The organism is Shinella sp. OV683 (assembly GCF_057787725.1).
Genome location: NZ_CM173543.1, coordinates 117131 through 173176, shown reverse-complemented (window position 1 = coordinate 173176; position 56046 = coordinate 117131). Strand labels below are relative to the sequence as shown.

The following is a 56046-nucleotide window of genomic DNA, read 5'->3' as shown; positions in this document are numbered from 1 at the left end:
CGATACGGCCAGCAGCGCGCCACCTGTGACCAGCAGGCAGGCAAGCAGTATGAGCCAGGACGGCGACGCAAAGCCGCCCACGATCAGCGCGATCGTCGACAGCACCGGCGCCGCGTAGCTGGCGACACCGAGAACCTGGATATTGCCTTTCTTGACGCCATAGTCCCAGGCATAGAAAGCAAGCCCGACCGGAAACAGGCCGAGACCGATCACCGCAACCCATTCGGACGCAGCGCCAGGCCACACAGTGGTCTCCAGCATCATGTGGCTGATCGCCGAAAGAATCGAAGTCGCGAGGCAGAAGCCTGTCACCGCGTCCGTCGGCACTTCGCCGAATCGCCGACTGATCAGGGAATAACCAGCCCAGGTGAACGCACAGGCGAAGGCTGCGAGATAGCCGATCCACCGCTGAGCATCGCCGAATTCCTGCCCGTCAGCCTGCCGTCCGGAAATGATCAGAACTGCCCCGGCAAAACCGATCAAAGCGCCGATGACATGCACGGCGCGCAGCTTCTCGCCCGGCAGCATTGCCGAACCCAACACGATCAACAGCGGCCACAGGTACGCGATGATACCCGCTTCAGCCGGTGGAGCGTTGCGAAGCGCGGTGAAGTAGAGGAAGTGATAGCCAAACAGGCCGATGACCCCGGTCGCCCAGGCCGCGGGCGGCTGGCGCAGCAGCTTCAGCCGCTCGGGCCGGGCGATGAAAACGGCGATGCCCGGCAGCGAGCCGATCGCAAAGCAAATAGCCGAAAGCTGGAATGGCGGCATCTTGCCCGAGGCGGCGGTGAGGAGTGCGAGCAACGACCACATAAGAATCGCCGAAAATCCGATCAAAGTCGCACGCCAATTCACGCGTCATCCCCCCAAATCAGCCGTCGACGAAATCAGCCGTCGAAATGCGTCGCCCTTATCGTCAGCGGACCCCATGAGGTGGGCACGGACAGATAGACCGGAGCATATACATTCATCGCCGCCGATTTCGCAAACCAGATTTCCATGTTGGTGAGCTTGCGGACATATTCGATATCCTTGTGGCCCCTGCGATAGCCCGCCTTCGGCTCGTAGCGCAGGCTGCAGACCACGACTGGGCCGGAAAAGCCTTCGGTCTTGAACGTCTTGTCGCTCTTGTGCGCCAGCTTCAGGTCGAGGCGCGCTTCGCCATCGAAGATCGCAATCGGCGAGCGGCACGGATCCTGGTCGGCGGGAATGACGAGGCCGGCAACCGGATCGGTCACTGCAAGCATGTCGCCGGGCTGCAGCGGGATCCAGTTCTTGCGCTTCTTCTTCGGCCGCGGCTCGATCAGCGCCTGCTTGACGTCGCCGCTGGCAAACGTGGTCTCGAAACGGCGATTGCGCTTGCCATACTTGTAGCGGAACAAGAATCGGTCGGATTCGAATTTGCCATCCTTTACATTGCCCTTGGACGACATTTCCGCCTTGCTCTCGGCAATGATTGCGGCCACCGCCGTCGTGGCAATCTGGGCATCGATCGAGTAGGATTGGCCGTCCCGGCGCGCCTGGAAGAAAGCATTTGCCAGGGGAATGCCCGACAGCAGGATCTGGTAATTGGTGCGGTTATGGACTTCCTCGGCACCGGCCCGGCCACTGGCAAGCACGAGCGAGAGAAGGAATACGAAAAACACCGCAGGCTTGGACATTCACACTTCCCGGAGATTGATGTAAACGGGCCTTATGAAACCAATGCGGCTTTTCTGCGCAACGAAAACCTTGGAACACTGGATAAATTTCGCTGAAATCCAAGGTTTGGCTTGACAGGCCGGACCTCTCTGACTATTGAACCGCAACTTCCAAAACAGGCCAGCAGCTCGCGGGCCCCTTACGGGTCACGTCGTTTTGTTGCCAAGCCTTATATAGATAATAGGTGATACCATGTCCCGTTGTTGCGAATTGACCGGCAAAGCCGTCCTCTCTGGAAACAATGTCAGCCATGCAAACAACAGAACCAAGCGCCGGTTCCTGCCGAACCTTTGCCAGGTCACGCTGATCTCCGACGCTCTCGGCCAGCGTTTCCGTCTGCGCGTTTCTGCTCATGCGCTGCGTTCGGTTGAGCATCGCGGTGGCCTCGATGCTTTCCTCGTCAAGGCTGACGAGAGCGAACTGTCGATCCGCGCCCGCCTGCTGAAGCGCCAGATCGCCAAGAAGGCTGCTGCCTGATCCAAGCTGTCTGCACATGATATGAAGGCTTGACCGGGATACCGCTCAGGCCTTTTGTCATTGTGTGATGTTCATTCGGAACATCACATTCATCGTCCCTCCAACTGGTGGCATCACCCAGGATAAAAAAATGCCTGCGCAACGCTATACTCCTATCTACATTCTCCTGATGACGCTGGTCGTCGTCGCTTCCAACGTGCTGGTGCAATATCCGGTCAACGGCACGTTTCTCGGCATCAATCTCGCTGACCTGCTGACCTGGGGTGCATTCACCTATCCGGTCGCCTTCCTGATCACCGACCTTACCAATCGCCAGTTCGGGCCGAAATATGCCCGCCTCGTGGTCATTGCCGGTTTTGTCGTCGGCGTTACGCTTTCCTGGTATCTGTCGATGCCGCGAATCGCCATTGCCTCGGGTTCGGCCTTCCTGCTCGGACAATTCCTGGACATCTCGATGTTCAACAGGCTGCGCCGCCAGGCGTGGTGGCAGGCGCCGCTGTTTGCCTCGGTGATCGGCTCGATGCTGGACACCGTGATCTTCTTCTCGTTTGCCTTCGCGCCGATGTTTTCGATCTTCGGACCGAACGACGAATTCGCCATCGGCAACGCCCCGATTCTCGGCGTTCTCGCTGCTGAAGCGCCGCGTTGGGTTTCCTGGGCGATGGGTGATCTGGCGGTCAAGCTGACGGTAGCATTGGTGCTGCTGCTGCCCTATGGCGCGCTGATGAGCGTGCTCAAGCCCATGCCGGTGAACAAGCCGGCATGAACAAGGCGGCTTTGACGCCGCCTTACATCTTCACCGGAATCTTGTTCTCGAAATAGCGGAACACCGCGACCAGAATCCCCGTCAGGATCATGTAGATGAGTGCGAGCAGCAAGAGCGGCTCGTAGGTCAGAAACGTGTCCTGACGGACCTTGGAAATTACTCCATAGACATCGACCACGGTGATCGTCGCAACCAGCGGCGTCGCCTTGAGCTGCAGCACGGTCTCGCCGTTCAGCGTCGGTAGTGCCCGCTGCACGGCGCGTGGCAGCCAGATGCGACGGAACGTTGTCCACCGGCTCATACCATAGGCGCGCGCTGCCTCAAGCTCGCCGCGCGGTACTCCGGCGAATGCGCCGCGCATCACCTCGCCTTCATAGGCTGTAAACGAAATTGTCAGCGCAGCAAAGCCATAGGGCCAGGCCTGCTTGAGATAGGGCCACAGCAACCAGGCACGGTGGCCCGGCATTTGCGCGAAGATCGACCCCAGCCCGTAGTAGAGCAGCCACAGCTGCAATAGCAGCGGCGTGCCGCGGATGATCGAGCAGAAACTGACCGCAAGCCAACGCAGCCACCATGGCCCGGAGACCTGGGCAATCCCCAGCAGCACGGCAAACACGAAGCCGACAGCCGCCGAAGAAAACAGCATCAGCAGCGATATGCCGACGCCGCGCACCAGCATTCCCTGGTATTGCGGAATCCAGTCCCAACGCATGAAATAAGCCGCGCAGAAAATGATGGCTGCAAAGATCAGCGCAAGCACGATTCGGTGGGGCTTGAAGATTGTATCGCGATGGATGTCGCCGAGAACGGAGGGGGTTGCCAATTGCTCGCTCATCTTACATCGCCCCAGCCATGCCGCGCCGCGCCCGACGTTCGATAATGCGGATGACGAGGTTGGACAAAAGGAAGAAGGCGAAATAGATCGCGCCCGCAGCGAGAAAGAGAGTCATGTAAGCCTTGCTGGCGCCGGCCGCCTGCTTGGTGGCCAGCGTCAGTTCGGTGAATCCAACGACGGCGAGTAGCGCAGTGTCCTTGGTCGCCACCATCCACAGATTGGCCAGACCCGGCATCGCATAGGGCAGCATGGCCGGCACGGTGATTCGCCGGAAAATCTTGAATGGCGACATGCCGTAAGCACGTCCGGCCTCGATCTGACCTCCGGGAATCGCCCTGATCGCGCCGCGCAACACCTCAGTCGTATAGGCGCCCTGCACAAACCCGAGCACCACGATGCCGGCGACAAGCCCGTTTATATCGACAGCCGGATATCCGAACACCGCCAGCAAGCGGCTCAAGCCGTCCGTTCCGGCGTAGTAGAGGAGCAGGATCAGCACCAGTTCCGGCACCGCACGGACGAGCGTCGTATAGACTTCCCATAGATCGCGGGCGACCACGCCGCCATAGAGCTTGCCGGTCGCGCCCAGCATGCCGATGATGAGACCGAGAATGTAACTGCCGGCGGCGATCTCGACGGAGGCAACAAACCCCCACAGCAGCACGCTGCCCCAGCCGCCTGCTGCCGAGTCGAACGACAGGACACTCAGATTGGAAAGTGTAAACAACGTTTCGTGCATCGGCACCGGCTTTTGCTAGGGGGCAGGAGGCGCACGGCGGGATGACCGCCATGCGCCGAAAGCCGGCGGTGTTACTCGCCGTAGATGTTGAAGCTGAAATACTTCTTCGAGAACGTGTCGTAGGTGCCGTTGGCGCGGATTGCCTTGATGGCGGCGTTCAACTTGTCCTTGAGTTCGGTATCGCCCTTGCGCAAGCCGATGCCGACGCCGGCACCCAGGATATCCTTGTCGTCGGCGACATCGCCCTTGTATTCGCAGCAAGCGCCGGCGTCCGACTTGAGGAACGCATCGAGTGCAATCGCGTCTGCCTGAACGGCATCGACACGACCGGCTGCCAGATCGGCATTGGCCTCATCCTGCGTCTGGTATTCCTTGATTTCGGATGCCTTGTCGCCAAAGTGCTTCTTGGCGTAGTCGGCATGCACGGTCGAATTCTGGACGCCGATGATCTTGCCAGCCAGGCCTTCCGGCGTGGAATCGAACTTATCTTCCTTGTTGCCGATGATGCCGGTCGGGGTGTTGTAGTATTTGTCGGAGAAGTCGATGGTCTTCATCCGCTCGCCAGTGATCGACATGGAGCCGACGATCATGTCGATCTTCTTGGCCGTCAGTGCCGGAATGATGCCATCCCAGGCAACGGGCGTGATCACGCAATCGAGCTTGGCTTCCTTGCAGATAGCGTCAGCGAATTCGACTTCCCAGCCGACCCACTTGCCGGAGGCGTCCAGCGAGGTGAAAGGCGGATAGGCTTCGGCGGCAAAGCCGACCTTGACCTGTTCGGCGAAAGCCTGGGCTGCACCGGTCAATCCGATGGCCAGAGCGAGTGCTGCAATCTTGATTCCCTGCTTCATAGTCGTTCCCTTTTGTATTTCTTGGGTCTTGGAGCGCTTCATGGCTATGAAGCGCCGATGTCAGTGAACCGAGCTGATGAATTTCTTCAGTCGCTCGGATTTGGGGTCGCCGAACACCTTGTCCGGCGGGCCCTGTTCTTCAATCAGGCCATTGGCGAGAAAGACGACGTGGCTCGCAACCTTGCGGGCAAACTTCATCTCGTGGGTGACCAGGATCATCGTCCGGTTTTCCTTGGCGAGATCGCCGATAACCGCGAGCACTTCGCCCACCAGTTCGGGATCGAGCGCCGAGGTGGGCTCGTCAAACAGCATCGCCAGGGGCTCGACAGCCAGTGCGCGGGCGATCGCCGCGCGCTGCTGCTGGCCGCCCGACATGAAGGCTGGATAGACGTCGCGCTTCTCGTAGAGCCCAACCCGCTTGAGGATGGTCTCCGCGCGCGCGACGGCTTCGTCCTTCGGCACGCCAAGCACGTGGATGGGGGCTTCGATGACGTTCTGCATTACCGTCATGTGCTGCCAGAGATTGAAATTCTGAAACACCATCGCCAGCTGGGAGCGAATGCGCTGCACCTGCTTGCGGTTGGCCGGCAACATGCCGCCGCGGCCATCCTTCTTCATCGCGATCGTCTCGCCATGAATCGTAATCGTGCCGGCGCTCGGAAGCTCCAGCATGTTGATACAGCGCAGGAAGGTGGATTTACCCGATCCGCTGCCGCCGATAATGGCGATGACATCGCCCTGGCGCGCGGAAAGGGAAACCCCCTTCAGCACCTCCAGCGGACCGAATTTTTTATGCAAGTCTACGATCTCGATGGCTTGCGCCGTCTCTGTCATGGTACCGCCAATGCCGGGCAATACGCGCCCGATGCCAATCTCGTTCCCCGGTTTTCTTACCGTCCCGTGACCGCCGCTGGCTTGGCCGTCCGGGTGTTAAAAATCAGTAAAGCACTTGTTTTGCAATTGCACAAGTGTATAACGAAAGAAAATTCCTGTCCGCCATATCAGTTGAAAAGTGCCCTCATGGAAATGACCGTAAACAACGCCTATGGCTCACAAGCCATGTCGGCCCGGCTTCTCAAGGTGCTCATGCGCCGCCCGGGCAAAAGCCTTGCCGCGGCCGACCCGGCTGAATGGCACTATGGCCCGACTTTCGACGGCCAGAAGGCGATCGCGCAATACGACGAATTCGCTCGGCTGGTGGAAAAGTCGGACACCCAGGTCGTCTGGATGGAAGATGACGGCGACGGATTGGCGGACGCGATGTTCACCCAGGATCCGTCCTTCGTCACCGACCGCGGCGCCGTCATCCTGCGCATGGGCAAGGCTCTTCGCCAACAGGAAGCCGATCTGCATGAAGCCGCCTATCGCAAGGCCGGCATCCCTATTCTCGGCCGGCTCGTGGCGCCGGGCACCGTCGAATCCGGCGATTGCGTCTGGGTCGATTCCAGGACGTTGGCGATCGGCCGCGGCATCCGCTCCAACCAGGCCGGCATCGACCAACTCTCGGACATTCTTGCGCCGCTCGGCGTCACCGTGCTCGGCTTCGACCTGCCGCTCTGGCAAGGCGAGGAAGCCTGCCTGCATCTGATGAGCGTCATCTCGCCGCTGGCCGACGACCTCGTCCTCGTCCATGCGCCGCTGCTGCCTGCCTCGTTCTACCTGCTGCTCAAGGAACGCGGCATCAGCATGATCGTCGCGCCGGCCGAAGAGTTCGCCGCCTCCAATGGCCTCAGCCTCAATGTGCTGCCGCTGTCGCCGAAGAAGGTGATCATGGTCGCCGGCTTCCCGCTCACCAAGGCGGCGATGGAACAGGCAGGCTGCGAGGTCGAGACATTCGAGGCCGATGCGCTCTGCATCGCCTGCGAAGGCGGCCCGACCTGCCTGACCCGGCCCATCTTGAGGCGCGATCCATGACGCGACGGACATTCCATCATGAAAGCGAGGACGTGCGCCGGCAGGATCTGATTTCCGCCACGCTCGACTGTATCGTCGATTATGGAATCCAGGGCGCCACCGTGCGCCAGATTGCCCAGCGCGCCGGCGTCACGCCGGGCCTCATCCGGCACTACTTCATCAGCAAGGACCTGATGCTGCAGGCTGCCTATCGCGAGGTGGTCTACACGATGTTCGAGACCGCCAGCAAGGCGGCAGAAGATGAAGCTGCCGATCCGGCGTCGAAGCTGCGAGTCTTCGTCATTTCCAATTTCAAGGCACCGATCATCGACCAGCGGATGCTGTCGCTTTGGGCGACATTCATCTCGCAGACCGGCGTCGATCCGGCGCTCGCGGCCATTCATCGCGAGAGCTACCTCTCCTATCGCGATTCGCTGGAACTGCTGGTTGCCGATGCCATGGCCGCTGGCGGCCTGGCCACCACTGCCGAGCAACGCCGCGGACTGGCCATCGCCATCAACGGCCTGATCGACGGGCTGTGGCTGGAAGGCTGCATGGCGGGCGATCTCTTCCAGGAAGACGAACTTGCCCGTACCGCGCTGCGCTCGGTCGAACGCCTGATCGGCCTGCCGCTCGAACCCGTCGCCTGAACTGACTCAAAGGATAAATATCATGCGTTATGCTTCCATCACCGACAGGCTCTCCGGTCTCGGCTCCGGCAAATGGGCATTGCATTCCGCGGCTCGCGACATGATCCATGCGGGCAATTCTGTCATTGAGCTGACGATCGGCGAACCGGATGTCGCGCCCGACAAGCGCCTACTCGAGGAATGCATGCGCGCCATGTATGCCGGCCGCACCCGCTATTCCAACGGCCGGGGCGAACCTTCCGTGGTGTCTGCGCTGGTCGAAAAATACCGCAAGCGCCGTCCCGACGTCACCGAGAAGAACATCCTCTGCTTCCCCGGCACCCAGACCGCGCTGTTTGCCGTCATGCTGGGCCTGGTCGAAGCCGGCGATACCGTCCTGGTCGGCGATCCGCTCTATGCGACCTATGAAGGCGTCGTCGCCTCGACCGGCGCGCGCCTGGTGACCGTGCCGCTTCGGGCAGAAGAACGCTTCCATCTCAGGGCTGCCGACCTCGAAGCCGCGATCACGCCGAGCACGCGCGTCCTGTTGCTCAACAATCCGCACAATCCTTCCGGTGCCGTACTCAGCAAGGAAGAAGTCGCCGCCATCGGCGAGGTCTGCCGCAAGCACGACCTCTGGATCGTTTCCGACGAAGTCTACGAAGAGCTGATCTTCGACAAAAGCTTTGCCTCGCCGTTTGACGATCCCGCGCTCGCCGAACGCACCATTGCTGTCTCGTCGATTTCCAAATCACATGCCGCACCGGGTTTCCGCAGCGGCTGGGCCGCCGGTCCCGCCGAGTTCTGCGAGCGGCTGCTGCCGGTCTCCGAAACCATGCTGTTCGGCAGCCAGCCCTTCATCGCCGACATGACGGCGATGGCCGTCTCCCAACATTTCGAGACTGCCTCGATCATGCGCGCCAACTACGCCCGCCGCGCAGCGCTCGTCGCGACGGAAATTGCCGGCTCCAACACCATCACCCCGCTGATGCCGGAAGGCGGCATGTTCATCCTGCTCGACGTATCGGGCACAGGCCTGTCCGGCGAAGATTTCGCCTGGCGCCTGCTCAAGGAGCAACACGTCGCCGTCATGCCCGGCGCCTCGTTCGGCGCCGGCGCCAAGGACTTCATCCGCCTGTCGCTGACCGTGCCGGACGAACAGATCAAGGAAGCCGTCGACAGGATCGCAACCCTCGGCGAAGAGCTTTCGCCGCCCAGCGCCAAGCGGGCGTAACCCACCCGTCACCTCGCCATCAGCGCAGCCTGCCGGCGAGCAGTTCCTTTGCGACATCGATGAAAGCCCGCAGCTTCGGCGCCGTGGATGCCCTGCGGGGATAGTACAGAAACAGCCCGGTCTCTTCGATCGCGTTGTCCGGTAGGACGATTTTCAGCAAACCGGCGTCGATCTCCGCACGCGCAAGCGGTTCCATCAGATATGCGATGCCGCCGCCGGCGATTGCGAGCTCCTTGGCATAGGTCGCATCCGTGACGATAGCGGACCCCCTGACGGCTATTTCGACCGGCTTTCCCTCGCCCTCCAGTTCCCAATCGTAAAGGCCGCCCGCCGAAATCAGGCGAAAACCGATGCAGTTGTGATCGCCAAGGGCAGCAATTGTCTCCGGCTCTCCCCTACGCTGCAAATAGTCGGGTGAAGCGACGGTGATCATCCGGAACGGTGGCGTCAGCCGCAGCGCAATCATGTCCTGTGCGATCATTTCCCCCAGACGCACGCCCGCGTCGAAACCCCGGGTGATGATATCGACCGAAGCATCCTCGCTGGCGATTTCAACAACAAGCTCGGGGTATCTGCACGTAAGCTCGACAACAACTGGCGTGATCACCGCGTGGAGTGCCGTTCTCGGAACGCTGAGCCTCAGATGTCCGGTAACGCAACCGGCACTTGAGCGTAACCGCTCGACCGCTTCGCCGATCTCGACAAAAGCATCTCCGACCGACGCAAGCAGACTGCGGCCTGCCTCGGTGAGCGCGACGCTACGCGTCGTGCGAGCAAATAACGTCAATCCCAGCCGCATCTCGATTGTACGTATCGAATGGCTGACAGCCGAAGGGCTCATGCCCAGATCCGCCGCGGCGGCAGCGAAGCCGCCGTGTCGCGCGTCGGCCAGGAACACCGGAAAATGCGCCAGTAGGTCTCTATCCATTCATGAGCAATATCGCACAATGCATGCATATTAAACCACATTATCATCGCTTCGATCTGCAGCTAGCTTTCTCCTCAGCGAAAACGCAAACCAAGGAGACAGAAAATGCCATCTCACAACACAACATGGTTCATCACCGGCGCATCCTCCGGCTTCGGGAATGCCTTCGCCCGCTATGCGCTTTCCCAGGGCTATAATGTCGTTGCCACGGCGCGCACGACAGCAAAGCTGAGGGAACTGGAAGCCGAATATCCGGATCGGGTATTGACGCTTGAACTCGACGTTACCCGACCAGGGGATGCCAGCCGCGCGGTCACCGCGGCGGTGGAGCACTTCGGCGCAATCGACGTGCTCATCAACAATGCCGGCTACGCGATCGTCGGGGCGATCGAGGAGACGCCGGAAGCAGAGCTTCGCGCGCTCATGGAAACCAATTTCTTCGGCGCTGCCGCCGTCACTGCCGCCGTACTGCCGCATCTTCGACAACAGCGGCGTGGCGCAATCGTCAATATATCCAGCATGGGCGGACAGATGTCCTTTCCAGGCGTCGGGGCCTATTCTGCCACCAAGTTCGCGCTTGAGGGCTATTCAGAGGCCCTGGCTCAGGAGGTTTCGCCGTTTGGCGTCAAGGTCCTCATCGTCGAGCCCGGCGCGTTCCGGACATCGCTCGTCAGCAGCGGTGAGCGTTTCATGCCGGTCCATGAAAGCTATCGGGATGTGGTGGGAAGGGTCCGGCAGGCAATGCAGGAGATGGATGGCACCCAGGCAGGTGATCCGCTGAAGGCTGCCGCAGCCATCGACAAGGCGCTCGCCGCAGAAAACACGCCGCTTCGCCTGCAACTCGGCGGCGACGCCATCGAGGCTGTCCGGGAACACGCAAAGGCGCTTCTTGCCGACCTCGATATCTGGCAATCTGTCGGCGCGGATACGCGGCTCGACCAGCGGTGACGCGCCCGTATCAGGCCCTTGGTCTGACGGGCATAACCACCGGTCCCATTTTCGACCGAATCTCCCTATGTTAAGCGAGGTGCAAACAAATCACTGTATTTCGCCCGGTGACCGCGTTATAGCGCCGGACGTCCGGCACGTCGCCGGAGAGGTTTCAGTCGATGCAGCATATCAAGGCCCTGGCAGAACCGACCCCTGAGGCCGGCTATCCCGAGATCCTCAACGTCGCGGAATTCAGCGACGGTGTGAATGCCATCGCCGAAAGCCACAAGGCCGACAAGGAAGCTGCCCGCGCTGCCCTGCTCGCCTATATCAGGCTGGTCAACCAGCAGGGCCGCGAAAAAGCCCACGCCATTCTCAACGAGGACGGCAGCGGCATGGGCTGCGCCCGGCGGATTTCCTGGCTGCAAGACCAGATCCTGACCCAGACTTTCAATTATGCCACCCGCTATGTTTTCCCGAACGGCGGCACCAGCATTTGCGTGGCCGCCGTCGGCGGCTATGGCCGTGCCACGCTGGCGCCCGGCTCCGATATCGACCTGCTGTTCCTGCTGCCCGGCAAGCCGACCGCATGGAGCGAGAAGGTCGTCGAGTTCATCCTCTACATGCTCTGGGACATGGGCCAGAAGGTCGGCCATGCGACGCGCACCGTCGATGAATCGCTCCGCCTGTCGAAGAGCGACATGACGATCCGCACCGCCATTCTCGAATCGCGTTACATCTGCGGAAACGTAGCGCTCGAACAGGAACTGGTGAGCCGTTTCGACAATGAGGTGGTCAAATCCACCGGCCCGGAATTCGTCGCCGCCAAGCTGGCCGAGCGCGACGAGCGCCACAATCGCTCCGGCAACACCCGCTACCTCGTCGAACCCAACGTCAAGGAAGGCAAGGGCGGCATCCGCGACCTGCACACGCTGTTCTGGATCAGCAAGTATTTCTACCGCGTCCGCGACACTGCCGATCTCGTCCGCCTCGGCGTGCTGTCGAAAAGCGAGTATCGCCTGTTCCAGAAGGCCGAGGATTTCCTCTGGGCCGTCCGCTGCCATATGCACTACATCACCGGCAAGCCCGAGGACCGGTTGTCCTTCGACCTTCAGCCGGAAGTCGCCGCAGCCTTGGGATATCATTCGCGCCCCGGCCTGTCGGCTGTCGAACGCTTCATGAAGCACTACTTCCTGATTGCCAAGCACACGGGCGATCTGACCCGCATCCTCTGCGCAGCACTCGAGGACGAACAAGCCAAGGAGCATCCGGGCATTTCGGGCGTCTTCAGCCGCTTTGCCAACCGCCGCCGCAAGATCGCCGGTACCCAGGATTTCGTCGAGGACAAGGGTCGGCTCGATATCACCGACAACCAGGTGTTCAAGCGTGATCCGGTCAACCTGATCCGCCTGTTCCATATCGCCGATCTCAACGCGCTGGAATTCCATCCCAATGCGCTGAAGAACGTCACCCGCTCGCTCAACCTGATCGACGATACGCTTCGCCAAAGCGAGGAAGCCAACCGGCTGTTCATCGCCATTCTCACCTCGCGGCGGGACCCCTCGCTGATGCTGCGACGGATGAACGAGGCTGGCGTACTCGGCCGCTTCATTCCGGAATTCGGCAAGATCGTCTCGATGATGCAATTTTCGATGTATCATCATTATACGGTCGACGAGCACCTCATCCGCGCCGTTGGAATCCTTTCGAGCATCGAGAAGGGCCAGGAAGTCGAGGCCCATCCGCTGATCGCCGGCATGATCAAGACGGTCGAGGATCGCGAGGCCCTCTATGTCGCCGTGTTGCTCCACGACATCGCCAAGGGTCGCCCTGAGGACCATTCGGTTGCCGGCGCACGGGTCGCGCGCAAGCTCTGCCCACGCTTCGGCCTGACACCGAAACAGACCGAAATGGTCGTCTGGCTGATCGAGGAACACCTGACCATGTCGATGGTGGCGCAGACCCGCGACCTCAACGACTGGAAGACGATTTCGGACTTTTCAAGCCGCGTGCAATCGCTCGAACGCCTGAAGATGCTGCTGATCCTCACCGTCGTCGACATCCGCGCCGTTGGCCCCGGCGTCTGGAACGGCTGGAAGGGTCAGCTGCTGCGCATCCTCTATTATGAAACCGAGCTTCTGCTCGCCGGCGGCTTTTCTGAAAGCCCGCGCACCGAGCGCGTCCAGAATGCCCGCGACAAGCTGTCGGCCGCGCTCTCCGATTGGCCCGAGAGCGAACGCAAGGCCTATGTGCGCATGCACTATGCCCCCTATCTGCTGTCCGTGCCGCTCGATGACCAGGTACGGCACACGACCTTTATCCGCGACGTCGACCGCGAGGACAAGGCGATGGCGACGATGGTGCGCACGGATTCCTTCCACGCCATCACCGAAATCACCGTGTTTGCCCCCGACCATCCGCGCCTGCTCGCTGTCATTGCAGGCTGCTGCGCGGCCGCCGGCGCCAATATCGTCAACGCGCAGATCTTCACCACCGCCTTTGGCCGGGCACTCGACACGATCCATGTCAGCCGCCAGTTCAAGGACGACGCCGATGAGCTTCGCCGTGGCGGCACGATCTCCAAGACCATCGAGGACGTGCTTTCCGGCAAGCGCCGCCTGCCGGAAGTCATCGCCACGCGCACCAAGGGCAAGAAGAAGGACAAGACCTTCACCATCACCCCGAGCGTGACGATCTCCAACATCCTTTCGAACCGTTTCACCGTCATCGAGATCGAATGCCTCGACCGCACCGGTCTCCTGTCCGACATCACCTCGATGCTGGCGGATCTTTCGCTGGATATCACCTCCGCGCGCATCACCACCTTCGGCGAAAAGGTTATCGACACATTCTACGTCACCGACCTCACCGGCGAAAAGATCACCACCGACAACCGGCAAGCACTGATCGCCGCCCGCCTCAAGGCGATCATGCCGGATGATGAAAACGATGGGAAATCACGGGTTGCCCCCGGCGTCGTCACGCCACTGTCGCCCAAGGGCACGCTCGTCAAGAAACCGGCAACCAACGCATGAGCCTTGTCAAGAAATTCATGACTGTCGGCGGCGCCACCCTCGGCAGCCGGGCCTTCGGGTTTGCCCGCGAAACGCTGATGGCGGCGGCACTCGGCACCGGCCCGATGGCCGACGCCTTCTATGCCGCCTTCCGCTTTCCCAACCTCTTCCGCCGGCTGTTTGCCGAAGGTGCATTCAATGCTGCCTTCGTGCCGCTGTTTGCCAAGGAGATCGAGGCGGGCGGCAAGGATGCGGCGCGGCGCTTCTCCGAGGAAGTGTTCGGCGTCCTGTTCACCGTGCTGCTGCTGATTACCATCGTCATGGAACTGGCGATGCCGCTGATCGTCCGCACGATCATCGCGCCGGGCTTTGAAGTCGGTAGCGAGAAATACGAGGTGACCGTCAAGCTCGCCATCGTCATGTTCCCCTACCTAATGTGCATGTCGCTGACGGCGATGTTGTCGGGCATGCTCAATTCGCTGCATCACTATTTTGCCGCCGCCGTCGCGCCGATTTTCCTCAACCTGGCGATGATCGCGGCGCTGTTCTACGGGCTCTATACCGGCGCCGATCCGTTGATGACGGCATGGTACCTGTCCTGGGGCGTGCTGGTCGCGGGGCTGCTGCAGATGGGCGTGCTCTATGCCGGCGTCCGGCATGCCGGCATGTCGATCGGCTTCAAGCGGCCGAAGATGACACCCAACGTCAAACGTCTGCTGATCCTTGCCTTTCCCGCTGCCATCACCGGCGGCATCACCCAGATCAACCAGCTCATCGGCCAGATGATCGCCTCGACCAAGGACGGCGCAATCGCCGCACTTCAATATGCCGACCGAATCTACCAGCTGCCGCTCGGCGTCGTCGGCGTCGCCGTCGGCGTGGTGCTGCTGCCGGAACTGGCCCGTTCATTGCGAGCCGGCCACCTCAAGGAAGCCTCCAATATCCAGAACCGCTCGCTGGAATTCGTGCTCTTCCTGACGCTGCCGGCTGCTGCAGCAATCTGGGTTCTGTCGGACGAAATCATTCGCGTCGTCTATGAGCACGGCGCTTTCAATCCGTCGATGACCTCGACCGTCGCCGGCATCCTGGCCATCTACGGGCTCGGCCTGCCGGGCTTCGTGATGATCAAGGCGCTTAATCCCGGCTTCTTCGCCCGCGAAGACACCAAGACGCCGATGCGCTTCACCATGGTCGCCGTCGCCACCAACTGCGCTCTGGCGCTGTCGCTCTTTCCGTTCCTCGCCGAACGCGGCATCGCCACGGCCGAAGTGGTTTCCGGCTGGATCTCGACGACGCTCTTGTTTACGACTCTGATCCGGCGCGGCCATCTGGAGATTGACCGGGCCTTCGTCAGCCGCATCATCCGCCTGCTGATAGCGGCCGCCATCATGGCAAGCGTGCTGGAATATGCCTCGATCTACGCGGCACCTTACATCGCCCCCAAGTCGGGGATCCTGAAAGAGATCGCCACGGTCTTCGTGCTGATCGGCATCGCCATGGCTGTCTATTTCGGCGTCGCCTTTGCCATTGGCGGCGCAAGCCTCGGCATGCTCCGCCGCAACATGAAGCGCGGAGCGGCAGCGCCTTCTGCACCGATCACAGGAGACGAATGATGCGAAGCCTGTTTCTCGTAGCGCTCATCGTTCCGGATTACGATCAGGCGATTGTCTGGTATCGCGATGTGCTGAACTTCGCACTGGCGATCGACCAGCCCCTGGGTGAAGGCAAGCGCTGGGTGGTGATGAAGCCCGATCAGGCCGAGGGCGCCGGCCTGCTGCTGGCACGCGCGGACGGCGATGTGGAAGCAGCGGCGATCGGCAACCAGACGGCCGGCCGCGTCGCCTTCTTTCTCAAGACGGACGACTTCGCCCGCGACCACGCCCTCTATCTCGCGCGCGGGGTCGAATTCATCGAGCAGCCACGCCACGAGGACTACGGCACAGTCGCGGTGTTCCGCGATGCCTTCGGCAATCTCTGGGATCTGATCGAGCATCGCATGTAGCGACGCAAGAGCGGGCCTACCTGTTCAGCAATGGAACCATCGCCGCCGCGGGCCGACATCGACATGAACAATGCCGTTGCAATAGGTTCCGATGCCACCGATCCCGGGAGCACTTCTCGCCGCCGCAACAACTCGCGAGACGGAAACACCGGGCACTCTTATGTCAGCCGCCATGCATTTCCGGTGATAGGAGCCATGTCGGCCGGCATGCCTGAGGCCAGAGGTCACCATTGGCCTGCGCCCCGTTCGCCGCGCGATATGCGCAAGAACGGCACGCAGGCGCCCTGGAAAACAATTCGCGCTGACGCGTGGCGTTTGCATGGCATATGCGAGGATTACACGGGGTTTTTCCGAAATGCGATAAGTCTTTCTTTTCGACCCGGCTTCTGTGTCTTCGATACAAAGTGAAGAAAAGGCGAACACAGTCGCCAGAGCCATGGAACAGGCATTGTGCATGACACCACCTCCCTCATGGGACCCGCCAGCTTGACTGTTCGGGGTCCAGAGTTGCCGCACGCCGGAAAAGAATTCCAAGAAATTGGCTTTTCTGAGGATAGGAATGCTCAAAAGCCAGAACGGCCTCGCCAATTCCGCATATCATGCGGCTTAACGCATGGAACTCAGGAAAATCTGCTCGGCATCGCCCTGTGCTGCCCCTTGATTGTCACGTATCTGACGTGCATAAGCCCGTCCGTTAGCAACATGGGCGACATACTGCCCTGGGGCCCTCCACAAGCCCGGAGCATTGGGCACCATTGCTCCCTATGAGGACATCATGACCGAATTCAAGAAACTCGTCTTTTCCGGCGTCCAGCCGACCGGCAATCTCCATCTCGGCAACTATCTCGGCGCAATCCGCAAGTTCGTGGCGCTGCAGGACGGCAATGACTGCATCTATTGCGTCGTCGATCTGCATTCGCTCACCGCGCAATTGGTGCACGACGACCTGCGTGGCCAGATCCGCTCGATCGCCGCAGCCTTCATCGCCTCGGGCATCGATCCTGAAAAGCACATCGTCTTCAACCAGTCCGCCGTGCCGCAGCATGCCGAGCTTGCCTGGGTGTTCAATTGCGTCGCCCGCATCGGCTGGATGAACCGCATGACCCAGTTCAAGGACAAGGCAGGCAAGGACCGCGAGAACGCCTCGCTCGGCCTGCTGGCATATCCCAGCCTGATGGCCGCCGATATTCTCGTTTATCGCGGCACCCATGTGCCGGTCGGTGACGACCAGAAGCAGCATCTGGAGCTCGCCCGCGATATCGCCATGAAGTTCAACCATGACTATCAGGGCCATATTCGTCGGGCCGGCCTCGGCAGGGATGTCACCCTCGGCAACGAGCAGGTGCACTCCTATTTCCCGCTGGTGGAGCCACTGATCGATGGCCCGGCGCCCCGCGTCATGAGCCTGCGCGACGGCACCAAGAAGATGTCGAAGTCCGACCCGTCCGACCTCTCCCGCGTCAACCTGATGGACGACCAGGACGAGATCTCCAAGAAGATCCGCAAGGCCAAGACTGACCCGGACGGCTTGCCGTCGGAAGTGGACGGCCTCAAGGGCCGCCCGGAAGCCGACAATCTCGTCGGCATCTATGCGGCGCTGACCGACAAGACCAAGGCCGATGTCCTGGCCGAATTCGGCGGTCAGCAATTCTCGGTGTTCAAGCCGGCGCTCGTCGACATCGCCGTGCAGGTGCTGTCGCCGATCACCGGCGAAATGCGCCGGCTCATGGATGACACGACGCACATCGACGCGATCCTCAAGAAGGGTGGCGAGCGGGCACGCGAACGCGCCAAGGTGACGATGAACGAAGTGCGCGACATCATCGGTTTTCTGCGCTAAGACTCGGCCAAGCGCAGGGGGGCACCGATGGTATCCATCAGACAATCGCGACTGGAAGGTCACCGCCGCAAGTTCATGGCGGTGATCGACAACACTCCGGAATGCGCGCGCGCCGTCCACTATGCCGGCATGCGCGCCAAGAATTCGGGCGGCGGGCTGGTGCTGCTCTACATCGTCTCCGATGCCGACTTCAACCAATGGATCGGCGTCGGCGAGATCATGCGGGCCGAAGCGCGCGAAGAGGCCGAGACCGTCATGGCCAAGATCGCCCAGGAAGTTCGCGAGACCATCGGCACCGAGCCGGAACTGGTGATCCGCGAGGGCAAGGCCACCGACCAGATCCTGCAACTGATCGAGGAAGATCGCGACATCGCCATCCTCGTCCTGGCTGCAAGTAGCGCTAAGGAAGGACCCGGCCCTCTGGTCACCGCAGTTGCGACACGCGGCGCTGCCTTCCAGATCCCGGTCACCATCGTGCCCGAACACCTGACGGATGCGGATATCGACGCACTGTCGTAGGGTGCTTGAGCAAGCCTTTTGGTGCCTTGACCGAGCCGTTCATATATCGTCGATAGCCTTCGCCAGAGGACCGTTTCTCGAGGCTTGGGTTGACCAGCCCGGCTTAGAACCGTTGGTCAAGACGCCGGCAAGATGATTCCTGATCAGAACATTCGCTCTTAGTTGCCCGTCGTCCATTAGTTTCCATTGCACTTTAACGTCGCAAACGTTGCTGACAGGCTCGATGCGCGCTTCGCCCCTTACAAAGCTCGCCGGATTCGCAAATGGCAGCTGGCTCTTGTCGTGCCATTCAGGCTCCGCGGGCGTCTCGCAACGATTGTAGAGCCAGACATCGCCGACAATGTTCCCGTCCGGGTCTAAAATGTAGGCGTAGGCGACACGCCCATCGTCGTCGAACATAACCGAAAAGCCCGAGTTTTCGTCAAGGAACTTCCAGGTGAATTCTCCTATCTCATCCATAAATTGGGCCTTTGCCGATCGCTCCTGGCTGCTTCCACCATTCATCGACGTTTACTTTCAAAGCTGCAATAGGCCTACTAGATTGCCGTTAAGATCGCAGGCGGTTCAATGCGTGATGGCGCTCGAATTCTTGACGCTGTTGCACTTCTTTTACTCTTGCGCACAGCATCCAAAGGTCCTATTTTATTTGGAACAGTTCTAAAATCCTGCGGCCTTGAACCGCATGGATCTCCGGAGATACCGATGTTCATTCAGACCGAAGCTACCCCGAACCCGCAGTCCCTCAAGTTCCTTCCCGGCAAGGTCGTGCTGGAAACCGGCACTGCCGAATTTCGCAATGCCGACGATGCCCAGGATTCGCCGCTCGCATCGCGGTTGTTCGATATCCGCGGCGTCACCGGTGTCTATTTCGGTTATGACTTCGTCACCGTCAGCAAGGACGACGCCGACTGGGCGCATCTCAAGCCGGCGATCCTCGGCGCCATCATGGAACACTATATGTCCGGCGCGCCGATCATGGGCGGCAATGGTACGGCGGAAGAGCTCGATTCTGGTGACGAGTTCTTCGACGAAGGCGATATCAACATCGTCAACACCATCAAGGAACTGCTGGAATCGCGCGTGCGCCCAGCCGTGGCCCAGGATGGTGGCGACATCACGTTCCGTGGTTTTCGCGACGGCAAGGTGTTCCTCAACATGAAGGGCTCCTGTGCCGGTTGCCCGTCCTCGACGGCCACGCTCCAGCATGGCGTCCAGAACCTGCTGCGCCACTTCATTCCGGAAGTCCAGGAAGTCGAAGCCGTCTGAGCCGGCGGAACGCCGATGCTCGTATTGGTAATCGACACCTCCGGCCCTGAATGCGCGGCCGGGATCTATGACAGCTCTAAAGATGCAATGCGTGCCCACCGGTCGGAAACGATCGGCAAGGGGCATGCGGAAGTGCTGCCCGGCATGGTGAAGGCGGCCGTTGCCGAAGCACGGGTGTCGCTTGGCGATGTCGAGCGGATCGCGGTAACCGTCGGTCCCGGCTCGTTTACCGGCATTCGCGTCGGCGTGGCGCTGGCGCGCGGGCTGGCTTTGTCGCTGAAGGTGCCTGCGGTCGGTGTCAGCACGCTTCAGGTGGTTGCCGAGCCGCATCTCGCCGGTGCAGGAGGAGCCGTTCTGGCGGCAATCGACGCGCGGCGCGATGCGCTCTATGCTGAGCTGTTTGCCGCCGATGGATCATCGTGGTCAGAGCCAGCGGAACTCGCCTATGAGGATATCAAGGCTCTTGCCGAGCAGCACGGCGCTGATATCGTCGGATCGGGAGCGGCGGTCCTGTCTGGAGCACCCTCGCCGCAGATCGATGCCTTTCCGCTTGATGTCATCGGACGGATTGGCGCGCGGCTACCGGCGACGACAAAAGCACAGCCGCTTTATATCCGCGGCGCCGATGCCAAGCCGCAATCAGGTTACGCGGTAAAACACGCCTGAAATCGCAAAAACTATATATATTTATCAATCTTTTGCGGTGATTATAGGAGAAAACACCTCTCTGGGATGGAAATATCGATGAATCCGGTGTCGCTGCTCGAAAATCTGTTTTCTCGCAAGGCGGAATTCGATGTATTTCCGGCCGGCCCCGATGATTGCCGCGATCTTTCCCAATTGCATGGCGAACGCTTCTATCGCGGTTGGGGCGATGGCGAGTTCCACTCCCTGATGACCCAATCCAATGTTTTTGGCTTTACCGCCCGGATTACCAATTCAGCCTCCGCGGCACTTGGTGGTTTCGTGCTCTGCCGTGAAGTGGCAGGCGAAGCCGAAATCCTGACGGTCGCTGTCTCCGACAGGTTTCCCCGGCTGGGCCTCGGCTGGCGGCTGATGCTGGCAGCTATCCGCGAAACCAAGACGCGCGGCGGCGAGACGATGTTCCTGGAAGTCGATGACGGCAATGTCGCTGCGATCGGCCTCTACCGCAAGCTGGGCTTCGTCCAGGTCGCCGAGCGCAAGGGCTACTATTCCGACGCCAAGGGCAACAAATCCACGGCGCTTGTCATGCGGCTTGATCTCCGCTAGTTCCCCTGCAATAGGATGTCCTTCGGGACGGGATGCAGAGGTAGCTGATATGGCGGACATCACCCAAACGCTCGAGGAGCTTTGTGCCGAACGCGGCCTGCGGATGACCGACCAGCGTCGCGTGATCGCGCGCATCCTGCAGGAATCATCGGACCATCCCGACGTCGAAGAGCTTTATCACCGCTCGTCGCTGGTCGATTCCAAGATTTCGATCGCCACCGTCTATCGCACGGTCAAGCTGTTTGAGGATGCCGGCATTATCGAACGGCATGATTTTCGCGCCGGCCGTTCGCGTTATGAGACCGTCCCCGAGGAGCATCACGACCACCTCATCGACCTCAAGACCGGGCAGGTCATCGAGTTCCACTCGGCCGAGATCGAGGCGTTGCAGGAAAAGATTGCCCGCGAGCACGGCTTCAAGCTCGTCGATCACCGGCTGGAACTCTACGGCATACCGCTGTCTCGCGACGAGAAGCAGTAGCGGGCGATGATCGCCAACATCCGCATCACGCTGGCTGTTCTGTTCGTTGCCGTGATGACGCTGGTGCTGCTACCGTTTCACCTGGTTTTTCTCTGGCTCAAGCATCCCTGGCGCAATCGCCTGCCACGCTACTGGCACAAGATGACGCTCTGGGCGATGGGCATCAGGGTGGTGGTCCGCGGCGCGCCAGGCGTCGAGCGACCGCTCTTGCTCGTGTCCAACCACTGCTCCTGGCTCGACATCCTCGTCCTGGCTTCGATTGCCGACGTTACCTATGTCGCCAAGGCCGAAGTCCGCGACTGGCCAATCTTCGGCATCCTTGCCCGCCTGCAGCGTTCGATATTCATCGAGCGCGAGCAGCGCCGCAAGACGCAGGACCAGGCCAATGACATGGCCGACCGGCTCAACGCCGGCGAGATTGTCGTGCTGTTTCCGGAAGGAACGACGTCTGACGGCAATGGCCTGCTGCCGATCAAGTCCTCGCTGTTTGCCGCCGCAACTTCTGCAGCCGTGGAATCCAGGACTGGCATGGTGCATGTCCAGCCGGTCGCCGTTGCCTATACCAAGGTGCACGGCCTGCCGATGGGCCTGTATTACCGGCCGATTGCCGCCTGGCCGGGCGACGTGGAGCTCTTGCCGCATCTGCTGGGCGTGCTCAAGGAAGGGGCGCTGGATGTCGAGGTGGCTTTCGGCGCGCCGATCGAGGTCACGGCGACAACCAATCGCAAGCAGCTGAGCACCGAGGCAGAGAGCGAAATCCGCGACATGCTGCACAACATGCTGCATGGCCGCGACACATTGAAATGACCAGCGACATGCTCTAAAGAGCCGGGCATGGACCAGATCGTATCGCCAAAGCCCGCCGAGCCGCTTTCGAACACCAAGAAGGTGTTCGTCAAGACCTATGGCTGTCAGATGAATGTCTACGACTCCCAGCGCATGACCGATGCGCTGTCGGAGAGCGGCTATCAATCCACCGATACCGTCGATGACGCCGATCTCGTGCTCATCAACACCTGTCACATCAGAGAAAAGGCCGCCGAGAAGGTCTATTCCCAGCTTGGTCGGCTGCAGAAGATGAAGAAGGCGCGCGCCAAGGTCGGCCGCGAGCTGATGGTCGGCGTTGCCGGCTGCGTCGCGCAAGCCGAAGGTGCGGAAATCGCCCGCCGTGCGCCGGTTGTCGATGTCATTATCGGCCCGACCACCTACCACCGCCTGCCGGATGCCATCGCCCGTGCCCGCAATGGCGAACGGGTGATCGAGACGGACTATGCCGTCGAGGACAAGTTCGAATACCTGCCGCAGATCAACCGCGAAAAGACCCTTGCCCGCGGCGTCTCGGCGTTCCTGACCGTGCAGGAAGGCTGCGACAAGTTCTGCACCTTCTGCGTGGTGCCCTATACCCGCGGCTCGGAAGTCTCGCGGCCGTTGGGCCAGATCCTCACGGAGGCCGCGCGCCTGGTGGATGCCGGGGTCAGCGAAATCACCCTGCTCGGCCAGAACGTCAACGCCTGGCATGGCCAGGGTCCCGACGGCAAGAGTTGGGGACTCGGCGATCTGCTCTATCACCTCGCCGAAATCTCCGGCATCGCCCGGCTGCGCTACACGACCAGCCATCCGCGTGACATGGATGAGCGGCTGATCGAGGCGCATCGCGATCTCCGCAAGCTGATGCCTTACCTGCATCTGCCGGTACAATCCGGCTCGGACCGCATTCTCAAGGCGATGAATCGCCGCCACACATCTGCCGACTACATCGCGCTTGTGGATAAGATTCGCGCCGCCCGCCCGGATATCGCGCTTTCCGGCGATTTCATCACCGGTTTTCCCGGCGAAACCGACGAGGATTTCGAAGCGACGATGCGGCTTGTCGAGCGCGTCCGGTATGCCCAGGCCTTCTCTTTCAAATATTCGGCGCGGCCCGGCACACCCGGTGCAGACCTTGCGGATCACGTGGCCGAAGACGTCAAGGCCGCGCGGCTCGAGCGTCTGCAGGCGCTGTTGTTTCGCCAGCAGACTGAGTTCCAGCAATCGCTGGTCGGCCAAGAGCTTGATGTCCTTGTGGAAAAGCCAGGCCGTTTTGAAGGCCAGGTGGTTGGCCGGTCGCCTTGGCTGCTGCCCGTTATTATTGATGCAAAAGATATAAAAATCGGTGACATTATAAGGGCACGAATCAGCAAGACCGGGACCAACAGTCTCCACGCCGAATTGGCATGACAGACCGACCGGTCGATCAACAGGAGCAGGACGGTTTGAACAGACCCGAGTTGATGTCTTCTCATGAGCGCCCGCCAATCCGGACTCCGGCAGACGCCAGTCACTTCGTTCTTACCTTCGAAAACAACCGCCTCGCAAGCGAGCTTTTCGGCCAGTTTGACCAGAATCTCAAACTCATCGAGGATCGGCTCCACATCGAGGCCCGATCTCGCGGCAACACCGTGTCGATTTCTGGCGATGTCGCGGCGACGAACCTTGCCCGCAGGACGCTCGATTATCTCTATGGCCGGCTTCAGAATGGCGGCGCCATCGAAGCATCCGATGTCGAAGGCGCCATCCGCATGGCGCAGGCCGCCGACGACCAACTTGTCTTTCCCGCTCTCGAAAAGAAAGCCAAGCTGACGATGGGCCAGATCTCGACACGCAAGAAGACCATCGTTGCGCGCACTCCGACCCAGGACGCCTATATGCGGGCGCTGGAGCGTTCGGAACTGGTGTTCGGCGTCGGCCCGGCCGGCACCGGCAAGACCTATCTCGCCGTCGCCCATGCTGCCCAGTTGCTAGAACGCGGTGCCGTCGATCGTATCATCCTCTCGCGCCCCGCCGTCGAGGCGGGCGAACGCCTGGGCTTCCTGCCCGGCGACATGAAGGAGAAGGTCGATCCCTATCTGCGCCCGCTCTATGACGCGCTTTACGACATGATGCCGGGCGACAAGGTCGAACGCGCCATCACCGCCGGGGTCATCGAAATCGCACCGCTCGCCTTCATGCGCGGCCGCACGCTCGGCAATGCCTGCGTCATCCTCGACGAAGCGCAGAACACCACCGCCATGCAGATGAAAATGTTCCTGACCCGCCTTGGCGAGAATGGCCGCATGATCATCACCGGTGACCCGAGTCAGGTCGACCTGCCGCGCGGCACCAAATCCGGCCTGATCGAGTCGCTGCATATCCTCAACGGTGTCGAGGGTATCACGGTGGTTCGCTTCAAGGACGCCGACGTGGTGCGCCACCCGCTCGTGGCCCGCATCGTCCGCGCCTATGACGCTGAAGGCGCTGCCAACAGCTCCCAGCCGGAAGCCTGATGCCTCGGACGCAAAAGCTGGATATTCAGCTCGGCGTCGAGGCAGGCAACTGGCCGGACGAGGAGAAGCTCGGCAGTTTCGCATCGCAAGTGCTGGAAAAGGCTGCCGCATTTCTTGCTGTGAACGAGAAGCAGCCCTTTGCGAAACAGCCGATCGAGATTTCGCTGGTCTTCACCGACGACGACGATATAAGGGGCATCAACGCGGAATGGCGTGGGCAGGACAAGCCGACAAACGTGCTGTCTTTCCCTGCTTTTCCACTGGTTCCCGGCGGCAAACCGGGGCCGATGTTGGGCGACATCATCCTTGCCGAGGAAACTTTGCGCCGCGAGGCCCTTGACCTCGGCAAGTCATTTGACGATCATCTGACGCATCTCCTGGTGCATGGCTTCCTGCACCTGTTTGGTTATGACCATATAACGGATGAGGAAGCGGCGGTCATGGAAGGTCTGGAAATCCGCATATTGGCGGAACTCGGCCTTGAAAATCCCTACGGGGATGATGACCACATTTGACAGTTTGAGGCAATGAACGACTTTTCCACACGGCCGCATGAAGCGGCACACCAGCCTTCGGCGCATAATGGCGCCGATGACGGCGGCAATTCGATAAAAGGTGAGAGTACCACCTCGCCCAGGCCATCGCTCTGGGCAAAGGTGGCGCGCCTGTTGCGTCCCCAAAATGCGTCGAGCCTTCGCGAGGATCTCGCCGATGTGCTGGCAACCGAGGAGAGCGCCTCGATCGGCTTCTCGCCTGTCGAACGCGCCATGCTCAACAACATCCTGCGTTTCCGCGAAGTCCGGGTCGAGGACGTCATGGTGCCCCGCGCCGAAATCGAGGCCATCGATCAGGACACCAAGATCGGCGAATTGATGCTGCTGTTCCACGACACCGGCCGCTCGCGCATGCCGGTCTATTCGGAAACGCTCGACGATCCCAAGGGCATGGTGCATATCCGCGACCTCCTGGGCTATATGATCAAGGAAGGCCGCAACAAGCGCCGCGCTGCACCGAAGTCGAACGCCGCTGCAGCTGCCGCGCCTGTGCCTGCAGCACCCACTCCGGCGCCAAAGTCCACGTCCAAGGCGCCCAAGCCTTTCGACCTTTCCCGCGTCAATCCCGACACGACCATTGCCGAGGCTGGCATCATCCGGCCCGTGCTGTTCGTGCCGCCGTCAATGCTTGCTTCCGAGTTGATGGCCAAGATGCAGGCCGAGCGCACGCAGATGGCGTTGGTCATCGACGAATATGGCGGCACCGATGGGCTGGCGTCGCTGGAAGACATCGTCGAGATGCTGGTCGGCGACATCGAGGACGAACATGACGACGAGGATGTGATGTTCACGCATCCCTCCGCCGATGTCTTCGTGGCCGATGCCCGCGTCGAGCTGGAAGAGATCGCGGCCGCGATCGGTCCGGATTTCGATATTTCCGGCCAGGTCAACGAAGTCGACACGCTGGGCGGCCTGATCTTCGCAGAGCTCGGCCGCATTCCGGCACGCGGCGAAGTCGTCCAGGCCGTTCCGGGCTTCGAGTTCCACGTGCTGGATGCCGATCCGCGCCGCATCAAGAAAGTACGGATCACCCGCAAGCGTGCACCGGCGCGTCGCCGCACGGCGCGCGAGGAGGCCGAGAGCGGCACCGAGGCTGAAACAGAGGTAGCACCTCCGACCGAGTCGGAAAAGGGCTCCGACATCTAGGGGGAAACGAAATGGTAGACGTTCAACGACCGGCAGGACCTTCGACCTGGCGCATTGTTCTCGCCGCGATCCTGGACTTCTTCACCGCGTTCTTCGTTTTTGGATTCGCAGTCGCGACCGTGTTCGGTGGGCGGACCGAGGGCGGTTTCAACCTGACGGGCGGCCCTGCGCTGCTGATGTTTGCGCTGATCATCGCTTACTTCGTCGTCTTCAATCGTTTCCTCGGCGGCACGATCTGGAAACGCATCCTGCGCGCCAAGCGCTGAGCTCAAAAGAGAATATCGCCGTAGCCGGCGATTGCACCATGCTCGACCAGCGGTGACGGCAACCAGCCGTCCTCGCTGGCCGTCACCGGCATCAGCAGCGCACCGATCTTGAGATAGGCGACAATCTCGCCCTTGCGGACATCGCGCGGAAAAGCAGGGCCTGACGTGTCGGCGGGATGGCGGTGCAGGAACCTGCCGGCCTGGCGGCACGTGATTTCCGGATGCAACTTGGATTCAAACGTGAGTTGGACATCGCAGCCTGGGGCCGAATAGACAAACTCGGCAATGCCGTAGCGGGCCATCATCCGCAGCAGCTTGCGTTCGTCTGCCCTTGCAATCTTGACCAGAGCCATCTCAATCGGGCTCGACATCAAAAAGCGCAGTCCCGGGTTCGACCGAGCTTCCATCGGCGGTATGGATGGCCACGACGATGCCGTCGTGTTCAGCTTCTACGGGATTGAGCATCTTCATTGCCTCGACAATACCAAGCTGCTCACCTTCTTTCACCAGCGAGCCGATTTCAACAAACGGCGGTGCGCCTGGAGAAGGCGAGCGATAGAAAGTGCCTGCCATACCAGCCCTGATCGTCAGCCCAAGCCCCTCCGGCACAAAGAACTTCCCGTCGAGCATATCCCCATTCGGGTCGTGTACCGTGGCTGCGGCCCCATTGCCGCGCTGCTTGGCAAGCCGGATGCGCATGCCACCCTCGGTGACATCGAGCTCGTTGAGCTCGGAGCTTTCCAGCATGCGCATCATTTTTTCGATCAACTCGAGATCCATGATCGTCCTCATACCCCGGCGAACGGCCGGACACCAACGCCAGCCGCTTCGAGCGATGCGCGCAACTGTCGGGCAATGTCGACGGCGGAAGGCGTATCGGAATGCACGCATATGGAGTCGATCGGCGTTTTGAGCCTCTTGCCGGTGACGGTCTCGATCGCGCCTTCCTTCAACATCGACAGGATCCGTCCGGCGATTTCTTCGGGATCGTGCAGCACCGCCCCCGGCAACTTGCGATCGACGAGATAACCTTCATCGGTATAGGCGCGATCGGCAAAAATCTCCGAACGAATCGTCAGTCCCATCTCTGGGGCGAGTTTCTCCATCTCGCCCAGCGCGATCGTCAGGCACACCAGCCTCGGATTGACGGCCTTGATTGCCCGGCAGGCGGCAAGCGCCACGTCCTTGTTCTGCTGGCCGAGATTGCCGAGTGCGCCATGCAGTTTCACATGGGTGATCTTATATCCGGCATAGGCGGCCATCGCCTCGGCCGCGCCGATCTGGTAGGCGATCAGCCGCTCGGTCTCGCCCATGGTGAAAGGGATGTTGCGGCGACCGAAACCCCACAGATCGGGATAGCCGGGATGCGCACCGACCGACACGCCCTTCTCCTTCGCCTTGGCGAATGTGTTCGCCATGACTTCGGGATCGCCGGCATGCAGGCCGCAAGCGACGTTGGCAGATGTCACGATATCCAGCATGGCGCTGTCGTCGCCCATCTTCCAGGCGCCGAAACCTTCACCCATATCGGAGTTGAGATCGACCACCAGTCCGCTGTCGCCTGCCGTCATCGTGCTACCTTGGGTGCAATTGTCGCCAGATCATACTAGACTTCGCATGTTGCGCCACACAAGCGGCAGCTTGACGCGCCAAGAATATTTTCCGTGTGGTGTAGGCAGTCGTGGCAATCTGATATATCAGTTGGAAATCCAATGTCCGGAACATTTCCCGTGCCAGAAACCGACATCACCAAATTCGTCTTCGAAGGACCCGGCGCCCTGTTGCTGCACCGACCGGGGCAGGCTTTTTCGGATGACGTCCAGGCCAGAATCTGGCGGCTCGCAGAGAAGCTGAAATCCGCACACGGAGTCCGCGAAACCGTGCCCGGCATGAACAATCTGATGGTGACGTTTGCCCCCCTCGAGGTGGACGGGGCCAAACTCCGGACGAAGATACGCAAGGCATGGTCGAGAATCAAACCCTCCGGGATGGCGCAGGATGTCCACGACGTGCCCGTCGTCTATGGTGGCGAGATGGGTGTCGATCTCATCGAATTCGCCATGGCCAAGGACATGCCGGTCAATGAAGTCATCGCGCGCCACGCAGCGCCGCTTTATTCCGTGGCCGCAGTCGGCGCGATGCCGGGTTTCGTCTATCTCTCCGGGCTTGATCCGCTTCTCGCGGCACCTCGACTCTCCAATCCGCGCAGCGGCGTACCAAAAGGATCTGTGATCATCGGCGGCACCCAGGCCGGCATCATGCCAGTCACCGCGCCGTCCGGCTGGCACATTCTCGGCCGCACCTCGCTCGACCTGTTCGATCCGCACCGCGAACGCCCAGCATATTTCAAGCCCGGCGACCGCATTCGTTTCGTGCCGCAGGTGGTGGCATGATCGAAATTCTGTCTTCGGGGCTGATGAATTCGGTGCAGGATCTCGGCCGGCCCGGCTATCTCGACCAGGGCATCGGTCGCGGTGGTGCCATGGACGCCGACGCGCTGAGGATCGGCAACCTGATGGTCGGCAATGCGGAAAATGCCGCAGGCATCGAAATCTCGATCTTTCCGTTCCGGCTGCGTTTTCATGCGCCCTGCCTGTTTGCCGTCACGGGAGCGACGGGAAAAGTGACCCTGAACGATGTGACGCTGCCGGCGTGGTGGTCGCGGAGAGCTGAAGCGGGCGATGAACTCAGGATCGATCCGCCCCAGGAAGGCGCACGCGGTTACATCAGCTTCGCGGGCGGCATCGACCTACCGCTGGTGCTGGATTCGCGCGCCACGGACCTCAAGAGCGTCTTCGGCGGCCTGGACGGCCGGACGCTCACACGCGGCGATCGGTTGGAGCTGGGAATCCCCTCGGTTGGCCTGAAGCAGACGGACGGTTTCGGTGTAGACCCAACGATGTTTCGCGAAAACGCCCATTCCCTGCGTTTCATGCGCGGAGCCGAGTTCTCCGCGTTCACTGCGGAGGCTCAGCACGCGCTTCTCGCGACGCAATGGCACGTCTCCAGGGAGAACAACCGTCAGGGCATGCGGCTCGAAGGCCCGGCACTGGCGTTGACGCAAAAACTCGAACTCTTCTCGCATGGCATCATGCCGGGCACGATCCAGGTGCCGCCGTCCGGCCAGCCCGTCATCCAGCTCGCCGAAGCCAACACCTGCGGCGGCTATCCCAAGATCGGCCACGTCATCGAGCCCGATCTGTGGAAACTGGCGCAATTGCCGACCGGCGCCGAGTTTGGCTTTGTCGAGGTCACGCGCAAGCAGGCGGTTGCCGCTGTACGCGAAGCAGAATTGAAGATCAGGCGCTTGCGGAACCTTCTTCCGATCCCGCAGGCCCAGCTATTGAAGGCAGGATGATTCGTGAATAGCCCAAAACTTCCCGTTGTTGTCGCTGGCGCCGGCATCATCGGCGCATCAATCGCCCACGAATTGTCTGCACGTGGAGAGAAAGTCATTCTCGTCGATCGGCAGGAACCGGGCCGCGGCGCCTCCTTCGGCAATATGGCGAGCATCGCCATCAACGGCTTCGAAGCGATTTCGCGCCCCTCCACCTGGAAGAGGATTCCCGGTTGGTTGGTCGATCCGGAAGCGCCTGTTGCAGCCCATCCTCGTCATGCCATCAAGATGCTGCCCTGGTTCCTGAAATTCCTCGCCGCCGGCACGCCGTCGCGGATCCGTGCCATTGAGGCAGCAGGCGCAAGCCTCGCCACGCGCGCACTCGATGACTGGACCACAGTGCTCGACCGGATTGGTGCCCGCGACATGTTGAGCCAAGCCACATGCCTGTCACTTTACGGCTCCGAAAAGGCCTTTGAAGACGATCACTGCAATCGCGAGCTCATGGATGAGTATGGCCTGAAATACGAAATACTGACGCGAGGCGAGATCCGGGAGCGGGAGCCGGCGCTCAATCCGGCAATCCCCAAAGCCACGCTGCTGCCGCAGAACCCGTTCATTTCCGACCCGTTCCTGTTGGTCGGGCGGTTGGTCGAAGCGATGCAGCGAAACGGCGGCACAATGGTCGCCGGCAATATCAGTCGGATTGAACATGACAATCGTGGTGTGACAGCACTCGTCCTTGACGATGGCCGCCGCATCGAGACCGACCGGCTGGTGCTGGCCACGGGAATACAAACCCGCGCGCTTGCCGAGGCATTGGACGAGGCGATCCCGCTGGAAACCGAGCGAGGATATCACACCCAGATCATGTCGCCAGGCATGGATCTTACCTATTCGCTTATCTGGCCGGAACGCGGCTTCATGATAACACCTACGGCGGGCGGCATCCGCGTCGGCGGCTCAGTGGAAATGGCCGGAGTGAAACGCCCGCCCAATTGGCGGCGTGCGCGCATTCTTGTCGAGCATGCCAAATTCGCCTTGCCAGCGCTGAAAGTCGAGAACTACAGCGAATGGATGGGTCATCGGCCATCGCTGCCGGAGCCGATCCCGATTCTGTCACCCTCGGCCGCGACAAACGGTCTTTTCTACGCGACCGGGCATGTTCATCTCGGCTTGACCTTCGCCGCGACCACGGGGATTCTGATGGCCGACATGATCATGGGCAGGAGACCGCCGGTCGACATGAACCCCTTCCGCATCGACAGATTTTGACAGGACAATACAATGAGATGGAAGCGGACGATCCAGTTGGTGGATGTGCATTGCGAGGGCGAGATCGGCCGTCTCGCAACTGGCGGCGTGCCCAACATTCCCGGCAATTCGATCGCCGAACAGCTGCATTACATCAATCATGTCGATGACAGTATCAGGCGCTTCCTGTGTCTTGAGCCGCGCTCGGGTCCTCTGGGCTCGGTCAACCTGCTGCTGCCGCCCAGGCGCGAAGGCGCCGATGCCGGCTTCATCATCCTCCAGGCCGACCAGGCGCATGCGATGTCCGGCTCCAACGCGATCTGCGTCACCACCGCGCTGCTGGAGATGGGCATTGTCGAGATGAAGGAGCCCGAAACCATCGTCATGCTCGACACCGCCTCAGGGCTCGTCAAAGCAACGGCGACCTGCAAGGACGGCCGCTGCGAGCGCGTCGAGCTGACCATGCCGCCCTCCTTCGTGCTGGATCTCGATGTCGAGGTTGCGACCGAACACTGGGGCAAGGTCAAGGTCGATATCTGCTATGGCGGCATTTTCTATGCGATCGCAGACGCATCGTCGGTCGGGCTGGAGATCAGCAAGGCCAATGCACGCGGCCTGGTGGAAGCCGGCATGGCGCTCAAGGAAACCATCAACAGGACGATGAAGGTCGTGCATCCGGAAATCCCGGAAATCTCCGGCGTTGCCTATGTCATGTTCCGCGGCGAGGAGCCCGATGGGGCCGTGCGCACCTGCACGACGATGTGGCCCGGCCGCGTAGATCGCTCGCCCTGCGGCACCGGCAGCTCGGCCAATCTCGCCACGCTTTATGCTCGCGGCAAGGTCAAGGTTGGAGATGTGCTGACCTCGCGCTCGACCATCGGCACAGAGTTCCGCGTTGGCCTGAAGGAAGTCACCGAGATCGCCGGCCGACCCGCCATCATCCCCACCATTTCAGGCCGCGCCTGGACATTCGGGCTGACGCAGGTGGCGCTCGACCCCACCGACCCGACGGCAGATGGCTTTGCGGTCACCGATGTCTGGGGGCCGGAGGCCGGTTCGATCCGCTAACCGGGCAGGCCGATCGCAGGTCGTTTGTAACAGGCTGATAATACCGATGTTCCCCCGGAAACATCGTCCTGAAACATTGGCGGTGATAATGAAACAGATCAAAGCTGTTCCTGACGTCGCTTTCAAAAACGCCACGTCAGGAATAAGCTTGTTGAGAACGACTTTCAGGAGGCTCCTGCCATGTTCGGTAAAACATTTTACATCAACAAAGGCCTGACGCGGCGCCAAACGCTCGGCCTTGCCGGTGGACTGGCTGGAACACTGGCATTGGCATCTGTATTGCCGGCTTTGGCCGACGACCGCATCGGCGAAGTTGTCGACGCCAAGGGCAATGTTCTGAGAACACAGAACGATATCGAGACCAAGATCAAGTCTGGCGCACCGCTTAACAACAACGACCTGATGACCACCGGCGAGAAGAGCTTTGCCTCGATGATGTTAGGCTCAGACACCAAGATCATCATGGGGTCGAACACCGAAGTGCTGCTCGACAGCTTCCTTGCCGAACAGGGCGGAACACTCGAACTCGTCTCCGGCGACATGGTCTTCGACCGGCCGGAAGGCATGCCGAAAATCGACCTGACGATCCGCACGACTTTCGGCCAGATCGGCGTGCGCGGCACCAAGTTCTTTACCGGCCAGAGCCGTGGCAACTTCGCCGTCTTCGTCGAGCATGGCCTCGTCGAGGTGAAAAGCGGCACCACGATCCGCAAGGTTGGCGCCGGCGAGGGCGTCGATATCGCCTCGGATGCCAAGACACGCTCGCTGTTCGGCGCCGACGTCTCCCAAACCAAGAAATGGGGCAAGGGCCGCATCGAGGAAGCCTACAAGAGCGTCGGCCTGATGTAGGACACGCAAAATCGCGGAACAAAGGCCGGCGCAGTCCGGCCTTTTTCATGCCTGCAAGTTTGGGAAGATCCAGAAAATGGAAAGACCGCCATGGCCGGAGGGCAACGCCATGACGGTCTTCTTTAAGTGCGAACAAGGAATAAGGGGCGTCCTGTTCGCAAGTCCGGGTCGGCGGGGGACGTGCCAAACTCCGGAATGGCAGCCAAGGGGCACCGGCTGCCGATCACCTAATGTGCCTCCGCAAATGTGGCATTTCAATGAAGCGGGCCAAGGCCGCTAAATTAAACTTTGGTAATGGACGATTGCGTGCCGCGGCATTGACGGCGATCAGGATTGTATGGCGCCATCGGCGACAGTGAGCATTTGCGCGCGGTCGCCGAGCGCCTCGAAAAGATCTCGGTCGGTGCCGGTCATGAAGGCCTGGCCGCCAAGCTGGTCGATCAGGTCGAACAGCGACGCCCGCCGCTTGGCGTCGAAATGCGCGGCGATCTCATCAAAAAGCAGGATCGGTGCGGCGCCTGTCATATTGGCCGTGAGTTGTGCATGCGCGAGCACCAGTCCGGTCAACAACGCTTTTTGCTCCCCGGTCGAGCAGAGCCCTGCCTCGATCGCCTTTTCGCGATGTTTGACAATCAGGTCCATCCGATGCGGGCCTTCGAGCGTGCGCCCGGCTCCCTGGTCCCGATAGCGTCCCTCTGCCAGAAGGTCGACATAGCGATCCTCGAGATCGAGCGCCGGCAGTCCCTGCATGCCGTCGAGAAAGCCGGTCACATGCAGATCGGCATTCGGAAACGCAGAACCCGAACCTTCCCGATCGCCGAGATGCAGCAATAGCGAAACAAGCTCGGCGCGCGCTATGAGGATCGCTACGCCGAGACCGGCCATTTGCCGCTCGACGGAGGTCAGCCAGTCCGCATCGTAGCGGCCCTCTTCAAGCAACTTGTTGCGCATCTTCATGCTGCGCTCGAAATCCGAAGCACGCCGCCCGTGCGTTGGATCAAGCGACAGCACGAGACGATCGATGAACCGTCTCCGATCTGACGCGGGACCGGTGAAAAGCCCGTCCATCGCCGGTGTCAGCCAGAGAATGCGCAGGTGATCAAGCATCTCGTCGGCCGATTTGGCATCCGTGCCATTGATCCGCACCCGACGTGTCGCAGCCTCGGCGCCCGGCGAAAACCCCGTGCCGATCTCGACGCTTCCCTCCATGCCGTCGATTTCCGCGAAGATCGAAAACCCGGCGTCCTGCTGCTGGCGGGCGACATCGGCATAGACCGCACGCCTAAGCCCGCGACCCGGTGACAGAAAGGAAATCGCCTCCAAGAGATTTGTCTTGCCGGCTCCATTCTCACCCGTCAGCACCACATGCCTGCCGTCCAAGGTAAGCGACGCGTGGCTGTAGTTGCGGAAGGCGGTCAGCGTGATCCGGTTTATTGTGACTTTCTCGGGCATGAACGGCGCAGGTGCTTTCCAGGAATGGCGGTCGAAAGAATCGTCTCCGCTCAATAGCATTTCCCGGCGCAAATCGGAAAAGCCGGATTTGGACGTCTCGTTTTGCCCGCCCTGTGCCGCCACGATACAGAAATCCGCAATTGCAAACAATTTTACCGATCCACTTAAGCGGACCGCAAACACGCCGCGGTAATCTCAGCTTCAGAGAAACGAAATACGTGCCGCAAAACGCCAGTCACCTCGAGAAAAAACAGGACTGGACGGCCAGAGAACAGGGACAGGACAATGCTGAAGACATCCGCTATCGCCGTTGCCGCCACTATCGCCATCAGTGCGTTTGCCGTTCCGAGCGCCGAAGCGATGAGCCTGGGTTCACTGAGTCGCCAGCACATGGTGGTCACGACCGATGAGATCGTGACGGGCTCCATCCCGACCGGCCGCTCCATGTCGCAGAGCTTTCAGCCGAAACTTCAGCTGATCTTCCTGTCGATCGGCAATTTCATTCGCGACCAGCAGTCCGCGTTCGCGCAGAGTGGCGCTGCGACCGTTCAGCTCATCACATTTGCGGCACGCTGAGCCGAACCCGCAACCGATCCGGCATTGACGGTGGCGACCCACGCCCGCGCAATCGCCAAACCGGTGGCATCGGCCGACGGGCCGTATGTTTCCGCGAGATGCTTGTAGCCCTCGCTCCAACCCGGCGACAGACGCTCCATCGTATCGGCAAAGCCGGCGTTCCAGCCTTCCACCACCTTCTGGCTGGCCTCGAAATGAAACTGCATGCCATAGCTCGCCCGCCCGATGCGAAAACACTGATTGGGCGTCGCGCCATTTGAGGCAAGACGCGCCGCCTGTTCGGGCAGCGTGAATGTGTCGCCGTGCCACTGAAACGTCGAAAACGCCTCACCGGCTTTTTCAAGCACCGGGTCGTTGGCCCCCTCTTCGGTGAGCTCGATCTGCTTCCAGCCGAATTCATGCGCCTTCCCCAGCAGGTTTTCCCCACCGTAGGCGCGCGCCAGGATCTGGCTGCCGAGGCAGATGCCGAGCACCGACTTGTCCGCCTCGCCAAAACTACGCATCAGCCTGGCAAGATCAGGAAGATACGGATGAATGTGATCGTCGATAGCGCTCTGCTCGCCGCCGAACACCACTATGCCATCATACGAGTCAGGGCTTTCCGGCAGGGTCTCGCCGATGAACGGCTTGACAAATTCGAGCTCCGCGCCGGCCTCTTCCAACGCCACGCCAACCTGGCCGAGCTCGGAGGATTTGAAATTTTCGACAATCAGTATCCGCATCATGCCCGCCTTGATTCGCCTCGTTTGTCTGAAGTTACGGCTTCGTCGCGCAAATCCAAGCGGCTGTCGGGTTTTTTCTCTTCCCCTCTGGCAGAAAAACGAACTCGCTCCTAATATCCGCTCAGCATTTGGAGGCTGCCTTATCCCATGACAAAGAGATCCACCCGCCTAGACGACGCCGCACGCGCGGGATGGCTCTATTACGTCGCCGGAAATACCCAGGATCAGATCGCCACCAAACTCGGCGTCAGCAGGCAAACGGCGCAGCGGCTGGTTTCGCTTGCACGCTCAGAAGGGCTGGTGCGGGTGCAGATCGATCACCCCATTGCCAACTGTCTCGAACTCTCCGATCGCCTGCGCGAACGCTTCAAGCTCAAATTCGTCGATGTGGTGCCGACCGACCCCGGTTCGGAATCGACCATTACCGGCATTGCCGAATCGGCGAGCGCCGAACTCGAACGTTGGTTGAGGCGGGAAGATCCGGTCCTGATCGCCGTCGGCACGGGCCGTACGCTCAAGGCAGCCGTCGAGCTCCTGCCGCGCATGGACTGTCGCCAGCACAAGGTGGTGTCGCTGACAGGGAATATCGCTCCGGATGGCTCTGCGGCGTACTACAACGTCGTCTTCACGATGTCGGACACGGTCAATGTGCGCTCCTTTCCGATGCCACTGCCGGTCATCGCCACGACGCCGAGCGAACGGGAAATGCTGCATGCCCAGGCAATGATGCGCCCGACGTTGGATCTTGCGAAGAAAGCCGAAGTCACATTCGTTGGCATCGGCGAACTCACGGATGACGCCCCGCTTTTCGTCGATGGATTTATTACGACGACGGAGCTGAAGGCGCTCCAGGTCGCTGGCGCGGTTGGCGAGATCGTCGGCTGGTCGTTCGATGAAAATGGCAAGCTGATCGCCGGGCTGACCAACGAGCGCGTTGCCTCGGCACCCATCCCGCCGCGCGACACATCGCTGGTGATTGCCGCCGCAAAAGGTCCGCGAAAACTGCCCGGCATCCGAGCCGCCATTCGCGGCGCCCTGATCAACGGGCTGATCACTGACGAAGAAACGGCCGAGAAGCTGCTGGCTTCCCCAGCCTGATTTCCTTCCATTTTCCTGATTTCGTTACGGGAAATGCCGTCTCAGTGGCATTTCTTGGGCGTTTTCGCGCCTTCGCGCCCTGCTTTTTTCACATGGCAAATAAACATTGCTGCACCGCAGCGACGATTTCCGCTTGACAGTTCGTCGCAATGGTCGAATAAATGCCCATGAGCATAGCATTTGCTCATTTTTCTTCTGGGAGGAAGATCATGACATTGAAAACGATCTTGCTGGGCGCCTGCTCGGCAATTGCCATGTTCTCCATGGCAAATGCAGAAACCTTGACCATTGCCACCGTCAACAACGGCGACATGGTCCGCATGCAGAAGCTGACCGACGACTTCACCAAGAAGAACCCGGACATTCAGCTTGAATGGGTCACTCTCGAGGAAAACGTACTCCGTGAACGCGTCACAACGGACATCGCGACCAAGGGCGGCCAATACGACGTCATGACGATCGGCACCTATGAAGTTCCGATCTGGGCCAAGCAGGGTTGGCTTCTGCCGCTCGACAATCTTGGCGCCGATTATGACGTCGATGACATCCTGCCCGCCATCCGTGGCGGTCTGTCCGCAGACGGCAAGCTTTATGCAGCACCGTTCTACGGCGAAAGCTCGATGGTGATGTACCGCAAGGACCTCATGGAAAAGGCAGGGCTGACGATGCCCGACGCCCCGACCTGGGAGTTCATCGGTGAAGCCGCTCGCAAGATGACCGACCGCGCCACCGGCGTGAACGGCATTTGCCTTCGCGGTAAGGCCGGCTGGGGTGAAAACATGGCGTTCCTGACGGCTATGTCGAACTCCTTCGGCGCACGCTGGTTTGACGAAAAGTGGATGCCACAGTTCGACCAGCCGGAATGGAAGAAAACGCTCGATACCTATGTGACGCTGATGAAGGATGCCGGCCCGGAAGGTGCCTCGTCCAACGGCTTCAATGAAAACCTGGCGCTCTTCCAGCAAGGCAAGTGCGGCATGTGGATCGACGCAACGGTCGCCGCTTCCTTCGTTTCCAACCCGAAGGACTCTACCGTCGCTGACAAGGTCGGCTATGCGCTGGCGCCGGACAACGGCCTCGGCAAGCGTGGCAACTGGCTGTGGGCCTGGACGCTCGCAATCCCGGCTGGCACGCAGAAGGCGGAAAGTGCAGAGAAGTTCATCGCTTGGGCAACCTCGAAGGGCTATCTCGACCTCGTCGCTTCCAAGGAAGGCTGGGCAAACGTTCCTCCGGGCACGCGCACCTCGCTCTACAGCAATCCCGAGTACCAGAAGGCAGCGCCTTTCGCCAAGATGACGCTGGATTCGATCAACTCGGCCGATCCGACCAAGCCGACCGTCAAGCCGGTCCCTTATGTCGGCGTGCAGTTCGTGGCGATCCCGGAATTCCAGGGTCTCGGCACCACTGTAGGCCAGCTCTTCTCTGCAGCGCTTGCTGGACAGATGAGCGTCGATGATGCGCTCGCTCAGGCGCAATCGGTTTCCGTACGCGAAATGACCCGCTCCGGATACATCAAGTAAAAAGGTCTCCCAAGGCAACTGGCTGCCCGGCCCTCTCCGGGCAGCCCTTTCGGAAGTGGCCGCGCGCAGAAGCACCATCAGAGAGCCCGCCCCGAAACTCAGCTTTGTCGATGAATCAGGCCTGGCGACGTAACCTGCGACAAGCAGGACGCTCCGGGGGACACGGGAGGAGCATTTCCAATGGCAACGCAAAACACACGCACCCTGGCCCGCTTCATGATGGCGCCATCGGTCGGCCTGCTTCTGATCTGGATGGTCGTACCGCTAGCGATGACGCTGTGGTTCTCTTTCCAGAACTACAATCTTCTCAATCCGGGCAATGTCAGCTTTGCCGGGCTGTTCAATTATCAGTATTTCTACACCGACCCGGCCTTCTTCCAGTCGATTTGGAACACGCTGGCGATCGTTGTAGGCGTGCTATTCATCACGGTGATCGGCGGCATCGCCATCGCACTTCTGCTCGATCAGCCGATGTGGGGACAGGGCATCGTCCGTATCCTGGTGATCTCGCCGTTCTTCGTCATGCCGCCCGTTGCGGCACTGGTGTGGAAGAACATGATCATGCACCCGCAATATGGCGTGCTTGCCGATATCAACCGCGCGATCGGCCTCAAGCCGGTTGACTGGTTCGGCCAGTATCCATTGCTGTCGATCATCATCATCGTCGCCTGGCAATGGTTGCCGTTTGCGACGCTGATCCTGCTCACCGCGCTGCAATCGCTCGACGGCGAACAAAAGGAAGCCGCCGAAATGGATGGCGCCGGTTTCGTCAGCCGCTTCATCTATCTGGTCGTGCCGCATCTGGCGCGTTCGATCACCGTCGTCATCCTCATCCAGACGATCTTCCTCTTGGGTGTCTATGCCGAAATCCTCGTCACCACCAATGGCGGCCCGGGCTACGCCTCCACCAACCTGCCCTTCCTGATCTACCGCACGGCCCTGCTCGGCTACGACGTCGGCGGCGCTTCGGCAGGCGGCATCATCGCAGTCATCCTTGCCAATATCGTCGCCTTCTTCCTGATGCGCGCCGTCGGCAAGAACCTGGACAAGTAGGAGGACATCATGGCCAGAGCTGTATCAACCAGAAGAACCGCCGCCTTTACCATCGCTGCGTGGATCATCGCACTGATCATCTTCTTTCCGATCCTCTATACGATCATCACCAGCTTCAAGTCCGAAACCGAGGCGATCCAGGGGTTCAACCTGATTCCGTCCGGTACCTTCGAAAGCTATGTCGAGGTGCAGACGCAGAAGGACTACTTCAAGCCGTTCATGAATTCCGTCATCCTGTCGGTCGGCTCGACACTGTTGGCGCTGTTGATATCCGTACCGGCGGCCTGGTCGATGGCATTTTCACCGACCAGCAAGACCAAGGACATCCTGATGTGGATGCTGTCCACCAAGATGATGCCCGCGGTGGCCGTGCTGGTGCCGATCTACCTGCTGTTCCGTGACTTTGGCCTGCTCGACAGCCGCATCGGTCTGACCGTGATGCTGATGCTGATCAACCTGCCGATCGTCATCTGGATGCTCTACACCTACTTCCGCGAAATTCCCGGCGAGATCCTCGAAGCGGCGCGTATGGATGGAGCATCGCTGTTTGGTGAGATCGTCTATGTCCTGACCCCGATGGCCGTGCCCGGCATCGCCTCGACCATGCTGCTCAACATCATCCTCGCCTGGAACGAAGCGTTCTGGACGATCCGCCTGACCACCACAAACGCGGCGCCACTGACCGCTTTCATCGCCTCGTTCTCAAGCCCGCAGGGCCTGTTCTGGGCCAAGCTTTCCGCGGCCTCGACACTGGCCATCGCGCCCATCCTGGTCATGGGATGGTTCTCGCAGAAGCAGCTCGTTCGCGGCCTGACATTCGGCGCCGTCAAGTAACAAGGCCGTCAAGCAATAAGGGAGGTCCCGAAAGGGAACCGGAGGGAAAAATGGGAAACATTCAGCTCAAGAAAGTCAACAAGTCGTTCGGTAGCACCGCTGTCATTCCAGGCATCGACCTGACGATCAACGAGGGAGAATTCGTTGTCTTCGTCGGCCCGTCGGGTTGTGGAAAGTCCACCCTGCTGCGCCTGATCGCCGGCCTTGAAGACACGACATCCGGCACCATCGAGATTGACGGCCGCGACGTGACCGGCGAGGCGCCTGCCAAGCGCCGGCTGGCCATGGTGTTCCAGTCCTACGCTCTCTATCCGCATATGAGCGTACGCAACAACATCGCCTTCCCGCTGAAGATGGCCAGCCTGCCCAAGGAGGTCATCGACAAGAAAGTCACCGATGCGGCGCGCGTGCTGAACCTCACCAACTACCTCGAACGCCGTCCCGGCCAACTCTCGGGCGGCCAGCGCCAGCGTGTCGCCATCGGCCGCGCGATCGTTCGCGAACCGTCCGCCTTCCTGTTTGACGAACCCTTGTCGAACCTCGATGCAGCGCTGCGCGGCAACATGCGGCTGGAAATCAGCGAACTCCATCATCAGCTCAAGACGACGATGATCTACGTCACCCACGACCAGGTCGAAGCCATGACCATGGCCGACAAGATCGTCGTTCTCAATGCCGGCAATGTCGAGCAGGTCGGCTCGCCAATGGATCTCTATCACCGTCCCGACAACCTGTTCGTCGCCGGCTTCATCGGCTCACCGAAGATGAACCTGGTGTCGGGGGAAATCGCCAAGCCCTATGGCGCAACGACCATCGGCCTGCGGCCCGAGCATCTGACCGTTTCCAAGACCGACGGGAAATTAAGCGGCACAGCCGGGGTCACGGAGCATCTCGGATCGGACACATTCATTCACGTGAAGACCGACGGTGCGGGCATGTTGACCGTGCGCGCGCCAGGTGACACCGACATACGCTTCGGAGACAAAGTCTTCATCACGCCGGATCCCAGCCGGATACACAGATTTGATGAGAAAGGCCTGGCCATCCGATGAACCGCTTAGAAGGAAAATCAGCACTGATCACCGGTTCGGCGCGCGGCATCGGTCGCGCCTTTGCCGAGGCCTATATCGGCGAAGGCGCCACTGTGGCAATCGCAGATATCAATATCGAGCGGGCAGAAGAGACTGCTGCAGAGCTTGGACCACAGGCCTATCCCATCAGAATGGATGTGACCGACCAGGCATCGATCGATGCGGCGATTGCAGCCGTCGAAGCGCGCACCGGCGGCATCGATATCCTGATCAACAATGCCGCCCTGTTCGATCTTGCCCCGATCGTCGACATCACCCGCAAGAGCTTCGACACCCTGTTCTCCATCAACGTATCCGGCACGCTGTTCACCATGCAGGCGGCGGCACGCTCGATGATCAGGCGCGGCAAAGGCGGCAAGATCATCAACATGGCAAGCCAGGCAGGCCGTCGCGGCGAAGCGCTGGTCGGCGTCTACTGCGCTACCAAGGCCGCCGTCATCTCGCTCACCCAGTCGGCCGGGCTCAACCTCATCGAGCACGGCATCAACGTCAATGCGATCGCGCCCGGCGTCGTCGATGGTGAACATTGGCAAGATGTGGACGCAAAATTTGCGAAATACGAAAACCGCCCGCTCGGCGAGAAGAAGCGGCTGGTCGGCGAGGCAGTGCCCTTTGGACGCATGGGAACCGCTCAGGACCTCACCGGCATGGCCATTTTCCTGGCGTCCAGGGAAGCCGACTACATCGTCGCCCAGACCTACAATGTCGATGGCGGCAACTGGATGAGTTGATCTCATCAAAAGCAACAGGACAGAATGTCATGAGTAACGCCCTATCGCTCGACAACCTCCGCCACATCCAGGCAAGGGCGGCGATTCCTCGCTATCAGCGAAGCCACATCAAGGGCGGCATCGTCCATTTCGGGATCGGAAACTTCCATCGATCCCATCAGGCCGTCTATCTCGACGAGCTTTTCAATCTCGGCCACGACCACGATTGGGGTATCATCGGCGCGGGCGTCACCACCTATGACGGCGCGATGCGCGACAAGCTCAAGGCCCAGGATTACCTCACCACCGTGGTCGAGCAGGATGTCGGCAAGTCCGAAGCACGCGTCACTGGCGCCATGATCGATTTCCTCGATCCTGCCGACCGCAAGGCGATCATCGACAAGCTCGCCGACCCCGCCATCCGCATCGTCTCCATGACCATCACCGAAGGCGGCTATTTCATCAATCCCGCCTCCGGCACCTTCGATCCGGCCCATCCGGCAATCGTCGAGGACGCGAAGAACCCGGCCGACCCGAAGACGGTCTTCGGCATCATTCTTGCCGGCCTCAAGCTGCGCCGCGAACGCGGGGTCGTTCCCTTCACCGTCATGTCCTGCGACAACATCCCCGGCAATGGCCATGTCACCGAACACGCCGTCTCCGGCCTTGCCAAACTTTCCGACCCGGCTTTCGCAGAGTGGATTGCCGAAAATGTCGCCTTTCCGAATTCCATGGTCGACCGCATCACGCCGGCTACCGGCAGCCGCGAAATCGAGCATTGCGAGGAGACCTTCCACATATCAGATCGCTGGCCGGTCTATTGCGAGGAATTCAAGCAATGGGTGATGGAAGACAAATTCACAGCCGGGCGTCCCGCACTTGAGAAAGTCGGTGTTACCTTCGTTGACGATGTCGCGCCCTACGAGCTGATGAAGATCCGTATCCTCAATGGCGGCCATGCGACAATCGCCTATCCCGGCGAACTGCTGGACATTCATTTCGTTCATGAGACGATGGAAGAACCGCTGATCCGCGATTTCCTCGGCAAGCTGGAAATGTCGGAAATCATTCCCTGCATCCCGCCGGTACCCAACACCGATCTCAACGACTATTTTGCGCTGATCGAACGCCGCTTTGCCAATCCCAAGATCGGCGACACCGTTTCCCGGCTTGCCCAGGACGGCTCCAACCGCCAGCCGAAATTCATCCTGCCGTCGACAGCGGACCGGCTGCGCAAGGGCGAGGACGTCGTCGGCCTGGCACTGGTGTCGGCACTCTGGTGCCGCTATTTCGAAGGCACCTCCGATAGCGGACGAAAAATCCAGTTCAACGACGCCAATGCCGACCGCCTGCATGCCGCAGCGTTGAAATCACGGGAATATCCGCTCGCCTTCCTTGAACTCGGCGACATCTTCGGCGATGTTGGCAAATCGGGGATCTTCCAGCAACGCTTTACCCGGGCCCTCGCCTCCTTGCGGGAAAGGGGTACGAGAGAGACTCTGTCTGCCTATCTGGAGGGCAGCCTCGGAGGATGACATAATGGATAGGACCAGCCGAGATGGGCGTGCATACCGACAGGTTGGTGATTTTCGATTGCGACGGCGTTCTCGTCGATAGCGAACCGATTTCTTTCAGCGTGTTGCGCGACACATTGATCAGTGCTGGCGTCGATGTCTCGGAAAGCCACGCCTACCAGCAGTTCCTCGGCAAGAGCATGGCGTCGATCACCCGCATGATCGCCGATGAATTCGCGATTTCCCTGTCAGAGGAGCACATCGAAGGGATGCGGACGGAGCTTTTCGCGCGCTTCCAGGCCGAATTGCAGCCGGTGCCGGGTATTCTCGAACTGCTCACCGATTTTCCCTACCCGCACTGCGTGGCGTCCTCGAGCCAGCCGGAGCGCATCCGGCTGTCGCTGACCAAGACCGGGCTGATCTCGTTCTTCGAGCCCAACATATTCTCCGCGACCATGGTCAAGCGCGGCAAACCGGAACCCGATCTCTTCCTGCACGCGGCCGAGACCATGGGCTTTGCCCCCTCTCACTGCATCGTTGTCGAGGATAGCCCGGCGGGCATCAGGGCAGCCCATGCCGCCGGCATGCAAGTCCTGGCGTTTACCGGCGGCTCGCACGCCGAGATCTCAAATTTGACCGAAACCGTGCGCGAACTGAAGCCAACTGCGATTTTTGATGATATGGCTGGTCTCGCCAGTTTGATCGATGCGGTGAGGACATAGAGCGGAGGATGGGGGAATTCGTTGTCGCAGTTGATGTCGGCACCGGCAGTGCGCGGGCAGGCGTCTACGACAGAAAAGGTGCGCTGATCGCCCGCGCAATGCGGCCGATCGCGATGAACCGCGAAAGCAGCCTGACCGCCGAGCACAATTCCGCCGACATCTGGGCTGCCGTCATCAGCAGCGTCGATGATGCACTGACGACAGCCAATGTCGACCGCATGCTGGTCGACGCGATCGGCTTCGACGCCACATGTTCGCTGGTGTTTCTCAACCGAGATGGCGTGCCCCTTGGCGTCGCGGAAAGCGGCGCGCCCGGCTGGGACACGATTGCCTGGCTTGACCATCGCGCCATCGACGAGGCGGCCATACTCACATCGGCCAGACTTCCGGCGCTGGACTATGTCGGCGGCATCATGTCGCCCGAGATGCAGCTGCCGAAGATCATGTGGGTAAAAGCTCATCTGCCGGATGTCTGGGCAAAGACCGGCATTATCCTCGATCTCGCCGACTACATGACCTTTCGCGCCACCGGCAGCCTCGTGCGCTCTGCCTCCACCCTCACCCCCAAGTGGAATTTTCTCAATCATCAGGCTTCCGGCTGGGACAGGCATCTGCTCGAAGAGTCCGGCCTCCCCGACCTCGTGCAAAAGGCTGGCATTTCGGGTAAGCCGATACAAGCCGGATCGGCCATCGGAACCTTGAACGCCGAGACTGCCGCTGCCCTCGGCCTTCCCTTGAGCTGCAAGGTCGCGGCCGGGATGATCGACGCCTTCGCCGGAGCGCTGTCGCTGACAGGCACCAATCCGGAAATGCCCGACGCTGTCTCCATGGTCGGCGGCACATCCAGCTGCGTCATGCGGTTTTCGACCGAGCCACAATTCATCAAGTCTTTCTGGGGACCCTTTTTCGGTGCGGGGCTCGATGACCGCTGGGTGTTGGAGGGCGGCCAATCCGCCACCGGGGCGCTGCTCGACCATCTCATCCGCAGCCATTTTGGCCGTGCAGCCACTGCGGAGTTGCATCAGCAGATTCTTGGCCATGTCGCAGGATTGCTAGCCGCGAATGCCGATCTCGGCAAAGAGATACACATCCTGCCCGACTTCCACGGCAACCGTTCGCCGCTTGGTGATCCCCGCAGCCTCGGCGTCATTCACGGCTTGCGTCTCGACAGTTCGTTCGACGGTGTCTCGACGCTCTATTACCGCGCCATGGTGTCGCTGGCGCTCGGCATCCGGCAGATCATCGAGCTGATGGAGACGCATGGCGCACCGATCCGCTCGCTTCATCTCGGCGGCGGGCATGCCAAGAATACGGTGCTCGCCCAGCTCTATGCCGATGCGACCGGCCGCGACGTGGTGATTTCCTCCGGCGACGAAGCGATGCTGCATGGCACCGCGATGACGGCAGCAAGTGCGGCGGGCTGGCATCCATCGCTTGGGGCGGCGGCGTCAGCGATGAAACGGCCGACGAAAACCCTTTCGCCAAATCTGGCACGTGCAAAATCGCTCGATCGCGATTACCGGATCTTCCTGAAAATGCAGGAACAACGGCGCGAGCTTGAGAGCTTGGTGTAGGCCGATAATAGCGGAAGTCCAATCGTGGCAGCACGCGACCTACAAACTCCCCTCATTCTCGCCCTTGTGGCGGGAATCCAGCAGCAGCGCGTCTGCGCTGCAAAAGACTCTTTCGCGCGAAAGACTTCGCGCGGCTGGATTGCCTGCACGAAGCAGGCAATGAGGGAGGAGAGGTTGACGCTTCGAGACAAATGCGGAGAGTCTTACATCTTCACGCGCGCACTCTCGGCATCATACAGCGGCTTGACCGAAACCTCTGCCTTGACCCGCTCTGTACCAACCTCCAACTCGTACTCACCGGACATCACATAGTCCTCCGTCACGCCTTCAGGATTCCGCACATAACCTATGCCGATCGACTTGCCGATCGTGTAGCCGAAGCTGCCCGATGTCAGCCATCCTGCTCGCCGCCCATCGCGGTAGATCGTCTCGCGGCCGAGCAGCACGACACCTGGATCCTCGACGGTAAAGCAGGCGAGATGCTTCTTCACACCGCCATTCAATTGCCTTTCGATGACGTCGCGGCCCCGGAAGGGAATGCCGGATTTCATCTTCACGGCCCAGCCAAGTCCCGCCTCCACAGGCGTGTGGTCCGGACCGATATCGGAGCCCCAGGCGCGATAGAACTTCTCAAGTCGCAAGCTTTCGATCGCCCGATAGCCGGCATTGACCAGCCCCGACGACGCGCCTTTCTCCATCAGCAGGTCATACACCGCGCCGGCATATTCGACCGGCACATGCAGCTCATAGCCAAGCTCGCCGACATAGGTGATCCGGAGCGCCCGCACAGGCGCACCGGCAATTCCGATCGTGCGGAACTGCCCGAACGGCAGGCCCGCATTGGAAACATCGGCCGATGTGACCGCCGCGAGAATGTCGCGCGCCTTCGGGCCCATCAGCGACAGCACCGACCAGCCTGATGTCACATCGACCAGCGAGGCGTTGAGATCGTCCGGAATGTTGCGAGCGATCCAGTCGAAATCATGGGTGGCAAAACCCGTGCCGGTGACGATGTAATATTCATCGTCCGAAACACGGGCGCAGGTCAGGTCGCATTCGATGCCGCCCTTGTCGTTGAGCATCTGGGTGTAGGTCAGCGAGCCCGGTTTGCGGCCGACATTGCCCGATGCGATCCATTGCAGCGCCTTCTCCGCATCACGCCCCTTGAGCACGAACTTGGCAAACGAGGTCTGGTCGAAGACAACGGCGGCGGCGCGTGCCGCCTTATGTTCGCGGCCAACGGCATCGAACCAGTTCTGGCGGCCGAAGCTGTAGATATCCTTGGGCTCCTCGCCACTGGGGGCGTCGGCAAACCAGTTCGGCCGTTCCCAGCCGAGCTTTTCGCCGAAGCAGGCACCCTGCGCCTTCAGCCGATCATAAAGCGGCGACTTGCGCGCCGGCCGGCCGGACTGGTTTTCCTCGAAAGGCCAGGCCATCGTGTAATGCTTGCCATACGCCTCGTAGGTGCGGGTCCGCACCCAGTCGGCATCGAAATGCGGCCTGCCGAAGCGGCGGATATCCACCGGCCAGAGATCGAAAGGCGGCTCGCCCTTGGCTGCCCATTCCGCAAGCGCCATGCCCGCGCCGCCACCGGCGGCGATGCCGAAGGCGTTGAAGCCGGCGCCGATGTAGAAGTTCCTGAGTTCCGGCGCTTCGCCAAGGATGAAATTGCCGTCCGGCGTGAAGCTTTCCGGACCGTTGAGCAGTTGCTTGACGCCTGTCGTCTGCAGCGCCGGCACCCGGCCCAGTGCCAGTTCCATGATCGGCTCGAAATGATCGTAGTTGCTGTCGAGCAGGGTGTAGTGAAAGCCCTCGGGAATACCCTTTTCGGCCCAGCCGATCGGGTTCGGCTCGTAGCCTCCCATCACCAGCCCGCCGACCTCTTCCTTATAGTATGTCAGGCGATCGGGATCGCGCAGCGTCGGCAGGTTGGCCGGCACGCCGAACGGCTCGGTGATGATATACTGATGTTGCACGGAGACCAGCGGCACATTGACGCCGAAACGTGCCGAAAATTCCCGCGTCCATTGCCCGGCGCAGACGATGACTTTCTCGCACTCGATCCGGCCGTGTTCGGTGATCACGGCCCGGATGCGCCCATTGTCGATCTCGAGGTCGGTGACTTCGGTGTCCTCGAAAATGCTGACGCCGGCCATGCGCGCGCCCTTGGCCAAGGCCTGGGTAATGTCGGAAGGATTTGCCTGGCCATCGGTCGGCAGGAAGGCGGCGCCCACCACATCGTCGACCTGCATCAGCGGCCAGAGCTCTTGCGCTTCCTTGGGTGAAAGCAGTTCCATCTCCAGCCCGAAGGAGTGTGCGGTCGTCGCCTGGCGCTTGACCTCGGTCCAGCGCTCATCGTTGCAGGCAAGCCGAAGGCCGCCATTCATCTTCCAGCCGGTGCCGAGCCCGGTTTCCTTTTCCAGCGTCTTGTAGAGCTGCACCGAATGGCCGAGCAACTGGGTAATGTTGGCGCTGGTGCGCAACTGCCCGACCAGTCCCGCAGCATGAAATGTCGTACCGGATGTCAACCGCTTGCGCTCGAGCAGCACCGTATCGCCGAGGCCAAGCTTGCCCAGATGGTAGGCGGTCGAACAACCGACGATCCCGCCGCCGATGACGACGATCTTTGCAGTTTTCGGCAGTTGCTTCATCAGACGTCCTCAGGATTCCTGGAAATTGGCATAGGCGGTTTCGAAGCGTGACCGGTTCTCGTCGGTGTAGCTCTTGTAGTCGAAGCCGATGGTCGAATGGATTTCCGACACCATGCTCCACATCGTTTCGCGCAGCAGCGAGGCGCATTTCATCGCCTGGTAGCGGCGCCAGAGCTGGTCATCGACGGGCGTGGAGAAATAGGCCTCGAGGACCGACACTTCCTTGTCTTCCGGCAGCGAATTGTTGGAAGCCAGCCCGCCAAGATCGAAAAGCGGTGAGTTGAAACCGGCATAGTCCCAGTCGATCAGCCAGAGCCGCTTGCCATCGTCGAGGAAATTGGCGGCCAGCAGGTCGTTGTGGCCGAAAACAATTGTGAACGGTCCGGCAGCAGCTTCGAGCTGCTCCGCCTTCTCGATCAGGAAGCGAAGGTCTGGAACATAGGGACTATCTCCATCCCGAAGCGTATTGGCATAATCACGGATCACCTGGAACACCCAGAAGATCATTGCCGGTCCGCGGAAATGCTTCGGGATCTCGGTATGGCACTGCCGGATCAGCTTGACGATCCGGCCGAGCATGGCGGAATCATTGACATCCAAAGGCGAGAATGTCTTCGCCTCGAGATACTCCATCACCAGAACGCCGGGCGCATGATGCAGGATCGCCGGTGAAACCCCCGCTGCATGCGCTGCCCGGCTGGCGGCCAGTTCGTTCGACCGGCTGATCATGTGGACCGGTATATCCTCGCCCAAACGCACGGCTACTGTGCGGGCTCTGTCCTTTACCAGATAGTTGCGGTTGGTCATGCCACCTGAAAGCGGCTCGACCGATATGCTGCCTTGCCAGATATCGAGGCTGCGTATTCTGTCCTCGGGCGTTTCACTCATGCCCCGTCTCTCCCGGCCGGAAAATGCAAATGCTCGCTAAGTGGTAAAGTATTGAGTAAGTTTGTCAGCAATCGAATGTTGCGCAATGCGCCTTCAACTGCAAATTTCCCGAAATCCAAGGCCCGGTCAAGCAAAAACCACATATTGACGCAAAATCTTGGGAAATTGTTGTTTTTAGAAAATGTGTAAATATCTGCTATCATCCCCGTTTGCGGGAGGAAAAAGGCGAACCCACATATGCAGCACGCCAATCATCGCGAGCGGGAAATTCTCGAGGAACTTCGTCTGTCCGGCGGTTCGAGCCGGATCCAGTTCCTTGCCGAGCGGCTTGCTGTTTCCGAAGAGACCATCCGCCGCAATCTCAAGAGCATGGAAGAGAGCGGGCTGGTCATCAAGGTGCATGGCGGCGTGCACCTGAAGGGCCATTCCAGCGAGCAGCCGCTGCATTTCCGGATGAACGAGAATGCCGAGGCCAAGCGGATGATTGCTGCCGAAGTCGCCTCGATGATCGGCAATGGGGACACGCTGTTTCTCGATGTCGGATCGACGACCGCCTTCATTGCAGTCGCTTTGCAGAAGCACCAGAACCTGTTCGTCGTCACCAATTCGCTATCGGTCGCCAATGCGCTGGCCACCCGCAACAACAACCGCGTCTTCCTCGCAGGTGGTGCGCTCCGTTCGCATGATGGCGGCGCTTTTGGGCTTGAGGCGATCAATTTCGTCAAGCGATTCAATGTCGAGCATGCCATTCTGTCCGTCACCGCCATCGATGCTAAAAACGGCTTCATGCTGCAGGACATGGAAGAGGCGGAATTCGCCCGTGCCGCCGCTCGCCAGGCCAACAACCGCATCATCGTTGCCGATGCCGGCAAATTCGGCCTGACGGCGCCGATCATCATCGACGATCCCAAAATCTACTCGCGACTCGTCACCAATGCCCGCCCACCCGAAGACATCGCTCGCATGCTTGAGGCCAGCGAAATAGAACTCACCATCGCCGGGAACAAACAAGCGCCGCAAAACAGTCGGTAAATCGTCGCCGCGAAGCCGACTTCTTGCCAAGCGACCGGAAATCATGTTCTAGCTGCACGCATAAGGGCAGCGTCAATGCTCATGTGGGTCCGCATCTCGGGGGGACGAATTGAAAACACTCATCATAGGCGGCAGCCACGCCGCGCTCGGACTGGCCGCCGACCTCCGGAAATTGTCGGCAGATGCCGAGATCACCATCGTTTCCAGCGACGAAGGCCTGCCCTATCAGCGGCCGCCGCTCTCCAAGGCCTTCATGTCGCAGAAGGTGACCCTCGAGCAGATCCTGCTGCGCCCCGAAGACTGGTACGAAACCAACAAGATCGTCCTCAAAGCCGGCCTGACGGTCGCGACGATCGACCGTCGCGGCAAATCCGTTGATCTGTCGAATGGCGAACAGCTCTTCTATGATCACCTCGTGCTTGCCACGGGCGCCAAGCCGCGCCGGCTGCCGGCGGCGATCGGCGGCACGTTGGAAAACGTCTATGTCATGCGCGAGCTCAACGACGCCCTGACTTTGATGAACCAGATGAAGGAAGACGCCCGCCTCGTCGTCATCGGTGGCGGCTATATCGGGCTGGAAGCCGCATCCGAAGCCGCCAAGAAGGGTGTTGCCGTCACCGTCGTCGAGGCCGCAGATCGCATCCTCAAGCGCGTCGCCTGCCCCGAGACGGCGGACGACGTGCGGACGCTGCATCACTCCCACGGTGTGCGCATTTTCGAGAATGCCAGCGTCACACGCATCGTGGAGCGGGATGGCAAGGCAACCGGCATCGAGCTCACTGACGGTTCCTTCATTGCCGCTGACTTCGTCGTCACCGGCATCGGCGTCAATCCGGACACCGCGCTTGCCGAAGCCGCCGGTCTCGTCGTCGAAAACGGCATCACAGTCAACAGCCGGCTCGAAACGTCGGATCCCTCGATCTACGCGATCGGCGACTGCGCATCCTTTCCCTACAAGGGCGAGATGATCCGCCTCGAATCGGTGCAGAACGCCAACGACATGGGCGTGGTCGCAGCCCAGAACATCATGGGTGGCAACGTCGACTACAAGCCGGTGCCGTGGTTCTGGTCGGATCAGTTCGATCTCAAGCTGCAGATTGCAGGTCTCAATCTCGGCTATAGCCATGTAATCACCCGGCTGGGCGTGCGTGAGGGGGCAAAATCACATTTCTATTTCCGTGGCGACGAGTTCCTTGCCGCTGACTGCCTTAATGATGGCTCCACCTATATGATCGCCCGCCGCATGCTCGAAGGCGGCAAGACGCTGACCCGCGCCCAGGTCGAAGACCATTCCCTGAACCTGAAATCGTTGCTCAGCTAGAGCCCAATCCGGAGATTTCGATGCCTGCTCCCGAAAATCGACTGAAGGCCCGCCTCCGCAATGGCGACCGCACGACAGGGCTCTGGCTATCACTGACCAGCCCCTATGTCGCCGAGCTTGCGGGGCATATCGGTTTTGACTGGCTGCTGATCGACGGCGAGCATGCGCCGAACGACCTGCGGACGATCATGGAGCAGCTGCAGGTATTGCGATCGTCGACATCGCCGGTGATCGTGCGCCCGCCAATCGGCGCGGTACACCTGATCAAGCAATATCTCGACATGGGCGTGCAGTCTTTCCTGATCCCGATGATCGAAAGCCGCGAGCAGGCCGAACTGATGGTCAAGGCCGTCCGCTATCCGCCGCATGGCGTCCGCGGCGTCGGCGCCGGCTCGGCCCGCGCATCCTATTTCGGCAATATCGGCGATTACACGCACACCGCAAATGACCAGATATGCCTGATGCTGCAGGCTGAAAGCCGCGCAGCGATCGCGGCGCTCGACGACATCGCCTCGCTGGATGGTGTTGATTGCATCTTCATCGGCCCTTCCGACCTGTCCGCCGACATGGGCTACCTCGGCAATCCTTTCGCCGATGAAGTCCAGAAGGTCATCGAGGATGCTATCAAACGGGTTCGTGGCCATGGCAAGGCCGTTGGCATCTATATGGCCGAACCGGCCCATGCGAAACGCTACCTTGAACTCGGCGCCAACATGGTTGCGATCGGCTCGGATGCGGCTGTGCTGGTGCACGCGCTGAAAGACTTGAAGGCCAGCTATCCGTGATCTGGATGTTATATTCATAACAGACAGAGTTGACTTTTCACACCAGTCGCCACATCTTGTTGCATCGTTTCACAAGAGTGTCGGCTGATGGTTGCGCGCTACAAGGACAGGCTGGATCATCTCGGGGCGTTGATATCAGAACGCGGCGTCATTCACCTGAAGGATGCAGCAAAAGCACTCGGCGTTTCGGAAATGACCATCCGCCGCGACATATCTGGCGAGACGGACCGCTTTGCCTATCTCGGCGGCCATATCATGCCGGCGCAGGCGGTCGAACCTGAGCAACCCTACGAACTCTCGGCGGCCGCGGACCGTCATGCCCAGGCCAAGCGCCAGGCCTGCATCCATGCGCTGAACCACCTGCGCGCCGAGGACACCATCTTCGTCGATTGCGGCTCGACGCTGATGCATCTCGCAGACCTCCTTCCTGACTCCATGCCGCTTACTGCAGTTTGTTATGCGCTGAATATCGCTGACAAATTGGCCCTGAAGCCGCACATGCGGCTGATCATGCTGGGTGGCTTCTACCACCCAGCCTCGGCCTCCTTCTCCGGCTCGTCGGCGCTCGATCTGCTCAGCCAGATGGGCATCAACACGGCTTTCTTCTCAGCTGCGGGGCTTGATGAGGATCGCGGCGCCACCTGCGTGCATTTCCATGAGGCGGAAATCAAACGTAAGGCGATGAGCGTTTCGCGCAAGAAAGTCCTGATTCTCGACAGCAGCAAGATCGGTCGCATTCGCCCCGCCTTCTTCGCGCGCCCGGATGAATTCGATGCGATCTACACCGAAGATGGCACGTGGCAATCCGAGCCGGTGCCTGACGCCTAACTCCTGCCCCTGTTACGGCAAAGAATGCGCCTTGACGGATCGGCGTTTTGGTGTAAAAATAACATCAATCTGATAATATCATAACAAATTGCCCGAATGGGGCAAGGCCGGGAGGCTGATGTGGACAAATCAACCATCGACAAACCTGCGCATACTGCCAATCACGGCTGGCCGCGCAATCCGGGCATGAAGCTCGATCTTGGCTGGGTCATGGACCAGCGGGTCAACCTCTCCGCCGGCGAGCGCCGCGTGGCGACCCTTCCCGGTCGCCGCACCGTCAAGAAGGACGCGCAGGCCGCCTGGCTGCTCAAGGCGCTGACCTGCATCGACCTGACGACGCTGAACGGCGACGACACTGCCGGACGCGTCAAGCGCCTCTGCGCCAAGGCCGCCAGCCCGGTCCGCCCCGATATTCTTGATGCTCTGGGAATGGGCGATCGCAAGATCACCACCGGCGCCGTCTGCGTCTATCACCGCTTCGTCGCGACCGCGGTCGAGGCGCTTGATGGTACCGGCATTCCAGTCGCCGCCGTCTCGACCGGCTTTCCTGCCGGCCTGTCGCCGCATACGACCAAGCTCAAGGAAATCGAGGCCTCCGTGGCCGATGGCGCCCGCGAGATCGATATCGTCATCACCCGCGAACATGTGCTGACAGGCAATTGGGAAGCACTCTACAAGGAAATGCAGGAATATCGTGCTGCCTGCGGTGAGGCTCACGTCAAGGCCATCCTTGCGACCGGCGACCTCAAGACGCTGCGTAATGTCGCCCGCGCCTCGCTTGTCTGCATGATGGCCGGCGCGGATTTCATCAAGACTTCGACCGGCAAGGAAGGCGTCAACGCGACGCTGCTGGTGACCCTGATCATGATCCGCATGATCCGTGAGTATGAGGAACGCACTGGCTTCAAGGTCGGCTACAAACCGGCCGGCGGTATCTCCACTGCCAAGGACGTGCTGAACTACCAGTTCCTGATGAAGGACGAACTCGGCCGCGAATGGCTGGAGCCCGATCTGTTCCGCATCGGCGCGTCGAGCCTGCTTGCCGATATCGAGCGCCAGCTCGAACATCACATATCAGGCGCTTACTCTTCCTTCTCCAGACACCCGATTGGATGATTGATATGTCCGTTGCAACCTATTTCGACCAGATGTCCTACGGCCCCGCACCTGAAGCCGACACCGAAGCGCGTGACTGGCTGAAACGTCATGGCGCCTCGTTCGGCCATTTCATCAACGGCGATTTCCGCCCCTCGACATCGGCCAAGACCTTTGTCACCCATGAGCCTGCGACCAGTGCCGATCTCGCCAAGCTGGCGATTGGTACCGCCGAAGACGTCGATCTCGCAGTCGCCGCCGCTCGCAAGGCGCAAGGGCCGTGGGCAAAGCTCTCCGGCCACCAGCGTGCCCGCCATCTCTATGCCTTGGCTCGCATGATCCAGCGGCACGGTCGACTGCTGGCAGTCGTGGAAGCCATCGACAACGGCAAGCCGGTGCGTGAAACTCGCGACATCGATATCCCCCTCGCCGCTCGCCATTTCTATCATCACGCCGGCTGGGCGCAGCTGCAAGAAACCGAGTTTGCCGATCACAATCCGGTTGGCGTCGTCGGCCAGATCATCCCGTGGAATTTCCCGCTGCTGATGCTCGCCTGGAAGGTTGCGCCAGCACTTGCGCTTGGCAACACGGTCGTACTCAAGCCAGCCGAATTCACCTCTTTAACGGCACTGCTGTTTGCAGAACTGGCTGCCGCAGCCGGGCTACCGCCGGGTGTCCTCAATGTCGTCACCGGCGAAGGCGAGACCGGCGCAGTCGTCGTCGACCATCCCGGCATTGACAAGATCGCTTTTACAGGCTCGACGGAAGTCGGCCGCATCATCCGCGAAAAGACTGCCGGTTCCGGCAAGTCACTGACGCTCGAACTCGGCGGCAAGTCGCCCTTCATCGTCTTTGACGACGCCGATATCGACGGCGCGGTCGAAGGCGTGGTCGATGCCATCTGGTTCAATCAGGGCCAGGTCTGCTGCGCCGGTTCCCGCGTTCTCGTACAGGAAGGCATTGCACCCAAATTCCACGCCCGGCTCCGCCGCCGCATGCAGACGCTGCGCGTCGGCCATCCCCTCGACAAGGCAATCGACATGGGCGCCATCGTCGCGCCGGTGCAGCTCCGGCGCATCGAGGCGTTGGTCAATCAAGGCGTCGAGGAAGGCGCCGAACTTTACCAAAGCGAAATCGAGCTCCCCAAGATTGGCTCCTACTACAAGCCGACGCTGCTCGCCAATGTCCAGCCGACCTCGATCGTTGCCACCGAAGAGATCTTCGGGCCGGTTGCCGTGTCGATGACGTTCCGCACCCCAGATGAAGCGATTCAGCTCGCCAACCACACGCGGTATGGCCTCGCGGCCAGCGTCTGGAGCGAGACGATCGGCCTGGCGCTGCACGTCGCCGCCAAGCTGCAAGCCGGTGTCGTCTGGGTCAATGCCACCAATCTTTTCGATGCTTCGGCCGGCTTCGGCGGCAAGAAGGAATCCGGCTTCGGCCGCGAA

Annotated in this window: 58 protein-coding genes (2 of these 58 only partly in view); 42 read left to right on the top strand and 16 right to left on the bottom strand. The window is 60.5% G+C overall.

Annotation, left to right across the window (positions count from 1 at the left end; all coding sequences use genetic code 11):
* A protein-coding gene (gene yddG, locus ACXHRN_RS00850; RefSeq protein ID WP_488639472.1) for an aromatic amino acid exporter YddG crosses the window boundary here: on the bottom strand, positions 1-855 show its 5' portion. Its footprint begins 30 nt before the window's first position; 855 of the gene's 885 nt are visible here — the first part of the coding sequence; its start codon is at positions 853-855; its stop codon lies beyond the left edge, outside the window.
* A gap of 32 nt (positions 856-887) precedes the next feature.
* Positions 888-1661, bottom strand: a complete 774-nt coding sequence (locus ACXHRN_RS00845) for a DUF3108 domain-containing protein (RefSeq protein ID WP_488639471.1) — start codon at positions 1659-1661, stop codon at positions 888-890.
* 232 nt (positions 1662-1893) lie between these two features.
* Here ACXHRN_RS00845 and rpmB point away from each other — a divergent pair, with 232 nt between their 5' ends.
* Complete coding sequence (gene rpmB, locus ACXHRN_RS00840; RefSeq protein ID WP_488639470.1) at positions 1894-2178, top strand: 50S ribosomal protein L28; 285 nt, start codon at positions 1894-1896, stop codon at positions 2176-2178.
* 130 nt (positions 2179-2308) lie between these two features.
* Positions 2309-2944, top strand: coding sequence for a VUT family protein (locus tag ACXHRN_RS00835; RefSeq protein WP_488639469.1), 636 nt, complete (start codon positions 2309-2311; stop codon positions 2942-2944).
* Between the two features lie 22 nt (positions 2945-2966).
* On the opposite strand, the gene ACXHRN_RS00830 is transcribed toward ACXHRN_RS00835, so the two are convergent.
* The 4 genes from ACXHRN_RS00830 to ACXHRN_RS00815 all read right to left on the bottom strand — a co-directional run bounded on the left by ACXHRN_RS00830 (position 2967) and on the right by ACXHRN_RS00815 (position 6203).
* A complete protein-coding gene (locus tag ACXHRN_RS00830) occupies positions 2967-3779 on the bottom strand; it encodes an ABC transporter permease (RefSeq protein ID WP_488639468.1) in 813 nt (270 codons plus the stop codon).
* Position 3780: 1 nt separating this feature from the next.
* Entirely contained in the window at positions 3781-4518 is a 738-nt protein-coding gene (locus tag ACXHRN_RS00825) for an ABC transporter permease (RefSeq protein WP_488641782.1), read from the bottom strand.
* Positions 4519-4589: 71 nt separating this feature from the next.
* A complete protein-coding gene (locus ACXHRN_RS00820; RefSeq protein ID WP_488639467.1) occupies positions 4590-5369 on the bottom strand; it encodes a transporter substrate-binding domain-containing protein in 780 nt (259 codons plus the stop codon).
* A gap of 60 nt (positions 5370-5429) precedes the next feature.
* On the bottom strand, positions 5430-6203 hold the full coding sequence (locus ACXHRN_RS00815; RefSeq protein WP_488639466.1) for an ABC transporter ATP-binding protein: 774 nt from the start codon (positions 6201-6203) through the stop codon (positions 5430-5432).
* Positions 6204-6428: 225 nt separating this feature from the next.
* On the opposite strand from ACXHRN_RS00815, the gene ACXHRN_RS00810 reads away from it, so the two are divergent.
* The 3 genes from ACXHRN_RS00810 to ACXHRN_RS00800 are packed head-to-tail and all read left to right on the top strand — an operon-like array spanning position 6429 to position 9125.
* Complete coding sequence (locus ACXHRN_RS00810) at positions 6429-7283, top strand: dimethylarginine dimethylaminohydrolase family protein (protein ID WP_488641781.1); 855 nt, start codon at positions 6429-6431, stop codon at positions 7281-7283.
* Positions 7280-7912, top strand: a complete 633-nt coding sequence (locus ACXHRN_RS00805) for a TetR family transcriptional regulator C-terminal domain-containing protein (RefSeq protein ID WP_488639465.1) — start codon at positions 7280-7282, stop codon at positions 7910-7912. The genes ACXHRN_RS00810 and ACXHRN_RS00805 overlap by 4 nt, the downstream gene beginning before the upstream one ends.
* A 22-nt stretch (positions 7913-7934) precedes the next feature.
* Positions 7935-9125, top strand: a complete 1191-nt coding sequence (locus tag ACXHRN_RS00800) for a pyridoxal phosphate-dependent aminotransferase (protein WP_488639464.1) — start codon at positions 7935-7937, stop codon at positions 9123-9125.
* 19 nt (positions 9126-9144) lie between these two features.
* Here ACXHRN_RS00800 and ACXHRN_RS00795 read toward each other — a convergent pair whose 3' ends face one another.
* A complete protein-coding gene (locus ACXHRN_RS00795) occupies positions 9145-10053 on the bottom strand; it encodes a LysR family transcriptional regulator (protein ID WP_488639463.1) in 909 nt (302 codons plus the stop codon).
* 105 nt (positions 10054-10158) lie between these two features.
* On the opposite strand from ACXHRN_RS00795, the gene ACXHRN_RS00790 reads away from it, so the two are divergent.
* The 4 genes from ACXHRN_RS00790 to ACXHRN_RS00775 all read left to right on the top strand — a co-directional run bounded on the left by ACXHRN_RS00790 (position 10159) and on the right by ACXHRN_RS00775 (position 15999).
* The gene (locus ACXHRN_RS00790; RefSeq protein WP_488639462.1) at positions 10159-11001 is read left to right on the top strand and encodes an oxidoreductase; all 843 of its coding nucleotides are present in this window, start codon (positions 10159-10161) and stop codon (positions 10999-11001) included.
* A gap of 161 nt (positions 11002-11162) precedes the next feature.
* Entirely contained in the window at positions 11163-14018 is a 2856-nt protein-coding gene (locus tag ACXHRN_RS00785) for a [protein-PII] uridylyltransferase (RefSeq protein ID WP_488639461.1), read from the top strand.
* Positions 14015-15610, top strand: a complete 1596-nt coding sequence (gene murJ / locus ACXHRN_RS00780; protein ID WP_488639460.1) for a murein biosynthesis integral membrane protein MurJ — start codon at positions 14015-14017, stop codon at positions 15608-15610. Before ACXHRN_RS00785 ends, murJ begins: the two co-directional genes overlap by 4 nt.
* Positions 15607-15999, top strand: a complete 393-nt coding sequence (locus tag ACXHRN_RS00775; protein ID WP_488639459.1) for a VOC family protein — start codon at positions 15607-15609, stop codon at positions 15997-15999. The genes murJ and ACXHRN_RS00775 overlap by 4 nt, the downstream gene beginning before the upstream one ends.
* A gap of 24 nt (positions 16000-16023) precedes the next feature.
* Here the strand turns inward: ACXHRN_RS00775 and ACXHRN_RS00770 are convergent, their stop codons facing one another.
* Entirely contained in the window at positions 16024-16455 is a 432-nt protein-coding gene (locus ACXHRN_RS00770) for a YcbK family protein (RefSeq protein WP_488641780.1), read from the bottom strand.
* A gap of 319 nt (positions 16456-16774) precedes the next feature.
* On the opposite strand from ACXHRN_RS00770, the gene trpS reads away from it, so the two are divergent.
* On the top strand, positions 16775-17839 hold the full coding sequence (gene trpS, locus ACXHRN_RS00765) for a tryptophan--tRNA ligase (protein WP_488639458.1): 1065 nt from the start codon (positions 16775-16777) through the stop codon (positions 17837-17839).
* A 27-nt stretch (positions 17840-17866) separates the two neighbouring features.
* The gene (locus ACXHRN_RS00760; RefSeq protein WP_488639457.1) at positions 17867-18358 is read left to right on the top strand and encodes a universal stress protein; all 492 of its coding nucleotides are present in this window, start codon (positions 17867-17869) and stop codon (positions 18356-18358) included.
* Between the two features lie 39 nt (positions 18359-18397).
* On the opposite strand, the gene ACXHRN_RS00755 is transcribed toward ACXHRN_RS00760, so the two are convergent.
* A complete protein-coding gene (locus ACXHRN_RS00755) occupies positions 18398-18862 on the bottom strand; it encodes a hypothetical protein (protein ID WP_488639456.1) in 465 nt (154 codons plus the stop codon).
* Positions 18863-19060: 198 nt separating this feature from the next.
* On the opposite strand from ACXHRN_RS00755, the gene ACXHRN_RS00750 reads away from it, so the two are divergent.
* The 10 genes from ACXHRN_RS00750 to ACXHRN_RS00705 all read left to right on the top strand — a co-directional run bounded on the left by ACXHRN_RS00750 (position 19061) and on the right by ACXHRN_RS00705 (position 26624).
* Entirely contained in the window at positions 19061-19624 is a 564-nt protein-coding gene (locus ACXHRN_RS00750) for a NifU family protein (RefSeq protein ID WP_488639455.1), read from the top strand.
* A 15-nt stretch (positions 19625-19639) separates the two neighbouring features.
* The gene (gene tsaB / locus ACXHRN_RS00745) at positions 19640-20290 is read left to right on the top strand and encodes a tRNA (adenosine(37)-N6)-threonylcarbamoyltransferase complex dimerization subunit type 1 TsaB (RefSeq protein WP_488639454.1); all 651 of its coding nucleotides are present in this window, start codon (positions 19640-19642) and stop codon (positions 20288-20290) included.
* Positions 20291-20383: 93 nt separating this feature from the next.
* Entirely contained in the window at positions 20384-20875 is a 492-nt protein-coding gene (locus ACXHRN_RS00740; protein WP_488641779.1) for a GNAT family N-acetyltransferase, read from the top strand.
* Between the two features lie 49 nt (positions 20876-20924).
* A complete protein-coding gene (locus ACXHRN_RS00735) occupies positions 20925-21356 on the top strand; it encodes a Fur family transcriptional regulator (protein ID WP_488639453.1) in 432 nt (143 codons plus the stop codon).
* Positions 21357-21362: 6 nt separating this feature from the next.
* Positions 21363-22163, top strand: a complete 801-nt coding sequence (gene olsA, locus ACXHRN_RS00730; RefSeq protein WP_488639452.1) for a lyso-ornithine lipid O-acyltransferase — start codon at positions 21363-21365, stop codon at positions 22161-22163.
* A 27-nt stretch (positions 22164-22190) separates the two neighbouring features.
* A complete protein-coding gene (miaB, locus tag ACXHRN_RS00725; RefSeq protein WP_488639451.1) occupies positions 22191-23573 on the top strand; it encodes a tRNA (N6-isopentenyl adenosine(37)-C2)-methylthiotransferase MiaB in 1383 nt (460 codons plus the stop codon).
* Positions 23570-24658, top strand: coding sequence for a PhoH family protein (locus tag ACXHRN_RS00720; protein WP_488639450.1), 1089 nt, complete (start codon positions 23570-23572; stop codon positions 24656-24658). The genes miaB and ACXHRN_RS00720 overlap by 4 nt, the downstream gene beginning before the upstream one ends.
* On the top strand, positions 24658-25173 hold the full coding sequence (ybeY, locus tag ACXHRN_RS00715) for an rRNA maturation RNase YbeY (RefSeq protein ID WP_488639449.1): 516 nt from the start codon (positions 24658-24660) through the stop codon (positions 25171-25173). Before ACXHRN_RS00720 ends, ybeY begins: the two co-directional genes overlap by 1 nt.
* A gap of 12 nt (positions 25174-25185) precedes the next feature.
* Positions 25186-26358 (top strand): hemolysin family protein, encoded by a 1173-nt coding sequence (locus ACXHRN_RS00710; RefSeq protein WP_488639448.1) that lies wholly within the window; start codon positions 25186-25188, stop codon positions 26356-26358.
* Positions 26359-26369: 11 nt separating this feature from the next.
* Positions 26370-26624: a hypothetical protein gene (locus ACXHRN_RS00705; RefSeq protein ID WP_488639447.1), complete on the top strand. Its 255-nt coding sequence runs from the start codon at positions 26370-26372 to the stop codon at positions 26622-26624.
* 2 nt (positions 26625-26626) lie between these two features.
* Here ACXHRN_RS00705 and ACXHRN_RS00700 read toward each other — a convergent pair whose 3' ends face one another.
* The 3 genes from ACXHRN_RS00700 to ACXHRN_RS00690 are packed head-to-tail and all read right to left on the bottom strand — an operon-like array spanning position 26627 to position 28195.
* Positions 26627-26995: a hypothetical protein gene (locus ACXHRN_RS00700; protein ID WP_488639446.1), complete on the bottom strand. Its 369-nt coding sequence runs from the start codon at positions 26993-26995 to the stop codon at positions 26627-26629.
* Positions 26979-27404, bottom strand: coding sequence for an acetyl-CoA carboxylase biotin carboxyl carrier protein (locus ACXHRN_RS00695; RefSeq protein WP_488639445.1), 426 nt, complete (start codon positions 27402-27404; stop codon positions 26979-26981). The genes ACXHRN_RS00700 and ACXHRN_RS00695 overlap by 17 nt, the downstream gene beginning before the upstream one ends.
* An 8-nt stretch (positions 27405-27412) precedes the next feature.
* Entirely contained in the window at positions 27413-28195 is a 783-nt protein-coding gene (locus tag ACXHRN_RS00690) for a LamB/YcsF family protein (protein ID WP_488639444.1), read from the bottom strand.
* 141 nt (positions 28196-28336) lie between these two features.
* Between ACXHRN_RS00690 and pxpB the strand changes: the two genes are divergently transcribed.
* From pxpB to ACXHRN_RS00665, 5 genes are all read left to right on the top strand, one after another.
* Complete coding sequence (pxpB, locus tag ACXHRN_RS00685; RefSeq protein WP_488639443.1) at positions 28337-29017, top strand: 5-oxoprolinase subunit PxpB; 681 nt, start codon at positions 28337-28339, stop codon at positions 29015-29017.
* Complete coding sequence (locus ACXHRN_RS00680; RefSeq protein WP_488639442.1) at positions 29014-29982, top strand: 5-oxoprolinase subunit C family protein; 969 nt, start codon at positions 29014-29016, stop codon at positions 29980-29982. Before pxpB ends, ACXHRN_RS00680 begins: the two co-directional genes overlap by 4 nt.
* Positions 29983-29985: 3 nt before the next feature.
* Positions 29986-31236, top strand: a complete 1251-nt coding sequence (locus ACXHRN_RS00675; RefSeq protein ID WP_488639441.1) for an NAD(P)/FAD-dependent oxidoreductase — start codon at positions 29986-29988, stop codon at positions 31234-31236.
* Between the two features lie 12 nt (positions 31237-31248).
* Positions 31249-32283, top strand: coding sequence for a proline racemase family protein (locus ACXHRN_RS00670; RefSeq protein ID WP_488639440.1), 1035 nt, complete (start codon positions 31249-31251; stop codon positions 32281-32283).
* Between the two features lie 180 nt (positions 32284-32463).
* Positions 32464-33132 (top strand): FecR family protein, encoded by a 669-nt coding sequence (locus ACXHRN_RS00665; protein ID WP_488639439.1) that lies wholly within the window; start codon positions 32464-32466, stop codon positions 33130-33132.
* 327 nt (positions 33133-33459) lie between these two features.
* Here ACXHRN_RS00665 and recF read toward each other — a convergent pair whose 3' ends face one another.
* Entirely contained in the window at positions 33460-34584 is a 1125-nt protein-coding gene (gene recF, locus ACXHRN_RS00660; RefSeq protein WP_488641778.1) for a DNA replication/repair protein RecF, read from the bottom strand.
* A gap of 285 nt (positions 34585-34869) precedes the next feature.
* On the opposite strand from recF, the gene ACXHRN_RS00655 reads away from it, so the two are divergent.
* The gene (locus ACXHRN_RS00655) at positions 34870-35160 is read left to right on the top strand and encodes a hypothetical protein (protein ID WP_488639438.1); all 291 of its coding nucleotides are present in this window, start codon (positions 34870-34872) and stop codon (positions 35158-35160) included.
* Here ACXHRN_RS00655 and ACXHRN_RS00650 read toward each other — a convergent pair.
* Positions 35133-35882 (bottom strand): type 1 glutamine amidotransferase, encoded by a 750-nt coding sequence (locus ACXHRN_RS00650; protein WP_488641777.1) that lies wholly within the window; start codon positions 35880-35882, stop codon positions 35133-35135. The genes ACXHRN_RS00655 and ACXHRN_RS00650 overlap by 28 nt on opposite strands.
* Positions 35883-36029: 147 nt before the next feature.
* Here ACXHRN_RS00650 and ACXHRN_RS00645 point away from each other — a divergent pair, with 147 nt between their 5' ends.
* The 9 genes from ACXHRN_RS00645 (at position 36030) to ACXHRN_RS00605 (ending at position 45998) form a co-directional block, all read left to right on the top strand.
* Positions 36030-36980 (top strand): sugar-binding transcriptional regulator, encoded by a 951-nt coding sequence (locus ACXHRN_RS00645; RefSeq protein ID WP_488639437.1) that lies wholly within the window; start codon positions 36030-36032, stop codon positions 36978-36980.
* Positions 36981-37189: 209 nt separating this feature from the next.
* Positions 37190-38500 carry an ABC transporter substrate-binding protein gene (locus tag ACXHRN_RS00640; RefSeq protein WP_488639436.1) on the top strand — a complete coding sequence of 437 codons (1311 nt, stop codon included), beginning with the start codon at positions 37190-37192 and terminating at the stop codon, positions 38498-38500.
* Positions 38501-38680: 180 nt separating this feature from the next.
* A complete protein-coding gene (locus ACXHRN_RS00635) occupies positions 38681-39553 on the top strand; it encodes a carbohydrate ABC transporter permease (RefSeq protein ID WP_488639435.1) in 873 nt (290 codons plus the stop codon).
* 9 nt (positions 39554-39562) lie between these two features.
* The gene (locus ACXHRN_RS00630) at positions 39563-40387 is read left to right on the top strand and encodes a carbohydrate ABC transporter permease (protein WP_488639434.1); all 825 of its coding nucleotides are present in this window, start codon (positions 39563-39565) and stop codon (positions 40385-40387) included.
* 50 nt (positions 40388-40437) lie between these two features.
* The gene (locus ACXHRN_RS00625) at positions 40438-41439 is read left to right on the top strand and encodes an ABC transporter ATP-binding protein (protein WP_488639433.1); all 1002 of its coding nucleotides are present in this window, start codon (positions 40438-40440) and stop codon (positions 41437-41439) included.
* Complete coding sequence (locus tag ACXHRN_RS00620) at positions 41436-42209, top strand: L-iditol 2-dehydrogenase (protein WP_488639432.1); 774 nt, start codon at positions 41436-41438, stop codon at positions 42207-42209. The genes ACXHRN_RS00625 and ACXHRN_RS00620 overlap by 4 nt, the downstream gene beginning before the upstream one ends.
* Before the next feature lie 29 nt (positions 42210-42238).
* Entirely contained in the window at positions 42239-43723 is a 1485-nt protein-coding gene (locus tag ACXHRN_RS00615; protein ID WP_488639431.1) for a mannitol dehydrogenase family protein, read from the top strand.
* 23 nt (positions 43724-43746) lie between these two features.
* The gene (locus ACXHRN_RS00610) at positions 43747-44424 is read left to right on the top strand and encodes an HAD family hydrolase (protein WP_488639430.1); all 678 of its coding nucleotides are present in this window, start codon (positions 43747-43749) and stop codon (positions 44422-44424) included.
* Between the two features lie 8 nt (positions 44425-44432).
* On the top strand, positions 44433-45998 hold the full coding sequence (locus tag ACXHRN_RS00605; RefSeq protein ID WP_488639429.1) for an FGGY-family carbohydrate kinase: 1566 nt from the start codon (positions 44433-44435) through the stop codon (positions 45996-45998).
* 203 nt (positions 45999-46201) lie between these two features.
* Here the strand turns inward: ACXHRN_RS00605 and ACXHRN_RS00600 are convergent, their stop codons facing one another.
* Together ACXHRN_RS00600 and ACXHRN_RS00595 are read right to left on the bottom strand one after the other, a co-directional pair.
* Entirely contained in the window at positions 46202-48652 is a 2451-nt protein-coding gene (locus ACXHRN_RS00600; protein ID WP_488641776.1) for a GcvT family protein, read from the bottom strand.
* Between the two features lie 6 nt (positions 48653-48658).
* A complete protein-coding gene (locus tag ACXHRN_RS00595; protein WP_488639428.1) occupies positions 48659-49537 on the bottom strand; it encodes a phosphotransferase in 879 nt (292 codons plus the stop codon).
* 237 nt (positions 49538-49774) lie between these two features.
* Between ACXHRN_RS00595 and ACXHRN_RS00590 the strand changes: the two genes are divergently transcribed.
* From ACXHRN_RS00590 to ACXHRN_RS00565, 6 genes are all read left to right on the top strand, one after another.
* Positions 49775-50569, top strand: coding sequence for a DeoR/GlpR family DNA-binding transcription regulator (locus ACXHRN_RS00590; protein ID WP_488639427.1), 795 nt, complete (start codon positions 49775-49777; stop codon positions 50567-50569).
* A 109-nt stretch (positions 50570-50678) separates the two neighbouring features.
* Complete coding sequence (locus ACXHRN_RS00585) at positions 50679-51890, top strand: NAD(P)/FAD-dependent oxidoreductase (RefSeq protein WP_488639426.1); 1212 nt, start codon at positions 50679-50681, stop codon at positions 51888-51890.
* 20 nt (positions 51891-51910) lie between these two features.
* The gene (locus ACXHRN_RS00580) at positions 51911-52675 is read left to right on the top strand and encodes an aldolase/citrate lyase family protein (RefSeq protein WP_488639425.1); all 765 of its coding nucleotides are present in this window, start codon (positions 51911-51913) and stop codon (positions 52673-52675) included.
* 87 nt (positions 52676-52762) lie between these two features.
* Positions 52763-53503, top strand: coding sequence for a DeoR/GlpR family DNA-binding transcription regulator (locus tag ACXHRN_RS00575; RefSeq protein ID WP_488639424.1), 741 nt, complete (start codon positions 52763-52765; stop codon positions 53501-53503).
* A gap of 186 nt (positions 53504-53689) precedes the next feature.
* Entirely contained in the window at positions 53690-54619 is a 930-nt protein-coding gene (gene deoC, locus ACXHRN_RS00570; RefSeq protein ID WP_488641775.1) for a deoxyribose-phosphate aldolase, read from the top strand.
* 5 nt (positions 54620-54624) lie between these two features.
* Positions 54625-56046, top strand: partial view of an aldehyde dehydrogenase family protein gene (locus tag ACXHRN_RS00565; protein WP_488639423.1) — the 5' portion only. The gene runs 963 nt beyond the window's last position; the window shows 1422 of its 2385 coding nt (coding positions 1-1422); its start codon is at positions 54625-54627; the stop codon falls past the right edge of the window.

Excerpts from the sequence above, each read along its gene's own strand:
- ACXHRN_RS00845 (WP_488639471.1), bottom strand. The coding sequence starts at position 1,661 with ATGTCCAAGCCTGCGGTGTTTTTCGTATTCCTTCTCTCGCTCGTGCTT.
- rpmB (WP_488639470.1), top strand. The coding sequence starts at position 1,894 with ATGTCCCGTTGTTGCGAATTGACCGGCAAAGCCGTCCTCTCTGGAAAC.
- ACXHRN_RS00835 (WP_488639469.1), top strand. The coding sequence starts at position 2,309 with ATGCCTGCGCAACGCTATACTCCTATCTACATTCTCCTGATGACGCTG.
- ACXHRN_RS00830 (WP_488639468.1), bottom strand. The coding sequence starts at position 3,779 with ATGAGCGAGCAATTGGCAACCCCCTCCGTTCTCGGCGACATCCATCGC.
- ACXHRN_RS00825 (WP_488641782.1), bottom strand. The coding sequence starts at position 4,518 with ATGCACGAAACGTTGTTTACACTTTCCAATCTGAGTGTCCTGTCGTTC.
- ACXHRN_RS00820 (WP_488639467.1), bottom strand. The coding sequence starts at position 5,369 with ATGAAGCAGGGAATCAAGATTGCAGCACTCGCTCTGGCCATCGGATTG.
- ACXHRN_RS00815 (WP_488639466.1), bottom strand. The coding sequence starts at position 6,203 with ATGACAGAGACGGCGCAAGCCATCGAGATCGTAGACTTGCATAAAAAA.
- ACXHRN_RS00810 (WP_488641781.1), top strand. The coding sequence starts at position 6,429 with ATGTCGGCCCGGCTTCTCAAGGTGCTCATGCGCCGCCCGGGCAAAAGC.
- ACXHRN_RS00805 (WP_488639465.1), top strand. The coding sequence starts at position 7,280 with ATGACGCGACGGACATTCCATCATGAAAGCGAGGACGTGCGCCGGCAG.
- ACXHRN_RS00800 (WP_488639464.1), top strand. The coding sequence starts at position 7,935 with ATGCGTTATGCTTCCATCACCGACAGGCTCTCCGGTCTCGGCTCCGGC.
- ACXHRN_RS00795 (WP_488639463.1), bottom strand. The coding sequence starts at position 10,053 with ATGGATAGAGACCTACTGGCGCATTTTCCGGTGTTCCTGGCCGACGCG.
- ACXHRN_RS00790 (WP_488639462.1), top strand. The coding sequence starts at position 10,159 with ATGCCATCTCACAACACAACATGGTTCATCACCGGCGCATCCTCCGGC.
- ACXHRN_RS00785 (WP_488639461.1), top strand. The coding sequence starts at position 11,163 with ATGCAGCATATCAAGGCCCTGGCAGAACCGACCCCTGAGGCCGGCTAT.
- murJ (WP_488639460.1), top strand. The coding sequence starts at position 14,015 with ATGAGCCTTGTCAAGAAATTCATGACTGTCGGCGGCGCCACCCTCGGC.
- ACXHRN_RS00775 (WP_488639459.1), top strand. The coding sequence starts at position 15,607 with ATGATGCGAAGCCTGTTTCTCGTAGCGCTCATCGTTCCGGATTACGAT.
- ACXHRN_RS00770 (WP_488641780.1), bottom strand. The coding sequence starts at position 16,455 with ATGCACAATGCCTGTTCCATGGCTCTGGCGACTGTGTTCGCCTTTTCT.
- trpS (WP_488639458.1), top strand. The coding sequence starts at position 16,775 with ATGACCGAATTCAAGAAACTCGTCTTTTCCGGCGTCCAGCCGACCGGC.
- ACXHRN_RS00760 (WP_488639457.1), top strand. The coding sequence starts at position 17,867 with ATGGTATCCATCAGACAATCGCGACTGGAAGGTCACCGCCGCAAGTTC.
- ACXHRN_RS00755 (WP_488639456.1), bottom strand. The coding sequence starts at position 18,862 with ATGAATGGTGGAAGCAGCCAGGAGCGATCGGCAAAGGCCCAATTTATG.
- ACXHRN_RS00750 (WP_488639455.1), top strand. The coding sequence starts at position 19,061 with ATGTTCATTCAGACCGAAGCTACCCCGAACCCGCAGTCCCTCAAGTTC.
- tsaB (WP_488639454.1), top strand. The coding sequence starts at position 19,640 with ATGCTCGTATTGGTAATCGACACCTCCGGCCCTGAATGCGCGGCCGGG.
- ACXHRN_RS00735 (WP_488639453.1), top strand. The coding sequence starts at position 20,925 with ATGGCGGACATCACCCAAACGCTCGAGGAGCTTTGTGCCGAACGCGGC.
- olsA (WP_488639452.1), top strand. The coding sequence starts at position 21,363 with ATGATCGCCAACATCCGCATCACGCTGGCTGTTCTGTTCGTTGCCGTG.
- miaB (WP_488639451.1), top strand. The coding sequence starts at position 22,191 with ATGGACCAGATCGTATCGCCAAAGCCCGCCGAGCCGCTTTCGAACACC.
- ACXHRN_RS00720 (WP_488639450.1), top strand. The coding sequence starts at position 23,570 with ATGACAGACCGACCGGTCGATCAACAGGAGCAGGACGGTTTGAACAGA.
- ybeY (WP_488639449.1), top strand. The coding sequence starts at position 24,658 with ATGCCTCGGACGCAAAAGCTGGATATTCAGCTCGGCGTCGAGGCAGGC.
- ACXHRN_RS00710 (WP_488639448.1), top strand. The coding sequence starts at position 25,186 with ATGAACGACTTTTCCACACGGCCGCATGAAGCGGCACACCAGCCTTCG.
- ACXHRN_RS00705 (WP_488639447.1), top strand. The coding sequence starts at position 26,370 with ATGGTAGACGTTCAACGACCGGCAGGACCTTCGACCTGGCGCATTGTT.
- ACXHRN_RS00700 (WP_488639446.1), bottom strand. The coding sequence starts at position 26,995 with ATGTCGAGCCCGATTGAGATGGCTCTGGTCAAGATTGCAAGGGCAGAC.
- ACXHRN_RS00695 (WP_488639445.1), bottom strand. The coding sequence starts at position 27,404 with ATGGATCTCGAGTTGATCGAAAAAATGATGCGCATGCTGGAAAGCTCC.
- ACXHRN_RS00690 (WP_488639444.1), bottom strand. The coding sequence starts at position 28,195 with ATGACGGCAGGCGACAGCGGACTGGTGGTCGATCTCAACTCCGATATG.
- pxpB (WP_488639443.1), top strand. The coding sequence starts at position 28,337 with ATGTCCGGAACATTTCCCGTGCCAGAAACCGACATCACCAAATTCGTC.
- ACXHRN_RS00680 (WP_488639442.1), top strand. The coding sequence starts at position 29,014 with ATGATCGAAATTCTGTCTTCGGGGCTGATGAATTCGGTGCAGGATCTC.
- ACXHRN_RS00670 (WP_488639440.1), top strand. The coding sequence starts at position 31,249 with ATGAGATGGAAGCGGACGATCCAGTTGGTGGATGTGCATTGCGAGGGC.
- ACXHRN_RS00665 (WP_488639439.1), top strand. The coding sequence starts at position 32,464 with ATGTTCGGTAAAACATTTTACATCAACAAAGGCCTGACGCGGCGCCAA.
- recF (WP_488641778.1), bottom strand. The coding sequence starts at position 34,584 with ATGCCCGAGAAAGTCACAATAAACCGGATCACGCTGACCGCCTTCCGC.
- ACXHRN_RS00655 (WP_488639438.1), top strand. The coding sequence starts at position 34,870 with ATGCTGAAGACATCCGCTATCGCCGTTGCCGCCACTATCGCCATCAGT.
- ACXHRN_RS00650 (WP_488641777.1), bottom strand. The coding sequence starts at position 35,882 with ATGCGGATACTGATTGTCGAAAATTTCAAATCCTCCGAGCTCGGCCAG.
- ACXHRN_RS00645 (WP_488639437.1), top strand. The coding sequence starts at position 36,030 with ATGACAAAGAGATCCACCCGCCTAGACGACGCCGCACGCGCGGGATGG.
- ACXHRN_RS00640 (WP_488639436.1), top strand. The coding sequence starts at position 37,190 with ATGACATTGAAAACGATCTTGCTGGGCGCCTGCTCGGCAATTGCCATG.
- ACXHRN_RS00635 (WP_488639435.1), top strand. The coding sequence starts at position 38,681 with ATGGCAACGCAAAACACACGCACCCTGGCCCGCTTCATGATGGCGCCA.
- ACXHRN_RS00630 (WP_488639434.1), top strand. The coding sequence starts at position 39,563 with ATGGCCAGAGCTGTATCAACCAGAAGAACCGCCGCCTTTACCATCGCT.
- ACXHRN_RS00625 (WP_488639433.1), top strand. The coding sequence starts at position 40,438 with ATGGGAAACATTCAGCTCAAGAAAGTCAACAAGTCGTTCGGTAGCACC.
- ACXHRN_RS00620 (WP_488639432.1), top strand. The coding sequence starts at position 41,436 with ATGAACCGCTTAGAAGGAAAATCAGCACTGATCACCGGTTCGGCGCGC.
- ACXHRN_RS00615 (WP_488639431.1), top strand. The coding sequence starts at position 42,239 with ATGAGTAACGCCCTATCGCTCGACAACCTCCGCCACATCCAGGCAAGG.
- ACXHRN_RS00610 (WP_488639430.1), top strand. The coding sequence starts at position 43,747 with ATGGGCGTGCATACCGACAGGTTGGTGATTTTCGATTGCGACGGCGTT.
- ACXHRN_RS00605 (WP_488639429.1), top strand. The coding sequence starts at position 44,433 with ATGGGGGAATTCGTTGTCGCAGTTGATGTCGGCACCGGCAGTGCGCGG.
- ACXHRN_RS00595 (WP_488639428.1), bottom strand. The coding sequence starts at position 49,537 with ATGAGTGAAACGCCCGAGGACAGAATACGCAGCCTCGATATCTGGCAA.
- ACXHRN_RS00590 (WP_488639427.1), top strand. The coding sequence starts at position 49,775 with ATGCAGCACGCCAATCATCGCGAGCGGGAAATTCTCGAGGAACTTCGT.
- ACXHRN_RS00580 (WP_488639425.1), top strand. The coding sequence starts at position 51,911 with ATGCCTGCTCCCGAAAATCGACTGAAGGCCCGCCTCCGCAATGGCGAC.
- ACXHRN_RS00575 (WP_488639424.1), top strand. The coding sequence starts at position 52,763 with ATGGTTGCGCGCTACAAGGACAGGCTGGATCATCTCGGGGCGTTGATA.
- deoC (WP_488641775.1), top strand. The coding sequence starts at position 53,690 with ATGAAGCTCGATCTTGGCTGGGTCATGGACCAGCGGGTCAACCTCTCC.